This window comes from Galbitalea sp. SE-J8 (assembly GCF_030345695.1).
Taxonomy (GTDB): Bacteria; Actinomycetota; Actinomycetes; order Actinomycetales; family Microbacteriaceae; genus JAUASV01.
Genome location: NZ_JAUASV010000020.1, coordinates 1 through 57200, shown reverse-complemented (window position 1 = coordinate 57200; position 57200 = coordinate 1). Strand labels below are relative to the sequence as shown.

The 57200-nt window shown below is 73.0% G+C and carries 54 protein-coding genes; 26 read left to right on the top strand and 28 right to left on the bottom strand.

Features of this window, described 5'->3' with window-relative positions; all coding sequences use genetic code 11:
* Nucleotides 1–509 precede the first annotated feature (509 nt).
* The 3 genes from QT381_RS12615 to QT381_RS12605 all read left to right on the top strand — a co-directional run bounded on the left by QT381_RS12615 (nt 510) and on the right by QT381_RS12605 (nt 1957).
* On the top strand, nt 510–776 hold the full coding sequence (locus QT381_RS12615) for a hypothetical protein (protein WP_289249383.1): 267 nt from the start codon (nt 510–512) through the stop codon (nt 774–776).
* A gap of 129 nt (nt 777–905) precedes the next feature.
* On the top strand, nt 906–1547 hold the full coding sequence (locus QT381_RS12610) for an NADPH-dependent F420 reductase (protein ID WP_289249382.1): 642 nt from the start codon (nt 906–908) through the stop codon (nt 1545–1547).
* Between the two features lie 137 nt (nt 1548–1684).
* A complete protein-coding gene (locus tag QT381_RS12605) occupies nt 1685–1957 on the top strand; it encodes a hypothetical protein (RefSeq protein WP_289249381.1) in 273 nt (90 codons plus the stop codon).
* A gap of 69 nt (nt 1958–2026) precedes the next feature.
* On the opposite strand, the gene QT381_RS12600 is transcribed toward QT381_RS12605, so the two are convergent.
* From QT381_RS12600 to QT381_RS12580, 5 genes are all read right to left on the bottom strand, one after another.
* Nucleotides 2027–2371, bottom strand: coding sequence for an AzlD domain-containing protein (locus QT381_RS12600; protein ID WP_289249380.1), 345 nt, complete (start codon nt 2369–2371; stop codon nt 2027–2029).
* A complete protein-coding gene (locus tag QT381_RS12595; RefSeq protein ID WP_289249397.1) occupies nt 2349–3131 on the bottom strand; it encodes an AzlC family ABC transporter permease in 783 nt (260 codons plus the stop codon). The genes QT381_RS12600 and QT381_RS12595 overlap by 23 nt, the downstream gene beginning before the upstream one ends.
* A 78-nt stretch (nt 3132–3209) precedes the next feature.
* The gene (locus QT381_RS12590; RefSeq protein WP_289249379.1) at nt 3210–3773 is read right to left on the bottom strand and encodes a mismatch-specific DNA-glycosylase; all 564 of its coding nucleotides are present in this window, start codon (nt 3771–3773) and stop codon (nt 3210–3212) included.
* A gap of 15 nt (nt 3774–3788) precedes the next feature.
* Nucleotides 3789–4811: an isopenicillin N synthase family dioxygenase gene (locus QT381_RS12585; protein ID WP_289249378.1), complete on the bottom strand. Its 1023-nt coding sequence runs from the start codon at nt 4809–4811 to the stop codon at nt 3789–3791.
* An 85-nt stretch (nt 4812–4896) separates the two neighbouring features.
* Nucleotides 4897–5790 carry an SDR family oxidoreductase gene (locus QT381_RS12580; protein ID WP_289249377.1) on the bottom strand — a complete coding sequence of 298 codons (894 nt, stop codon included), beginning with the start codon at nt 5788–5790 and terminating at the stop codon, nt 4897–4899.
* Nucleotides 5791–5886: 96 nt separating this feature from the next.
* Here QT381_RS12580 and QT381_RS12575 point away from each other — a divergent pair, with 96 nt between their 5' ends.
* Complete coding sequence (locus QT381_RS12575; RefSeq protein WP_289249376.1) at nt 5887–6453, top strand: TetR/AcrR family transcriptional regulator; 567 nt, start codon at nt 5887–5889, stop codon at nt 6451–6453.
* A 240-nt stretch (nt 6454–6693) separates the two neighbouring features.
* Nucleotides 6694–7179 (top strand): FBP domain-containing protein, encoded by a 486-nt coding sequence (locus QT381_RS12570; RefSeq protein WP_289249375.1) that lies wholly within the window; start codon nt 6694–6696, stop codon nt 7177–7179.
* A 67-nt stretch (nt 7180–7246) separates the two neighbouring features.
* Here QT381_RS12570 and QT381_RS12565 read toward each other — a convergent pair whose 3' ends face one another.
* Nucleotides 7247–8281, bottom strand: coding sequence for a carboxypeptidase regulatory-like domain-containing protein (locus QT381_RS12565; RefSeq protein WP_289249374.1), 1035 nt, complete (start codon nt 8279–8281; stop codon nt 7247–7249).
* Between the two features lie 136 nt (nt 8282–8417).
* Entirely contained in the window at nt 8418–9011 is a 594-nt protein-coding gene (locus QT381_RS12560; protein WP_289249373.1) for a TetR/AcrR family transcriptional regulator, read from the bottom strand.
* Nucleotides 9012–9085: 74 nt separating this feature from the next.
* Between QT381_RS12560 and QT381_RS12555 the strand changes: the two genes are divergently transcribed.
* Nucleotides 9086–10534 carry an MDR family MFS transporter gene (locus QT381_RS12555; RefSeq protein ID WP_289249372.1) on the top strand — a complete coding sequence of 483 codons (1449 nt, stop codon included), beginning with the start codon at nt 9086–9088 and terminating at the stop codon, nt 10532–10534.
* Nucleotides 10535–10542: 8 nt separating this feature from the next.
* On the opposite strand, the gene QT381_RS12550 is transcribed toward QT381_RS12555, so the two are convergent.
* Nucleotides 10543–11544: an SDR family NAD(P)-dependent oxidoreductase gene (locus QT381_RS12550; protein ID WP_289249371.1), complete on the bottom strand. Its 1002-nt coding sequence runs from the start codon at nt 11542–11544 to the stop codon at nt 10543–10545.
* A 162-nt stretch (nt 11545–11706) separates the two neighbouring features.
* Between QT381_RS12550 and QT381_RS12545 the strand changes: the two genes are divergently transcribed.
* Together QT381_RS12545 and QT381_RS12540 are read left to right on the top strand one after the other, a co-directional pair.
* Nucleotides 11707–13545 carry a DEAD/DEAH box helicase gene (locus tag QT381_RS12545; RefSeq protein WP_289249370.1) on the top strand — a complete coding sequence of 613 codons (1839 nt, stop codon included), beginning with the start codon at nt 11707–11709 and terminating at the stop codon, nt 13543–13545.
* A 2-nt stretch (nt 13546–13547) separates the two neighbouring features.
* The gene (locus QT381_RS12540; RefSeq protein WP_289249369.1) at nt 13548–13904 is read left to right on the top strand and encodes a hypothetical protein; all 357 of its coding nucleotides are present in this window, start codon (nt 13548–13550) and stop codon (nt 13902–13904) included.
* A gap of 53 nt (nt 13905–13957) precedes the next feature.
* On the opposite strand, the gene QT381_RS12535 is transcribed toward QT381_RS12540, so the two are convergent.
* Nucleotides 13958–14581, bottom strand: coding sequence for an NADPH-dependent F420 reductase (locus QT381_RS12535; RefSeq protein ID WP_289249368.1), 624 nt, complete (start codon nt 14579–14581; stop codon nt 13958–13960).
* A gap of 119 nt (nt 14582–14700) precedes the next feature.
* On the opposite strand from QT381_RS12535, the gene QT381_RS12530 reads away from it, so the two are divergent.
* The gene (locus QT381_RS12530; protein ID WP_289249367.1) at nt 14701–15153 is read left to right on the top strand and encodes a MarR family winged helix-turn-helix transcriptional regulator; all 453 of its coding nucleotides are present in this window, start codon (nt 14701–14703) and stop codon (nt 15151–15153) included.
* Nucleotides 15154–15236: 83 nt separating this feature from the next.
* Complete coding sequence (locus tag QT381_RS12525) at nt 15237–16499, top strand: carboxypeptidase-like regulatory domain-containing protein (protein ID WP_289249366.1); 1263 nt, start codon at nt 15237–15239, stop codon at nt 16497–16499.
* Nucleotides 16500–16640: 141 nt separating this feature from the next.
* Here QT381_RS12525 and QT381_RS12520 read toward each other — a convergent pair whose 3' ends face one another.
* Nucleotides 16641–19289, bottom strand: a complete 2649-nt coding sequence (locus QT381_RS12520) for an Ig domain-containing protein (protein WP_289249365.1) — start codon at nt 19287–19289, stop codon at nt 16641–16643.
* A gap of 268 nt (nt 19290–19557) precedes the next feature.
* Nucleotides 19558–19758 carry a hypothetical protein gene (locus QT381_RS12515; RefSeq protein WP_289249364.1) on the bottom strand — a complete coding sequence of 67 codons (201 nt, stop codon included), beginning with the start codon at nt 19756–19758 and terminating at the stop codon, nt 19558–19560.
* Nucleotides 19759–19953: 195 nt separating this feature from the next.
* Between QT381_RS12515 and QT381_RS12510 the strand changes: the two genes are divergently transcribed.
* Nucleotides 19954–20889 carry an AraC family transcriptional regulator gene (locus QT381_RS12510; RefSeq protein ID WP_289249363.1) on the top strand — a complete coding sequence of 312 codons (936 nt, stop codon included), beginning with the start codon at nt 19954–19956 and terminating at the stop codon, nt 20887–20889.
* Between the two features lie 112 nt (nt 20890–21001).
* Here QT381_RS12510 and QT381_RS12505 read toward each other — a convergent pair whose 3' ends face one another.
* From QT381_RS12505 to QT381_RS12485, 5 genes are all read right to left on the bottom strand, one after another.
* The gene (locus QT381_RS12505; RefSeq protein ID WP_289249362.1) at nt 21002–22180 is read right to left on the bottom strand and encodes an MFS transporter; all 1179 of its coding nucleotides are present in this window, start codon (nt 22178–22180) and stop codon (nt 21002–21004) included.
* A 109-nt stretch (nt 22181–22289) separates the two neighbouring features.
* Nucleotides 22290–23720, bottom strand: a complete 1431-nt coding sequence (locus tag QT381_RS12500; protein WP_289249361.1) for an HNH endonuclease signature motif containing protein — start codon at nt 23718–23720, stop codon at nt 22290–22292.
* A 126-nt stretch (nt 23721–23846) separates the two neighbouring features.
* A complete protein-coding gene (gatB, locus tag QT381_RS12495; RefSeq protein ID WP_289249396.1) occupies nt 23847–25346 on the bottom strand; it encodes an Asp-tRNA(Asn)/Glu-tRNA(Gln) amidotransferase subunit GatB in 1500 nt (499 codons plus the stop codon).
* Nucleotides 25347–25422: 76 nt separating this feature from the next.
* A complete protein-coding gene (locus tag QT381_RS12490) occupies nt 25423–25833 on the bottom strand; it encodes a hypothetical protein (protein WP_289249360.1) in 411 nt (136 codons plus the stop codon).
* Nucleotides 25834–26117: 284 nt separating this feature from the next.
* Nucleotides 26118–27080: an EamA family transporter gene (locus QT381_RS12485; protein WP_289249359.1), complete on the bottom strand. Its 963-nt coding sequence runs from the start codon at nt 27078–27080 to the stop codon at nt 26118–26120.
* A 38-nt stretch (nt 27081–27118) separates the two neighbouring features.
* On the opposite strand from QT381_RS12485, the gene QT381_RS12480 reads away from it, so the two are divergent.
* Nucleotides 27119–27667, top strand: a complete 549-nt coding sequence (locus QT381_RS12480) for a CGNR zinc finger domain-containing protein (protein WP_289249358.1) — start codon at nt 27119–27121, stop codon at nt 27665–27667.
* A 204-nt stretch (nt 27668–27871) separates the two neighbouring features.
* Nucleotides 27872–28369, top strand: coding sequence for a hypothetical protein (locus QT381_RS12475; protein WP_289249357.1), 498 nt, complete (start codon nt 27872–27874; stop codon nt 28367–28369).
* Between the two features lie 115 nt (nt 28370–28484).
* On the opposite strand, the gene msrB is transcribed toward QT381_RS12475, so the two are convergent.
* The 3 genes from msrB to gatC all read right to left on the bottom strand — a co-directional run bounded on the left by msrB (nt 28485) and on the right by gatC (nt 31045).
* Nucleotides 28485–28901, bottom strand: a complete 417-nt coding sequence (gene msrB, locus QT381_RS12470) for a peptide-methionine (R)-S-oxide reductase MsrB (protein WP_289249356.1) — start codon at nt 28899–28901, stop codon at nt 28485–28487.
* A 312-nt stretch (nt 28902–29213) separates the two neighbouring features.
* Nucleotides 29214–30749: an Asp-tRNA(Asn)/Glu-tRNA(Gln) amidotransferase subunit GatA gene (gatA, locus tag QT381_RS12465; protein ID WP_289249355.1), complete on the bottom strand. Its 1536-nt coding sequence runs from the start codon at nt 30747–30749 to the stop codon at nt 29214–29216.
* Nucleotides 30746–31045: an Asp-tRNA(Asn)/Glu-tRNA(Gln) amidotransferase subunit GatC gene (gene gatC / locus QT381_RS12460; protein ID WP_289249354.1), complete on the bottom strand. Its 300-nt coding sequence runs from the start codon at nt 31043–31045 to the stop codon at nt 30746–30748. The genes gatA and gatC overlap by 4 nt, the downstream gene beginning before the upstream one ends.
* Nucleotides 31046–31233: 188 nt before the next feature.
* Between gatC and QT381_RS12455 the strand changes: the two genes are divergently transcribed.
* Both QT381_RS12455 and QT381_RS12450 read left to right on the top strand, forming a co-directional pair.
* On the top strand, nt 31234–33216 hold the full coding sequence (locus tag QT381_RS12455) for a sensor histidine kinase (protein WP_289249353.1): 1983 nt from the start codon (nt 31234–31236) through the stop codon (nt 33214–33216).
* A 32-nt stretch (nt 33217–33248) separates the two neighbouring features.
* Nucleotides 33249–34187, top strand: a complete 939-nt coding sequence (locus tag QT381_RS12450) for a 2-oxoglutarate and iron-dependent oxygenase domain-containing protein (protein WP_289249352.1) — start codon at nt 33249–33251, stop codon at nt 34185–34187.
* On the opposite strand, the gene ligA is transcribed toward QT381_RS12450, so the two are convergent.
* On the bottom strand, nt 34184–36643 hold the full coding sequence (ligA, locus tag QT381_RS12445) for an NAD-dependent DNA ligase LigA (RefSeq protein ID WP_289249351.1): 2460 nt from the start codon (nt 36641–36643) through the stop codon (nt 34184–34186). The genes QT381_RS12450 and ligA overlap by 4 nt on opposite strands.
* Nucleotides 36644–36714: 71 nt before the next feature.
* On the opposite strand from ligA, the gene QT381_RS12440 reads away from it, so the two are divergent.
* Nucleotides 36715–37365, top strand: coding sequence for a hypothetical protein (locus QT381_RS12440; RefSeq protein ID WP_289249350.1), 651 nt, complete (start codon nt 36715–36717; stop codon nt 37363–37365).
* A 95-nt stretch (nt 37366–37460) separates the two neighbouring features.
* Here QT381_RS12440 and mnmA read toward each other — a convergent pair whose 3' ends face one another.
* A complete protein-coding gene (gene mnmA / locus QT381_RS12435) occupies nt 37461–38591 on the bottom strand; it encodes a tRNA 2-thiouridine(34) synthase MnmA (protein ID WP_289249349.1) in 1131 nt (376 codons plus the stop codon).
* Between the two features lie 148 nt (nt 38592–38739).
* Between mnmA and QT381_RS12430 the strand changes: the two genes are divergently transcribed.
* From QT381_RS12430 to QT381_RS12410, 5 genes are all read left to right on the top strand, one after another.
* Complete coding sequence (locus QT381_RS12430; RefSeq protein WP_289249348.1) at nt 38740–39747, top strand: LacI family DNA-binding transcriptional regulator; 1008 nt, start codon at nt 38740–38742, stop codon at nt 39745–39747.
* Nucleotides 39748–39864: 117 nt separating this feature from the next.
* Complete coding sequence (locus tag QT381_RS12425; RefSeq protein ID WP_502877517.1) at nt 39865–41550, top strand: glycoside hydrolase family 13 protein; 1686 nt, start codon at nt 39865–39867, stop codon at nt 41548–41550.
* Nucleotides 41551–41561: 11 nt separating this feature from the next.
* A complete protein-coding gene (locus QT381_RS12420) occupies nt 41562–42935 on the top strand; it encodes an ABC transporter substrate-binding protein (RefSeq protein WP_289249347.1) in 1374 nt (457 codons plus the stop codon).
* Nucleotides 42936–43007: 72 nt separating this feature from the next.
* The gene (locus tag QT381_RS12415) at nt 43008–43985 is read left to right on the top strand and encodes a carbohydrate ABC transporter permease (protein ID WP_502877515.1); all 978 of its coding nucleotides are present in this window, start codon (nt 43008–43010) and stop codon (nt 43983–43985) included.
* Complete coding sequence (locus QT381_RS12410) at nt 43985–44926, top strand: carbohydrate ABC transporter permease (RefSeq protein ID WP_289249346.1); 942 nt, start codon at nt 43985–43987, stop codon at nt 44924–44926. The genes QT381_RS12415 and QT381_RS12410 overlap by 1 nt, the downstream gene beginning before the upstream one ends.
* Nucleotides 44927–44938: 12 nt before the next feature.
* Here QT381_RS12410 and QT381_RS12405 read toward each other — a convergent pair whose 3' ends face one another.
* The 5 genes from QT381_RS12405 to QT381_RS12385 all read right to left on the bottom strand — a co-directional run bounded on the left by QT381_RS12405 (nt 44939) and on the right by QT381_RS12385 (nt 48452).
* Nucleotides 44939–45121: a hypothetical protein gene (locus tag QT381_RS12405; RefSeq protein ID WP_289249345.1), complete on the bottom strand. Its 183-nt coding sequence runs from the start codon at nt 45119–45121 to the stop codon at nt 44939–44941.
* Between the two features lie 2 nt (nt 45122–45123).
* Nucleotides 45124–45441: an ArsR/SmtB family transcription factor gene (locus tag QT381_RS12400; RefSeq protein WP_289249344.1), complete on the bottom strand. Its 318-nt coding sequence runs from the start codon at nt 45439–45441 to the stop codon at nt 45124–45126.
* A 21-nt stretch (nt 45442–45462) separates the two neighbouring features.
* A complete protein-coding gene (locus QT381_RS12395) occupies nt 45463–46473 on the bottom strand; it encodes a PHP domain-containing protein (protein ID WP_289249343.1) in 1011 nt (336 codons plus the stop codon).
* Between the two features lie 43 nt (nt 46474–46516).
* The gene (locus tag QT381_RS12390; RefSeq protein WP_289249342.1) at nt 46517–47086 is read right to left on the bottom strand and encodes a hypothetical protein; all 570 of its coding nucleotides are present in this window, start codon (nt 47084–47086) and stop codon (nt 46517–46519) included.
* Nucleotides 47087–47180: 94 nt separating this feature from the next.
* Nucleotides 47181–48452, bottom strand: coding sequence for a cysteine desulfurase family protein (locus QT381_RS12385; protein WP_502877521.1), 1272 nt, complete (start codon nt 48450–48452; stop codon nt 47181–47183).
* Nucleotides 48453–48500: 48 nt separating this feature from the next.
* Here QT381_RS12385 and glgX point away from each other — a divergent pair, with 48 nt between their 5' ends.
* The gene (gene glgX / locus QT381_RS12380; protein WP_289249340.1) at nt 48501–50570 is read left to right on the top strand and encodes a glycogen debranching protein GlgX; all 2070 of its coding nucleotides are present in this window, start codon (nt 48501–48503) and stop codon (nt 50568–50570) included.
* 49 nt (nt 50571–50619) lie between these two features.
* On the opposite strand, the gene QT381_RS12375 is transcribed toward glgX, so the two are convergent.
* Together QT381_RS12375 and QT381_RS12370 are read right to left on the bottom strand one after the other, a co-directional pair.
* Nucleotides 50620–51624 (bottom strand): NAD(P)-dependent alcohol dehydrogenase, encoded by a 1005-nt coding sequence (locus QT381_RS12375; protein WP_289249339.1) that lies wholly within the window; start codon nt 51622–51624, stop codon nt 50620–50622.
* A gap of 25 nt (nt 51625–51649) precedes the next feature.
* Entirely contained in the window at nt 51650–52471 is an 822-nt protein-coding gene (locus QT381_RS12370) for an SDR family NAD(P)-dependent oxidoreductase (protein WP_289249338.1), read from the bottom strand.
* A 129-nt stretch (nt 52472–52600) separates the two neighbouring features.
* Here QT381_RS12370 and QT381_RS12365 point away from each other — a divergent pair, with 129 nt between their 5' ends.
* From QT381_RS12365 to QT381_RS12350, 4 genes are all read left to right on the top strand, one after another.
* Nucleotides 52601–53497: an AraC family transcriptional regulator gene (locus tag QT381_RS12365; protein WP_289249337.1), complete on the top strand. Its 897-nt coding sequence runs from the start codon at nt 52601–52603 to the stop codon at nt 53495–53497.
* Nucleotides 53498–53525: 28 nt separating this feature from the next.
* A complete protein-coding gene (gene ybaK, locus QT381_RS12360) occupies nt 53526–54002 on the top strand; it encodes a Cys-tRNA(Pro) deacylase (protein ID WP_289249336.1) in 477 nt (158 codons plus the stop codon).
* The gene (locus QT381_RS12355) at nt 53999–54973 is read left to right on the top strand and encodes a protein kinase domain-containing protein (protein WP_289249335.1); all 975 of its coding nucleotides are present in this window, start codon (nt 53999–54001) and stop codon (nt 54971–54973) included. Before ybaK ends, QT381_RS12355 begins: the two co-directional genes overlap by 4 nt.
* Before the next feature lie 217 nt (nt 54974–55190).
* Nucleotides 55191–57200, top strand: a 2010-nt coding sequence (locus QT381_RS12350) for a DNRLRE domain-containing protein (RefSeq protein ID WP_289249334.1), incomplete at its 3' end; no start/stop codon positions are given.

Sequence of the window (57200 nt, the reverse complement as noted above, 5' to 3'; positions counted from 1 at the left end):
GCGACGCGCGGGTGAACGGATGGTGCGACCCGGGTGACGCGCGGGCGACGGCGCGGTGACGCGCGGGCATCCGGTCCAGGCCGCGCGGGCATCCGGTCCACGCTTCGGCGATTGGCCTGCGACACGCCGGGATCCGCCCTTGTGCGGCCCGAGGGAAGGTCGCTACGGTAGGCGGCACGCCGATTCGCAGAAAGGAGCCTGGCGATGATGATCAACGCATTCACGGGAATCACCCGTGCACGTACCGCAGGGCTCTTCGGCGTCCTCACCGACTGACGGTCTCCGACGCGCTCGCGTCGCCGCCGCTCAGACGGTGACGACGCGGAAGCACCCCTTCCGGAGAGCGGATGCGCATCGCGCCCCCGCGCTCCTCGTCCCGTTCACGACGGGTCGGCCACGGGTCGCCCGTCTCGCCGTTCGCGGCGAGCCCCATCCGCGCGGCCGGTGCGATCGCACCGGCGCGCTCCGTCGTCCGCGCTGCCGCGGACGCCCTGGTGAGGACCACAACCATGAACACCACCCTGGCTCGCGAGAGCCGCACCACCACCACCCACCCCCCGCACGATGCCGTGCACGCCGCCGGCACGCGCCGCGTGGGCCTGCTCGACCGGCTCGCGCTGCGCGCGGGCCTCGCGCTCATCACGTGGAGCCGCCGCACGGTGCGCCCCGCGCCCGAGCGCGAGCGCCTCGCGTCGCAGCACGAGCAGCGCCTCGCGCGCCTGGCGCGCGAGCGCGCCGCGGAGCGCACGCTGCACCTCACGGTTCCCCGGCGGTGACCCCGTGACGCGCGGCGGATCACGACAGCAGCCCCTCGCGGGGCACGGGCCGTCGTCGGAGCGACAGCTCCGGCGGCGGCCTCGCTGTGTGGCGGAATGCCCGCACGGGCGAGCGACGTTGCACCGCGTATGACCGTCTTCGGAATCATCGGCGCCGGCCACATCGGCTCGCAGCTCGCCCGCGTCTTCACCCGGCTCGGCCACGAGGTCGTCATCGCCAACTCCCGCGGACCGGAGACGCTCGCCGGGCTCGTCGCAGAGCTCGGGCCGTCCGCCCGGGCAGCGACCGCCGCGGAGGCGGCCGGGGCCGCGGAGGTCGCCGTCGTGACCGTGCCGCTCAGGGCGATCGGGGCGATCCCGGTCGAGCCGCTCGCCGGCAAGATCGTGCTCGACACCGACAACTACTACGTCGATCGCGACGGACGCATCCCCGCGCTCGACCGCGGCGAGGCCACCGTGAGCGGCCTCCTCCAGGCGCACCTGCCGCAGTCGAAGGTCGTGAAGGCCTTCAACCACCTCTACGCCGCCGACATCACGACGGATGGTTCCCCCGCCGGCACGCCGAACCGGCGCGCGCTCGCCACGAGCTCGGACTTCCCGGATGCCGTGCGGTTCGTCACCGACCTCTACGACGCGGCCGGCTTCGACACCGTCGACGTGAGCCCGCTCAGCGAGTCGTGGCGCGTCGAGCGCGGCCGGCCCGCCTACGTCGTGCGCGAGAACCGCGCGGAGCTCGAGGCGAGCCTCGCGAGAGCCCCGCGCACCGTGTAGGCCCGCCACGGCGTGGCCCGCGTGCCTCGCCGATCGGCACGCGCGCGTGCCGCCGTCCGCGCGCCTCGCCGCCGTCCGCGCCCCGCCGCCGTCCGCACGCCTCGCCGATCGGCACGCGTGCTGGCAGGATCGAACCGATGCCGACCCGCCACCCGACCGCGACCCAGGCGCTCGTGCGTCCCGACGCCGTGCCCGGCGAGCTGCGGCTCTCGGTGCAGACGAACACGGGGCGCACGCTCGAGGAGTTCGTCGTCTACGCCGCGGGTTTCGACGCGGGCGCACGTGAGCAGGTCGAGCGCCGGCTCGCCGAGTGCGGCATGCGCCACGCGGCGTTCCGCGGCGACCCCCGCGTCGGCTGGCGGGCCACGGTCCAGTCCGACTCGATCGACCCGGCCGCCGCCGCGGACTAGCCCGCGCCATCCGCTCAGGGGACGCATCCGGTCGGAATGCGCGCCCCCATAACCACCGGATGCGTCCCCTCAGCGCCAGCCCGCGGCGGTGAGGAGCGCGACGAGGCCCCACCAGACGAGGAGTCCCGCGACGAGGCCGACCACGAGCTGGCGGGTCAGGCGCTGCAGAACGACCGCGACGACCGCCGCGACGACCGCCGGGGCGGTCTGCGCGAACGAGATCACCCCGAGCGGCGCGAGGATGCCGGGCACCGCGATCGCCCCGAGCACCGCCGGTCCGACGAGGGGCAGGTAGCGCAGCGAGCGGCCCGGCGGACGGATGCGGCGATCCACGAGGAACACGACGCGCGTCAGGTAGGTGACGACGCCGGAGAGCACGATGGCGATCGCGTCAAGCACCGCTGCCCGCCGCATCCGTCGTCGATGGATCCGTCGTCGGCGCACCCGTCGTCGGCGCGTCCGGATCGGAGCGCCCCGGGCGCTCGGGCCCGAGCACGAGGGCGCCGACCACGATGCCGGCGAGGGCGCCGAGGAGCAGCCCGCCGCCGTAGGGCAGCGGGCGCGCGATGAGCGCCACCGCACCGCCCACGACCGCGGCGACGAGTCCCGCGCGGTCGCGCACGAGCGGCACGAGCAGCAGCAGGAAGGTCAGCGGCACCGCGAGCTCGAGGGGCACGCTCGGCGGGATGAGTCCGCCGAGCAGCACGCCCGCCACGACGAGCGCCCCCCAGCCGAGATAGCACGTGAGGCCGGCCGCGAAGTAGTAGCCGATGCGGGCCCGGCGCTCGTCCGATCGCTCGAACCGGGTCACCGCGAGGGCGAAGATCGGATCCGCGAGCAGGAACGCGCCCGCGAGGCGCTGACCCCGCGTCCAGTCCCGGGTGTGCGGCTCGAGGCTCGCGCTGTACAGCAGGTGCCGGGCGTTGACGACGAGCACGGTCGCCACGACGATCGCGATGCCGCTGCCCGCACCGAGCAGCTGGATCGCGGCCAGCTGCGCGGCGCCCGCGTAGACGAGGAACGACGACGCGATCGAGATGCCGGGCGCGACATCCGTGTGCGCCATCGCGGCGCCGCTCGCGAGTCCGAACGGGATGTAGCCGAGCACGACGAGACCGGCGTCGCGAGTGCCCGCGGTCACGGCCGCCCGCACCGGGCTCGGCTCCGCTGTCATCACGTCGTCAGTCTCGCAGCAGGCGCCGACGCTACCACCGGTCCGATCCGCGCCCGGTGGCCCGCGCGGAGCGACCGGTCAGATCACTCCCGCGGCGCGCGCCGGCTCCGCGTACGCCGCCGCGAGCGTCGCGACCGTGTCGTGGGCGTTGAGCCCGCTCGGGTTGGGCACCACCCACAGCTCCGAGCCGCCGAGCCGCTCCTCCTGCCGGCCGACCCGCGCCCTCCCGCGGCCGAATCCCTGTCGGTAGGCGGTGAGGCCCACGATCGCGACGACGCGCGGATGCCATGCCGCGACATCCGTCTCGAGGCGTCGCGCGCCCTCCCGCAGCTCGTCCCGGCTCAGCTCGTCGGCGCGCGCCGTCGCCCGGTGCACGAGGTTGGAGATGCCGAGCCCGCGGTCGAGGAACGCCGCGCGATCGGCGTCGTCGAACCCGCGGGCGAAGTCGGGCACCCGGTCGAGGATGCCCGCCGCCGCGAGCGCGGGGTAGAACCGGTTGCCCGGATAGGCGAAGTGGGTCCGCGTCGCGGCGGTCCACAGGCCCGGGTTGATGCCGACGAAGAGCAGCCCGAGCCCGGGCCGCACGAGGTCGGGGACGGTCGCGTCGCGGAACGCCAGCAGCTCGGCGCGGGTGAATCCCACTCCCGGGGGGCCGCGCTACGCCTGGCGCGCGAGCAGGTCGGGGTGCTGCACCTCGACCACGTTCGGGTGCGCCCGCAGCCGGTAGCGCAGCACGTTCTCGCCGAAGACCTCGAGGATCGGGCTCTCGGTCGGGTCGGCGGAGACGCCGCGCGACTGGGCGGCGAGCTCGGCCGGCAGCTCGAGGTGCGGGATGCGCGCGTCGAGCCGCGGACTGTAGAAGTAGGGCACCGAGATGCGCTCGTCGCCCACCACCGGGGAGATCACCCGGTGCAGGGTCGCCTTGAGGTAGCCGTCGGTCGCGAGCTCGAACATCTCGCCGACGTTGACGACGAACGCCCCGTCGACGGCGGGGGCGTCGACCCACTCCCCCTCGTGCTCGACCTGCAGTCCGCCCTTGCCCGGCTCGACGTAGAGCAGCGTGAGCACGCCGCCGTCCCGGTGGGCGCCGACCCCCTGCGCCGGGTCCGCGCCCGGCTCGGTGACGCCCGGGTAGCGCACGATCTTCGACAGCAGGTAGGGGTCGCGGAACGCGTCCGCGAAGACATCCTCCGGCTGCCCGAGGGCGAGCGCCCACGTGCGCATCAGCCGGTCGGCGACGACGGTGAGCGCGTCGCGCCAGCGGTCGGCGACATCCTTGAGCTCGGGCAGCGCCGCGGGCCACAGGTTCGGCCCCTCGAGGCGCCAGTAGTCGGCGACGTCCTCGCCGCGCGGCACCTCGGGCCGATCGGTGCTGAAGTCGATCTGCTCACGCCAGTCGGTCTCGCCGTTGGTCAACTCCGCGCCCTTGCGCGTGTAGCCCCGGAACTGCGGGCTGTGCACGTTCTCGATCGAGAGCTTCTCGGCCTCGGGCAGCGCGAAGAACCGCTTCGACGTCGCGATCAGCTCGGCCATGAGCTGCTGCGGGATGCCGTGGCCGACCAGGTAGAAGAAGCCGACGTCGTGCGTGACCTCGCGCAGGCGCGCGCGGAACGCCGCCGCGGACTCCTCGCCGCGGTCGAGGTCGGACAGGTCGAGGATCGGAAGCGCGTCGAGGGCCATGCTCCCAGTCAACTACGCGTGCGGGGGCGGCGCTGGACTGTTACACGAGCTGACGGCAGCTCTCGGGGCTCGCTCCGCACGATGCTCAGCGCGTGTAGTACCCGGCGCGGATGTCGTCGGCGAGGCTCGGCCCCGTCGGCTCCCAGCCGAACCGGGCTCGTGTGAGCGCGCTCGACGCCCGCAGGTCGAGAGCGAAGAAACGGGCGATCCACCCGAAGTGCTCGGCCGCATCCTCGGGGTCGACGGATGCGGTGGGCAGTCCGAGCGCGGCGCCCAGCTCCGTCGCGATGTCCCTGGTCGCGACGCCCTCCTCGGCGACCGCGTGCACGATCGCACCCGCTGGCGCCGACTCGAGCGCGAGCCGCACGAGGCGCGCCGCGTCGAGGCGGTGCACGGCAGCCCACCGGTTCGTGCCCTCCCCGACGTAGGCCGCGACGCCGCGGTCGCGCGCGACGCGGGACAGCTCGGCGATGAAGCCGTGGTCGCCACGGCCGTGCACGGTCGCCGAGAAGCGCAGCGCGACCGCGCGGACGCCCCGTTCGGCGAAGCCGAGCGCGAGGTTCTCGGCGCCGCCGCGCGGCGCGTCGGGTCCGGCGGACGGATTGGCGTCGTCCTCGGTCGCTGCGCGACCGGACGTGAGGCCCGCGACGACGGAGGCGAGGAGGAGCGCCCGACCGGTGCCGTCGAGGAGCTCGCCGAACAGCTCCACAGCGGCGCGCTCGGCCCGGCCCGACTCGGCGAAGTTCGAGAAGTCGTGCTTGAAGGCGAGGTGCACGATCGCGTCGGCCCCCTCGGCCCCGGCACGCAGACTGTCGAGGTCGTCGAGGTCGCCGCGCTGCACGGCGGCTCCCTTCGCGGCGACGGATGCCGCCGCGGCGTCCGACCGGGCGAGGCCGACCACCTCGTGGCCGGCGGCGAGCAGTTCATCGGTGACGGCCGAGCCGATCCAGCCGGATGCTCCGGTGACGAATACGCGCATGGTGCGCTCCTTTCGAGAACGACGACCGATGATGTCAGTCGCTGTCATCAGGGTAGCACTCGAATGTCAGTGGCTGTCATCACTACACTGGAGCCCGTGGGTCGATGGGAGCCGGATGCGCGCGGGCGCCTCGCCGCCGCCGCGCTCGACCTCTACGTCGAGCGCGGACTCGACGAGACGACTGTCGCCGATATCGCGGCGCGCGCCGGCGTCACCGAGCGCACGTTCTTCCGCCACTTCACCGACAAGCGCGAGGTGCTCTTCGTCGGATCGGACGGGTTCGAGGAGCTGTTCCTCGACGCGCTCGCCGCGACCCCGCCCGGCACTCCCCCGCTCGAGGCGGTCGCCGCGGCCCTCGAGGGCGCGCAGGACTTCTTCAGCGAGGAGCGTCGCCCGTGGTCCCGGCGTCGCGGGATCGTCATCGCCGCGCACGCGAGCCTGCAGGAGCGCGAGCTGCACAAGATGGCGCACCTCAGCGACTCCCTCGCCGCCGCGCTCACCGCGCGCGGAACGGATGCCGCATCCGCCCGCCTCGCCGCTGACGCCGGGATCGCCGTGTTCCGCTTCGCGTTCGCCCGCTGGATCGCGCCCGACGAGACGCGCACGCTCGTCGAGCTCGAGCGCGAGGGTCTCGCCGCGCTCCGAGCGCTCGCGGCCTCCTGACGCGGGCGCCGAGGGCCGTCCGGGCGTATCGTGGACGTCGTGACCACGCACTACCCGCACCCGACGCCCGCTGGGCGTGAGGAGGTCGCTGGCGGAACACCCGCCGGCACGAGGTAGTCGCACCCCGATCCGGGCCCGTCCGAACGGACGGGCCGCCGCGGCATCCGTTCTCCACGGACGCCGCGGTCCCCCCTTTTCCGCGCGCCCGCATCCCGCGGGCCGGATCGATTGGTGTGCACCATGCTCCCCCTGGACGACAAGACCATCCGCGGCGCGTTCATCAACGCGTCGCGCAAAGAACTGAGCGACCTGTCGCTCCCCGACCTCGACGCGGTCGACTGGGACGCGCTCGACTACCTCGGCTGGCGCGATCGCCGCATCGCCCGCCGCGCCTACGTCGTGATCCCGACGGATGACGGGCCGGTCGGCATCCTGCTGCGGCAGGCCGAGGCCTCGTACCGCACGCGCGCCCAGTGCGCGCTCTGCCAGGACGTGACCCTGCCGAACGAGGTCGTGTTCTACAGCGCGAAGCGCCCGGGGCCGGCGGGCCGCAACGGCGACACGGTCGGCACGCTCATCTGCGCCGACTTCCAGTGCTCGGCGAACGTGCGCAAGCCCCCGCCGCCCGCCTACCTCGGCTTCGACATCGAGGCGGCGCGGCAGGAGCGGATGGCGAGCCTGCGCACGCGGATCGCGAACCTCGCGCGCTCGCTCGTCGAGGGCTGAGCGCGCCAGGAACGGCGAAGCGGGCGGGGCACGCGCCCCGCCCGCTTCGTGTTCGCGTGCTGCGCCGCTACTTCGCGGCGAGCACTGCGCTCCTGCCGGTGACCTTCTGGCGGTACGCCACGGAGACGGCTGCCGCGGTCGCCTTCGAGTCGGCGCTGTCGAAGTACTCGGTCTTGTACGTGCCCGACAGGTCGGTGTAGCGAATCGTGTAGGTCGCCGGGGTCAGGCCGCGCAGGTAGTACGCGCCGGTCGAGTCCGTGACCGCACTCGCCACGACGGTGTCGTCGGTGCCCGGACGCTGCAGGGCGACCGCGACGTTCGCGAGCTTGCCCCCCGACGGGTCGTAGACCCGGCCCGAGATCTGGCCGCCGATGCTCATGCGCTTGTTGATGCGCACGCGGCTCCCGGCCGCGAAGTCGTGGACGAAGGCCGACGACGGCACGTAGTACTTCGCCGCACGCACCGCGCGCAGCGTGTACTGGCCGGGGACGACGCTCAGCTCGAAGCGACCGGTCGCGCTCGTGAGCACGCTCGACGCGACGCCGTGGCCGGCGACGGTCGGGGTGACGCTCACGCGCGCGCCCTTGATCCCCTTGCCGCTCGCGGCGTCACGGATGTGGCCCACGACGGTGACCCGGGTGGCCGCGATCGAGGTGTACTGGGTGTCGGCGGTGACCGCGCTCGCGGTCGCCGTGCCGCCGAAGCTCGCGGTGAGCGTGTGCACCCCCGCGTTCTGGGTGCGGAACGCGAACGACGCGGCGTTCGCGACGACGGGGGCCGTGCCCTGCGAGGCGCCGTCGGCGAGCAGCTCCACGGTTCCGCCGGTCGTGTCGCCCGCACTGGCGAGGGCGACCGTGACCGTGACCACCGAGTTCTCGGCGACCGGGTTCGCCGAGACGGAGGTCGTGATCGTGGTCGGCGACGCGGTCTCGGTCGGAGTGGGCGTCGGACTGGGGGTGTCCGTGAGGGTCGGGGTCGGGGTGGACGTCTCGGTCGGGGTGGACGTCGGATCGGCGGCTGTGGCGCTGATCACCGGCACGAGGCTGCCAGCGGCGAGGAGCGCGATGGCTCCGATCGTGACAGGGATTCTCAGTCGGGGCATGGTGGGAGCCTTTCATCGAGCGGACCGCCGTGCTGCGAGTCCGCTCATTGACGCTAGACGCCCGAACGGGGGACACGCCAGCAGGACGCGCCGATGGTCAGAGCATTCGCCGATTGCCCGGACGCTCTCCCGCCGATCACGGGCCGGGCGCACGCGTGACGAGCGGGAGGAAGATCTCGTCGACGATCTCGAGGATGCGCTTCTCCGGCACGTGTGCGAGCGTCATCAGGACGTCCTGCCGGAACAGGTCGAACGGCAGCGACACGATGCCCGGCGGCCAGTCGGCCGCGGGGATCTCACCGCGCGCGACGGCGCGTTCGAGGAAGATCCGCGGGCCTCTGCGCCGTCCGTCGAGCATGCGCAGGCGCAGGTCGGCGGGACTGAGGCCGGTGTCGGAGGCGATGTTGGCGAGGTAGACGCTGATCGTCGCGATGAAGCCCGATCGGGTCTCGTTGAAGTCGTGCAGTGCCTGCAGCACGTCGCCGCGCAGCGAGCCCGTGTCGGCGAGGGGCCGGCGTTCGAACAGTCCGGCGTGCTTCATCGCGGCCAGCACGAGGTCGGTCTTCGTCGGCCAGCGCCGGTAGAGCACGGGGCGGCTGGTGCCCGCCCGGGATGCCACGGCGTCGATCGTGAACGCCGGATAGCCGTGCTCGCTGAGCTCCGCCCACGCCGCGTCGAGCAGTGCCCGGTCGAGCTCTTCGCCGCGCCGGCGCGTCCTCACAAGGTCCACTTGCGTATCTTATCGCGACGCCCTACGATCGGCACCGTCCAATAAGAAACATAAACGTATCTAAGGCGGCATCCGTGGCTCCCAGGCTCGATCCCTCCCTCTCGCGCATGGCGATCGCGCTCGTCGTCGGCGCGATGGCCCCCCTGTTCGACTCGACCATCGTGAGCGTGGCGCTGCACAGCCTCGGGCGGGAGCTGTCGGCATCCGTCGAGACCATCCAGTGGGTGAGCACGGCGTACCTGCTCGCGCTCGGCGTGACCGTGCCGCTCGTCGGCTGGCTGCAGGGCCGGCTCGGCGGCAAGCGCCTCTGGATGATCGCGCTCACCGTGTTCCTGCTCGGCTCCGTGCTGTGCAGCCTCGCGTGGGACGCGCCGAGCCTCATCGCCTTCCGCGCCGTGCAGGGCATCGGTGCGGGCGCGATGATGCCGCTGCTCACGACGCTGCTCATGCAGGCCGCGGGCGGGCGCAACCTCGGCAGCCTCATGGCGGTCGTGAGCCTGCCGACCGCCCTCGGCCCGATCCTCGGACCGGTGATCGGCGGCCTCATCCTCGGCGTGGCCGATTGGCGGTGGCTGTTCTGGGTGAACGTGCCGTTCGCGATCGTCGGACTCGTGCTCGCGTGGCGGCTCTTGCCGGCCGACGGACCCGGCACGCGCGCACGCCTCGACGCCGTCGGGCTCGTGCTGCTCTCCCCGGCCGTGGTCGGCGTCCTCTACGGCCTCTCGAACGTGAGCCGCGACGGCGGTCTCGGCCGGTTCGACGTGTGGGCACCGATCGTCGCGGGCGTCGTGCTGCTCGGCGCGTTCATCGCCTGGGCGCTGCGCCGCCGCGACCGCGCGCTCGTCGACCTGCGCCTGCTCGCCCACCGGCCGCTCGCGGCATCCGCGTCGCTGCTGTTCCTGACCGGCGCGTCGCTCTACGGCGCGATGCTCCTGCTGCCGCTGTACTGGCAGGAGCTGCGCGGCGTCGACGCGCTCGGTGCGGGCCTGCTGCTCATCCCCCAGGGCGTCGGCACGCTCGTCAGCCGCACGCTCGCCGGACGTCTCAACGACCGGCTCGGCGCCCGGGTCGTCGCCGTGGTCGGCTTCGTCGTCGTCGGGCTCGCGACCGTGCCGTTCGCGCTCGCCGACGCCTCCACCGCGCAGTGGTGGCTGCTGCTGGCGCTCTTCGTGCGCGGCGTCGGCCTCGGTGCGGTGACGATCCCGCTCATGGCCGTCGGCTTCCAGGGTCTCGAGCGCGCCGACGTGCCGCACGCGAGCATCATCACGCGCATCACGATGCAGGTCGGCGGAGCGGTGGGCGTGGCCCTGCTCGCCGTCATCCTGGCGGGGTCGGTGGGCTCGGCCGGCCCGGTGCCCGGCTTCGAGCAGGCGTTCTGGTGGGCCGTCGGGTTCACCGGCGTCGCCGCGGCGCTCTCGTTCGTGCTGCCCGGCCGGCCGGCGCGTGAGCCCGAGGGGCGCGCCGAGGCGACGGATGCCGCGGCCGAGCGCACGGGCACCGCCGCCGAGGTCGCTGCGCCCTGACCCGCGACTCAGCGCGGCGCGTCGAGCCCGACCCGGCGGGACACGAACCCGAGCAGCAGCGCGCCGAGCTCGTCGCTGCGCGAGGAGGGGCTGCGCGCCGCGCGGGTCACCGGCCCGCGGCTCTCGAACGCCCAGGCCGGGCCGTAGTACTGCGCGCCCCGCACGCCCGTCGCCGTCGCGGCGTAGAGCAGCGGCAGCGCGCCGGCCTCCACGGGCTGGCCCGTGAGCCTGGTGCCGCGGCTCGCGACGGTCTGCAGCCACGCGGGGCGGTCGGCGACCGTCGCGTCGACGAGGCCCGTCGAGGAGAACCCCGGATGCGCGGCGAGCGCGATCGTGGACGCCCGCGTGCGGCGGAAGTGCCGCTCCAGCTCGCGCGACAGCAGCAGGTCCGCGAGCTTCGTGCGCGCGTAGTACGCGAACGGCGAGTAGTCGAGGCCCTCGCCGTCGCGCTCGAGCCGGAGCGCGTCGAACCGGCCGCGGAAGTGCACGATGCTGCTCACGAACACCACGCGGCTGCCGGAGACCCGCTCGATCGCGGGCAGCAGCCGCCAGGTGAGCGCCGCCGGCCCGAACACGTTCGTCGCCCACTGCAGCTCCGTGCCGTCGTCGGCGAAGCGCAGCGGCGGGGCCATGATGCCCGCGTTGTTGACGAGCAGGTCGAGCCGGTCGCCGGTGCGCCGACGGATGTCGTCGGCCGCGCGTGCGACGGAGTCCGGATCCGCGATGTCGAGCTCGACGACCTCGGGAGCCGCATCCGTCGCGACCGCCGCGACCTGCTGCCGGGCGCGCTCCCCGCGCTCGGCGTTGCGGCTCGCCAGCAGCACGCGGGCTCCCGCGGAGGCGAGCACGGTCGCGACCCGGAGGCCGAGCCCGCCCGTCGCCCCGGTGACGAGGGCGGTGCGCCCGGTCTGGTCGGGCACGTCGAGTTCGTTCCAGTGCGGACCGAACGGGAGCCTCGTCGGCGTGATCGTGGCGGGCGTGGTCTCGCGTGCGGTCGGCTCGTCGGTCACCGGGATGCTCCTCGCGGGTCGGGCTTCCCACGGTAGGGGCTGCGCGCCGCGCGTGGGCCGCGAATCCGGCGCGATTCGGCGCGGATGCAGCGCGGACGCAGCGAGCGCCGCCGGCATCCGTCCGGCGACCTCGGGGGCCGGGATGCGCGTTACCGTTGACGCGTGAGCCCCACCGACGACACCCCCGCCCTCTCCGACGCGAGCCCGACGACGGATGCGGCGGTCGCCGAGGCGCCGTCGCTCACGTTCGCCGATCTCGGCCTCGGGGCATCGCTGCTCGACGCCCTCACGGACGTCGGATACGAGACCCCGTCCGCGATCCAGGCGGCCACGATCCCGCCGCTGCTGGCCGGCCGGGACATCCTCGGCGTCGCGCAGACCGGCACGGGCAAGACGGCGGCGTTCGCGCTGCCGGTGCTCGACCGCCTCGATCTCGCCCAGAAGGCGCCGCAGGCGCTCGTGCTCGCGCCGACCCGCGAGCTCGCCCTGCAGGTGTGCGAGGCGTTCGAGCGCTACTCGGCGCACCTGCGCGACGTGCGCGTGCTGCCGGTCTACGGCGGCCAGGGCTACGGCACGCAGCTGTCGGCGCTGCGCCGCGGCGTGCACGTGGTCGTCGGCACGCCCGGACGCATCATGGACCACCTCGACAAGGGCACCCTCGACCTCTCCGAGCTGAAGTACCTCGTGCTCGACGAGGCCGACGAGATGCTCAAGATGGGCTTCGCGGAGGACGTCGAGACGATCCTCGCCGAGACGCCGGACGACAAGCAGATCGCCCTGTTCTCGGCGACGATGCCCGCCGCGATCCGCCGCATCTCGGGAAAGTACCTGCGCGATCCGGAAGAGATCACGATCAAGGGCAAGACCACGACGAGCGCGAACACGACGCAGCGCTACCTCATGGTGTCCTACCCGCAGAAGACGGACGCCCTCACGCGCATCCTCGAGGTCGAGAACTTCGACGCGATGATCGTGTTCGTCCGCACCAAGAACGAGACCGAGCTGCTCGCCGAGAAGCTGCGCGCCCGCGGCTACACGGCCGCCGCGATCAGCGGCGACGTGCCGCAGGCGCAGCGCGAGCGCAGCGTCGAGGCGCTCAAGGACGGCCGGCTCGACATCCTCGTCGCCACGGATGTCGCGGCCCGCGGCCTCGACGTCGACCGGATCACCCACGTGGTGAACTTCGACATCCCGATCGACACCGAGTCGTACGTGCACCGCATCGGCCGCACCGGCCGCGCGGGACGCAGCGGGGCGGCGATCAGCTTCGTGACGCCGCGCGAGCGCCGCCTGCTCGCGCAGATCGAGCGGGCCACGCGGCAGCCGATGGACGAGATGCGCATCCCGACCGCGGAGGACGTCAACGTGACGCGGCTGTCGCGCTTCGACGACGCGATCACCGCGGCGCTCGCGCAGGAGGAGCGCATCGCCGGGTTCCGCGACATCGTCGGGCACTACGTGGCGCACCACGACGTCGTCGAGTCGGATGTCGCGGCCGCCCTCGCGATCGTCGCCCAGGGCGACACCCCGCTGCTGCTCGACCCGAAGGAGGACCGCCGGTCGGCGCGGCCGCCCCGCGACGACCGCGACCGGGCCGGGGATCGCGCACGTCCCGACCGCACGCAGCGCTCGGGCGACCGCTTCGACGACCGCGACAGCCCCCGTGCGGGCCGGTCTTTCCCGGGCGACCGCCCGGAGCGCGCCGAGCGCCGCCCCCGGGACAGCGGCGGGCGCTTCTCGACGTACCGCATCGAGGTCGGCCGCCGGCAGCGGGTCGAACCGCGGCAGATCGTCGGCGCGCTCGCCAACGAGGGCGGGCTCCGCCGCGAGGACTTCGGTCACATCGACATCCGTCCGGACTTCTCGATCGTCGAACTGCCGAGCGATCTGTCGCGGGACGTGCTCGACCGCCTCGCGTCGACGCGCATCAGCGGCAAGCTCATCGACATCCGTCCCGACTCCGGCGCGCCCGAGCGCGGCCCGCGGAAGCCGCGATACTGAGCGTGGTCACGCGGTACGAGGCGGCCATCCGGCTCGACATCACGCCCGAGCAGGCGGCCCGGCACGGTCTGCCGAAGCAGCTGACGGATGCCGACCTCGCCGCGATCGAGGCCGACCCGCCGGCCTGGCTCGTGCAGTCGCGGGCGAACCGCGGGGCGAAGCCGGTGTGGGTCGGGCTGACCTGCGCGCTCTGCGGGTTCGGCGAGACGGTGCGCCCGAAGAAGTGGTGGTCCGAGGCGACGTACCTCGTGTGCGACGACCACGATCTCGGCGCGCTGCCCGAGCCCGCGCCCGGCCGCACGCGACGCCTGGAGTACGGCATCGGCTCGCGGTTCGTCGCGGTCGTCGACGAACCGTAGCCGGGCGCGGGCTTCGAGACGATGCGGCTCCGAGACGGCGCCGACGCGCCTCCTCAGCCCGCGGAGCGCACGACCGCGATGTTCATGTACGGCGTCGCGAGCACGGGCATGAGGGCGACGAACAGCAGGAAGTAGTGCTCCTGCCCGCGCGCGCCGATGATGCCGCCGAGGTCGATCTGCTGCTCGACGGGCCAGCCGAGGTCGACGAGCAGCCCCGACACGAGGGCCTTCGCCGCGGCGTCGTCCCCCGAGAGGAACTGCGTCGTCGGCGCCGGCAGCGCCTCCGGGTTCACGGTGGCCGCGAGCCCGAGCGTGTTGAGCGCCTTGACCACGCGCGTGCGCGGCAGCGCCGCCTGCAGCTTCTCGCCGAGGCTCGAGTTCGGGTAGACGAGCTCGAACGGCGGCCGGTAGGCGTTGCCGAGGTCGAGCAGCACGTGCCCGGCGAGCGCCTCGGCGAGGGCGGGCTCGCTGAGCGTCTCGAGCGACGCGGATGCGGCGAGCGCGCTCACGACGAGGTCGGCGCCGTCGATGGCCGCGATCCGGTCCCGCACCGGGGCCGGCAGCTCGCGCGGCTCGTCGGGCGTGCGCGAGCCGAAGACCACGTCGTGTCCCGCGGCGATGAGACCGCCGGCGAGCGTCGTGGCGACCGTGCCGGTGCCGAGGATGGTGATACGCATGGTGGTGCTCCTTCCGCGATCCGACGCCGTGCCGGATCATTTGAATTGGAACAACCCGCCCGTCGGCGGTCTTATTCCAATTCGAACGACATTTTCGGAGCACCCGTTCGGAGGCATCCGTGGCCCGCTCGCTCTCGCCCGACGAGCTCGCGACCTACCGCGCGCTCATCGCCGCGGGCGGTCTGATCGAGCGCGCCGTCGCGGCGCAGCTCGCCGAGCACGGACTGACCGCGCTGCAGTTCAGCCTGCTTGCGACCCTCAGCGGCGCGCCCGGACCGATGCGGATGCGCGACCTCGCGGATGCCGTCGTGCACTCCCGCAGCGGCCTCACCTACCAGGTGAGCGGCCTCGAGCGACGCGGGCTCGTCGCGCGCACCGCCTCGGCCGCGGACGAACGGGGCGTCGACGTCGCTCTCACCGACGCGGGCCGCACCGTGCTCGCGGCCGCCTTCCCCGGCCACACCGACCTGCTGCGCACGACGCTCTTCGACGGCGTCGCCCCCGAGGATCTCGACGCCACGCGCCGCACCCTCGAGCGCGCCGTCGGGCGCGTGCGCGCGGCCGGTCGCTGATCACCCGCCGCGGGTCAGCGCCGACCTGAGCGTTCCCGGCGCGACGATCGACCTCCGCGCGACGGTCGACGCATACTGTCCGGATGCATTCCGACACCGCCGTCGAGCCCGGCGCCGCGCGCTCGCGGCCGCTCCGCCGTCTCGTGTCCGCCGCCGTCGCGATCGCCGCGGTCGCGGCATCCGTTCTCGTCGCGCCCGCGACCGCGGATGCCGCCGCTCTCGTCTCCCTCGTGGGACACGTGCGCGGCGCGGACGGCGTCGCGTTCGCCGGCGTGAAGGTCGAGGCGAGCTGGGACAAGGACGTCACCTCCCGCACCGGCCGGTTCGCGCTCCGCGTGCCGCGGGCGAACGTGAACACCGCCTATCTGCGCAGTCAGCCCGAGGGCTACCTGCCGCCGACGAACGACCAGCGCACCGCGAGGCGGGTGTCCGCCACGAAGTACGTCGTCGACTTCGTGCTCCCTCCGGCATCGATCGTGCGCGGCCGCGTGACGGACGACACGGGCGAGCCCGTGCCGAACATCCTCGTCTGGGCGTGCGGGCCCGACGGCTCGCTCGCCGACGGAGTCATCCCGGCCGAGACCGCCGCGGACGGCAGCTACACCCTCGAGGCGCGCGCGGGCGACTACCGGCTGCGCTACTTCACGCCGTCGGGCGACTACCGGCAGGAGTGGTACGGCGGCGTGACGGATGAGGCGGCGAGCCCGATCGTCCATCTCGACTACGCGCAGCAGCTCGCCGGATACGACGCGCAGCTCACCGAGCTGCCGCACATCGACGGGCACGTCACCATCGACGGCGCCGCCCCGCTGCCGCACGCACCCGAGGCCATCGCCACCGTGCTGCGACGCGCGGACGGCACCCTCGTCGACCTCGGCTCCACGCTCGGCACGTTCCACTACGGCGCGCTCGACGCGGGCGACTATTCGCTCACGGTGCGCCCGAAGCACGCGTGGGACGGCTTCACGGCCCCCGTCACGATCCCGCTCACGGTCAGCGAGACGTCGAGCGTCGAGGATCTCGCCGTGCCCCTCACGATGGCCCCCGACTGGATCGCGAAGCCGGGGATCGTCGCCACCGTGCCGACGAGCAGGCCGAAGAAGGGGGCGGCGTTCCGCGTCCCGATCCGGGTGGAGAGCTACCAGAGCGTGCGGGGGGCGCGGGTCACCGTCTTCGCCGGGAGGAAGAGGCTCGGGTCGCGGACGCTGCCCGCCTCGGGGCGAATCACGTTCGGGACCCGGTTCACCGGGGTCGCGCCCGGCGCGATCGCGTTCCGCATCGTCGTCTCGCCGACCGCCGACACCCAGCGCAGCGGGCGCTCGATCCCGCTCACGCTGCGACGCTGAGCGCCACCGCCCGGCACCGGTCCGCGGGCGCCGGGCGGCCGTGCGTCATCCCGAACGCGAAGCCGCCGACGAGCGCGTCATCCCGAACGTGAAGCCGCCGGCGCGCGCGTCATCCCGAACGTGAAGCCGCCGGCGCGCGCGTCATCCGAGGGCGCGGAACGGGCTCACCACGACGTGCGTGGACGTCGAGCGACGCGTCGTGCCGGCCGAGACCGTGAGGGTGCGCACGCCCCATCGGGTGCCGACATCGAACGAGAGCCGGTATCGGCCCGACGCGTCGGCGTGCGCACCGCGCGATGAGATCCGCCGCCCGTTGTACACGGCCGTCACCCTCTCGCCGGGCAGCAGCCGGGTCACGGTGATGACCTCGTCGCGCGAGGCGCGCAGCCAGCGGTGCGCGACCGCGACGCGCGGCGCCGAGGCGCGGTAGATGCGCGTCGTGGACGCTCCACGCCGGTCGGCCTGGGCGCCGACCACCGTCACCGTCCGGCGGCCGGCGGCCGTCGCGGGCGGTACGGTCACCCGAGTGTCGACGCGGCCGAGCGCGTCCGCGGCGCCGCGCGCGACGACGCGGCCGCCGACGCGCACCGTGTAGCTCTCGCGGGCGGCGAGTCCGGTCGCACGCACGCGCGCCTTCGTGCCGGCGAGCGTCCAGGCGGGCGCTGAGACGCGCACCGCCGCCGCGGGACGCGCGACCGGGCCGACGGCCGCGGACCGTGCCGTCGCATCCGCGTAGCCCGCGCGCCCGGCGATCACGGACACGCCGATGCTCCGTCCCACGAGCTCCACCGGCACGACGAGCGTCGCGCCGGTCGCGCCCGGGATCGCGATCCCGTCGGCGTACCACTGCAGCGCGGTCGTGTCCGGTGCCGGAACCGCTGCGCCCGGGTGCGCCGTGAGCACGCTTCCGACGAGCGCGTCGCCGGAGATCGCGACCGTCGGCGCCGCGCTGAACGACGCGCGCCCGACGTGCACCGAGTAGGTCACGGTCTCGAGCCGGCCGTTGTCCGCGGTCACCGTGACGGCGAAGTCCCCAGCGACGCGAGGCGAGCCGGAGACCGTGCCGGAGTCCGAGAGCGTGAGGCCGGCGGGCAGTGAGCCCGACGCGATCGTCCACCGCGGCGCGGGCGTTCCCGTCGCGGCGAGCGCGACGGAGTAGGGGGCGTCGACGACGGCATCCGGCAGCGCGGTCGTCGTGATCCCGGGAGCACTCGGCCGAACGGTCACGGGTTCGCTCACCACCGTGCGGTCCTCGTACTGGTCGCGATGCACGGTCGCCGACACGACGATCTCCGCGCCGACGAGGTGCGGATCGGTGAGCGGCAGGGTCGGCGCCGTGCCGATGACCGGGCCCTGCGCGACCGACCAGGCGAAGTCGACGGAGCCGGCGTCCGGCACGACCGGCCCGGCCACGGCCGTGAGGGTCGCGCCGTACTCCGCCGTGCCCGAGATCACGGGCGCGGCCGCGGACGTGAGCTGCCCGAGGTCGACTCGGATGCCGAGGACGGCGTCAGCGGTCAGCCCGTTCGCCGCGCGGACCGTCACGTCCGTGTCGCCCGAGCGCTCGGGCGTGCCGGTGAGCCGTCCGTCGCTCGACAGGCTCAGACCGGCGGGAAGCGGGCCGTCGACCACGCTCCAGCCGGGGGCCGGCACGCCCGTCGCGGTGAGGGTCGTCGAGTACGGCACGCCGACGCGGGCGCGCGGCAGCTCGGTCGTCGTGATCGTCGGTGCGAGCGGCGCGACCGTGACCGCGGGCGAGACGACCGTCTCGCTCCGGTATCCGTCCCGGGACGCCGTGACCGCGACGCGGAGGTCGTGGCCGATGAGGTCCGGGTCGAGGATCGGGAAATCGTGGCCGCTCGCCCCCGCGATGACCGAGGCGCCGTCGCGCCACTCGACGCTGTACGACGTCGCCGCGGGAATCGCCGTGGGGATGCCGACGCTCACGGTCTGCCCGTAGCCCACGGTCCCCGCGATCGTCACGTCGGCGACGCTCGAGAATGCGGCGAGGCCGATCGTGATGCTCAGCTCCCGCGTCGCGATGCCCGCGTTGTCGGCGGCCACGGTCAGCGTCGAGGACCCCGCGGCCGTCGGTGTGCCGCTGAGGAGCCCGGATGCCGAGAGGGTGAGCCCGGCCGGCAGCTGCCCGGAGGCGATGCTCCAGGTCGGCGCGGGGTCGCCGGTGGCGACCAGCTGCTGCGCGTAGGGCGCGTCGACCGTGCCGTCCGGGAGCGACGCGGTCGCGATGACGGGAGCGACGTAGTCCGGATCGGGCTCGACCCGGGTCGTGAACTTGAGGTCGGACTCTCGCGAGTTGTCGTTGTAGTACCCGGCCGTCGTTCGGGAGTAGCTGTACCCGTCGCCGTATGAGCCGGGCAGCAGCACGCCGATGCCCGCCGCGCAGGCGCCGTCGCCGAGCTCGAACGCGTAGCGGGAACCTGCGACGAGCAGCGGCCGATCGACCAGCGTGGCAGTCACGACGTCGAGAGAGCTCGTCGCGGGGACCGTGCCGCTGCCGATGACGGTCGACCAGTCGGGCACGCCGTCGTCGTCGGCGCGATAGACCAGGATGACCGTCGCGTCGCCCTGGCGCTGGAGGTCGACCTGGTCGAGCCATCCCGTGATCCCGGCTCGGAAGGTCTGGCCCGGCCGGATCTCGGTGTTGCAGTAGCGGACGGCGCTGGCGCTGAACGACGACGACTGGTCGGTCACCGCGGTCGCCGCCCGGGCCGCCGACGGAGATCCCGCGAGCACGGATGCCAGCACGGCCGCCACGAGCACGCTCGCCACCGCTGCGAACCGGCCGCCGGGCCGGCCAACTCTGCGCTCGACGCGCCTCTCGGCGCCGCGTCCTCCGGCGCCGCGTTCCCCAGCGCCGCGTTCCCTGGCGACGCGCTTCCTCGCGCTGCGCTCCGCGACGCTACGCTCCCCGATGCTGCGCTCCGCCGCGCTGTCTCTCCCCACGCTGTGTCTCCCCACGTCGCGATCCACTGCATGCCGTGCAGTTTCTGCAAGCATGGCATCGCGGCTGGCCGCACGCCAAGCCGCCGCACCGGCATCACGCCACGACGGCGCGCTCCGCGTCCGGCGCTCCCGCGGCACCGACGCCCGCGGCTCCGGATTCTTCCCCGGCGACTGCCGGGCCGGCGACCTCCTCCCCCGCAGCGGCCGACACGACGGCGGCCACGTCATCCGCCCTCGCGGGCACCGCGAGCAACGCGACCGCGACGACGAAGCACAGCCCCTCGGTGATCGTCATGGCCCAGATGAGCCCGGAGAGCCCCAGGCGGCGTTCGCGAGCAGCACCACCGGGATGAACAGCACGCCCTGCGCGATCGACATGATCAGCGGGCGATCGCGCATCTGCCCCGGGTGTCGAAGAGCCACTGTCGCCGGCGGGCGCGGATCCGCATGAGGGCGCGGCAGGATCGCGACCTGGAGATCCGCTGAGTCGATGTCAAGCCCCGTGGACGTGACCCGCGCTTCCCCGCCGCGCGCTCGCGCCCGCGCCGCGCCCGCGGAATACGGCGCGGCATCCGCCCGTTGCTCCGGCATGGTGATCGCGCTGCGAGAGGCTCCCCCGTTCGGCGCGACGCCGTCCGACGCGGCGCTGCACGCCCGCGAGTGGGAGATGTCGCTCGTGCAGCGGCTGCGGGTCGACGCGGTCACGGCGGTCGCGGTCGGCAGCGGCCCGCTCTGGACGCTCGTCGCGGCCGGCTCCGCCGAGCTGCGGGTCGGCGGCGAGCGGTTCGAGCTCGGCGGGGGCGACGCCGCGCTCGTCTCGCCCGGTGCCGTCCACCGCGTCATCGCGCGCGCCGGAACCGAGATCGTCACGACCGACCTGCGCGCGGTGCTGACGCTCGCGCACGTGCCGAACCCGCTCGTCATCCGCGGGTACGCCGAGCGTCAGCGGGCGATCCCGCAGCTGCTCGAGACCTGCCCGCTGTCGGGCGCGTGCTCGAACCCGATCTGGGCGCGCGCCTACGCCAACATCGTCGGCGCCTCGATGCTCACGCTGTGGATGGAGGAGCGCGGGCCGGCCCGGGCAACGGATGCCGCGGTCGCGTCCGTCGTCGCTGCGCTCACGCGGGCGCCCGGCGAGTCGTGGACGCTCGAACGGATGGCGCGCATCGCGCACCTGTCCCGCTCGGCGCTCACCGCCCGGTTCACGGCCGCGCTCGGCAAGCCGCCGTCGGACGTGCTGCGCGACCTGCGGATGAACGCGGCCCGCGACCTGCTCGCGTCGTCGACCTCGTCGGTGGGCTCGGTGGCGTTCGCGGTCGGCTATGGCTCGACGGCGGCGTTCAGCCGCGCCTTCGCGGCCCACCACGGCACCGCCCCGCAGGCCTGGCGCGACGCCCGCGCCGCCGCGTTCGTCCCCGCCAACTGAGGAGCCCGCCCCCCTGCTGGCTGAGGAGCGGGCGAACGCAGCGAGCCCGCCCCCTCTGCTGGCTGAGGAGGCGGCGAGCGGAGCGAGCCCGCTACTCAACCGGCGATGGGCATTACGCGCGCGGCAGCCGTACCACCGCGAACCCGATCCCCGCGAGCACGGCGGCCACCGCCCCCACGATGAGCGTCGGCTGCACGCCCGAGGAGTCGACGATCGCGCCGCCCACGGCCGCGCCGACCGTGATCGCGACCTGGAACGCGGTGACGTTGAGCGCGACGGCCGACTCCGCGCGCTCGGGCTCGGCGCGTGTCACCCAGAGCGTGCCGAACACGGGCACGATGTTGAACGCGAACCCCCACAGCACCGCGCCCACCACGAGCAGGGGCGTCGTCGACGCGGCGGCGGTCGTGACCAGTGCCACGGCGAGCACGATCGGCGTGACCGCGGCGAGCACCCGCAGTCGCCCGCCGAGCGCGCCGGCGACGAGCGTGCCGATGAGTCCGCCGATGCCCCAGCCGACCAGCAGCGGCGAGGTGACGGATGCGTCCACCCGATCGATCGCGAGACGGATGTAGGGGTACGCGATGAAGTTCGCGAACGCCGCGAGCGTGATGAACAGGATGCCGAGCATGAGCCGCGGACGGGCGACGGCCTGTGCCAGCATCCGGAATCCGGCGCTCGGGTGTGCCGGAGACGCCGGAAGCAGCATCCCGACCGCGAGCGCGGAGAGCGCGCACAGCGCGGCGGCGCCCCAGAACGATTCGCGCCAGCCGATTCCGTCGGCGACGGCGGCCCCGACCGGAACGCCGAGCACGGTGGCGAAGCTGACGCCGAAGGAGAGCCCGGTGGAGACGAGGCGATCCCGCCCCGGCACCGCGCCCACGCCGACCCCGAACGCGAACGCCCAGAACCCGGACAGCGCGGCTCCCAGCACGAGGCGCCCGAGCAGCATGACGGCGAAGTTCGGCGACAGGGCGACGACGACGTTCGCGAGGATGCCCGCGAGAAGCAGCGCGACGAGCACCCGGTGACGGTCCGCCCGGGGCAGCAGCCCCGCGATGGTCGGCGCGATGACGGCCCCGGCGATCGCCGTGACGGCCACCGCCCAGCCGGCAGTGCCGACGCTCACGTTCAGATCGCTGGCGATCGTCGGCAGCACGCCCGCGGGCAGGAACTCGCTCGTCACGAGCACGGCGGTTCCGGATGCGAGGGCGAGCACGGGCGGCCAGGCGCGCGTCGCGCGGGTGGCGGATGCCGTTGCCGGCTGGACGGGGATGGCGTCGGTGGTCACGCGTTCAGCCTGGCGGAGACGCACGGCCGGAGGTTGATGCGGCGTCGCGCGACGTTGACCGGGCGACCACGGCCGAACCGCGAGCGCTGGACCCGGTCGGACGGGCGCCCTACCCCGTCCGGCTCCGAGGGATCGGGTCGCGGACGTCCGCCGTCGACTGCGGACGACGCGGGGGCCGAGAGCGCACCGACATGCGTCCGAGGCGGTAGCCGGGCGGTGCGACCAGGCGTGGACGCCCCGCGACCATGCGGATCTCGATGTCGCTGTGGTGCAGCATCCGGTGGTGGGCCGGGCAGAGCAGCACCCCGTTATCGACGGTGGCGCGCCCGCCGCGCGAGTAGAAGACGACGTGGTGGGAGTGGCACGACGCGGCCGGCGCCGTGCAGCCCGGCCAGATGCATCCGCCGTCGCGGATCGCGAGGGCGCGACGCTGCGTCGCCGTGAAGAAGCGCAGGCGCGGGCTCTCGTCGAGCGGGCACCCCGCGCCGTCCGTCACCGAGATGCGGAAGCCGGAGTCGCAGGCGAGAGCGGCGATCGTCTCCGCGGACACCGGGTCGTCGACGTCGGAGAGCGTGCCGCCGCCGCGCACGGCCACCAGGTCGTCGAGCGCGATGGTGGCCATGACGGTCGCGAGCGGGCGCGATGCGCCGCCGCCCAGATCGTCGACGGTGGCGCGGGACCCGGCCGTGAGCAGTCCGAGCAGGACGTCGTGCTGCCGCTGCTCGCGGGTGCGCGGGTCGTCGGCGCGGATGACGGTGCCGTCGTCGCAGTCGAGCTGCGGTGCGGCGTCGTCGGCGGCGAGGAAGCGCGGGGCCGCGTCGCCGCCGAGCGACTCGGTGAAGGCCGACCGCAGCAGCGCGCCGAGCTCCTGGTCGAGGTCGCCGCTGATCGGCGTGAGCCCGTGGCGTTCGCGGCCGAGACGGACGCGCCGCCGCTCGTGGATGAGCTCTTCGCGCGGCTCGATGCCGTCGGGGTCGAGCCACTCGCGCCACACCCGCGCCTCGTCGCGCACGTAGTCGGCCGGGCACTCGCCCGCCGACCTGACCAGCTCGCCCTCGGCGGCCCGGACGGCGTCGGGCTCGGGATCGGCTCGCTCCGCCTCGGCGAGCGCGCGGTCGATGGCCAGGGCGGCGTCGATCCCGACGTCACCGCTCTCGAGCGCGGCGGCGAGGTGAGGCCGGCGCGGCGGTTGCGGCGCGCCGAGCAGGTCGGAGCTCGGTCGCGTCGCACGGCCGACGGCGAGACGACGCGCGATATCGCCGGCGGATGCGCGGGTCAGCTGCGCGAGCAGGTCGCGGCCCCGACGGTGACCGAGGCGATAGGACAGCCCGGCGTCACCGAGCTCGTGGGCGCTGCGTGCCTCGACCTCCGCGGCGGCCGCGACCTGCGCGGCGGTGAGCACGCGCTGCACCTCCTCGAGCGCGACCACGCGGCCCACGAGCTCGGTGTCCGTGGCCGACGCGACCGACTCCCCCGCGAGGCGCGCCAGGCGCGCGAGGGAGTCGCGCGCGATCGCGACGAGGTCGTCTGCCGGGGTCATGCGGACACGATGACAGGCACCACCGACATCCGTTTTGTGCTGGTCAGGTCTCGAATTCTTCTGTGGATGACACCGTCGCGACCACCCTGTGGAGGAGAGGACGACCCGGGGGGTCGTCACCGCCGGTCAGGCCCGGGCGCGCTCCAGCACGAGCTCGCGCACGCGGGCCGCGTCGGCCTGGCCCCTCATCGCCTTCATGACCGCGCCGATCACGGCGCCCGCGGCCTGCACCTTGCCGTCGCGGATCTTCGCCAGCACGTCGGGCTGCGAGGCGAGCGCCTCGTCGATCGCCGCGATCAGGGCCCCGTCGTCCGACACCACGCGCAGGCCGCGCGACTCCACCACCGACGACGGCGAGCCCTCGCCCGCGACGACCCCCTCGAGCACCTGGCGCGCGAGACGGTCCGTCAGCTCGCCCGTCTCGACGAGGGCGACGAGCTCCGAGACGTGCAGCGGCGAGACGAGCGAGTCCGCGTCGACGCCCGCGGCGTTCGCGAGGCGGGCGATCTCGCCGGTCCACCACTTCCGCGCCTGCGCCGGTGCGGCACCGGCGGCGACCGTCTCCTCGACCGCGGCGAGCAGACCCGAGTTGGCGACATCCTGGAACTCGAGGTCCGTGAAGCCCCACGAGTCCCTGAGGCGACGGCGGCGCACCGCGGGCGCCTCGGGGAGCGCGGCCCGCAGCTCCTCGACGAGCGAGGCGGACGGCTCGACCGGCAGCAGGTCGGGCTCGGGGAAGTAGCGGTAGTCGTCCGCATCCGACTTCGGACGTCCCGACGACGTCGTGCCGGTGTCCTCGTGCCAGTGCCGCGTCTCCTGGAAGATGCTGCCGCCGGCGTCCAGGATCGCGGCCTGGCGCTGGATCTCGTACCGCACCGCCCGCTCGATCGACCGGAACGAGTTCACGTTCTTCGTCTCGGTGCGCGTACCGAGCGTCTCCGAGCCGCGCGGGCGGATCGACACGTTCGCGTCGCAGCGCAGGTTGCCGCGCTCCATCCGCGCGTTGCTGATGCCGAGCGCGCGCACGATGTCACGGATGGTGCTGACGTAGGCCGCGCCGAGTTCCGGGGCGAGGCGGTCGGCGCCGAAGATCGGCCTGGTCACGATCTCGACGAGCGGCACGCCCGCGCGGTTGTAGTCGACGAGGGAGTACTCGGCGCCCTGGATGCGTCCGGCCGCTCCCCCGACGTGCGTGAGCTTGCCCGCGTCCTCCTCCATGTGCGCCCGCTCGATCGGCACGGTGAACGTCTCGCCGGTGGGCAGCTCGACGTCGACGCTGCCCTCGAACGCGATCGGCTCGTCGTACTGGCTGATCTGGTAGTTCTTGCCGAGGTCGGGGTAGAAGTAGTTCTTGCGGGCGAACCTGCTCGACGGGGCGATCGAGCAGCCGAGCGCGAGGCCGAGGCTGATGCTGTAGCGGACGGCGGTCTCGTTGACGACGGGCAGGCTGCCGGGCAGGCCGAGGTCGAGGGGCACGAGCTGCGTGTTCGGCTCGGCGTCGTTCGTGCCGCCGAGCGCGGCGGGGTTCGGCGCATCCGAGAACATCTTCGTCTGGGTGCCGAGCTCCACGTGCACCTCGAAGCCGATCACCGGCTCGTACTTCTCGAGGGCCTCGTCGTAGGGCATCAGATCGGCGGCGACACGGGTGCTGGACACCCGTCGATTCTACGAGGGCGGATGCCCGCGCATCCGTGTCCGGCGACTACTCGGCGCGCATCGCGCCCGACGCGTGCGCCCGTTGCGCCGCACTGAATCGCGCGCACGCGACCGCGAGCAGCCCGGCCGCGAGCACGAGGCATCCGGAACCGAGCGGCACCGCGCCCTGCGCGAGGGCGACGACCCCCGCCGATCCCGCGCCCGCGACGACGGCGGTCGCGGCGTGCAGGTTCTCGCGCGCGATGAACAGGGCGCGGGCGGCGGCATCCCGCGCCCGGCGCGGTCGCGCCATGCCGACCGAGCCGAGCAGCGCGGCGATCGCGAGCACGCCCCCGACGACGGATGCTGCGCGCAGCGGACCGAGCTCGTCGGCATCCAGCGTCAGGGCCATCGGCACCTCGGCGGCGGCGAGCAGTGCGACCGCGGCGCGCAGCGCGATCTCGTTGCGGGAGAGCATGCATCGAGCATGCGACGACGGATGCGAACGGCTCAATTCCCCGTTCGCGGGACGGGACGTGCGCGGGCGCGGTGGTCTCGAGACGCCGGCTCACTGCGCTCGCGGGCTCTTCGACCACCGGGCAGGGGCGGGACAACGCGCTCGCATCCCCCAGCCGGTCGAGGAGCGCGCGACGCAGTCGCCCGCGTCTCGAGACCACCACAGCCCACTCGGCGTGCGCGGTGGTCTCGAGACGCCGGCTCACTGCGCTCGCGGGCTCCTCGACCACCGGGCAGGGGCGCGGGCTAGTCGATCAGTGCCGGGACCGGGCGGGCCCGGCCGCCGGGCTCGACCGCCGCATCCGCCGGCTTCTCGCTGCGGACGAGAGCGATGCCCGCGAGGATGAGCGCGCCGCCGATGAGCTGCGGGATCGTGAGCTGCTCGCCGAGCAGCAGCCACGCGTACAGTGTCGCGGCGACCACCTCGAGCAGCCCCACGAACGAGGCGAGGCGCGAGCCGAGGAGCTGCGTCGCGACGATGCTCGTCGCGTAGGCGATCGCGCTCGACACGACGCCGAGCACGAGCACCGGCACCCAGATCGGCAGCACCGTGCCGAACATCGCGACGGGCGCGGTCGTGAACGTGAACGGCACGAGGCCGGTGAGTCCGACGACGCCGAGCACCGTGCCGCCGAGCAGCAGCCCGCTGCCCGCGAGCGCGACCGGGGGCAGGTCGCCGTCGTCCTCCGCCGCGACGACGTAGTAGACCGCGCAGCCGATCATCGCGATGAGCGCGAAGACGAGCCCGAGCGCGTCGATCCGGCCGAGGACGCCCGGTCCGAGCACGAGCACGAGGCCGGCCACCGCGACGGCCGAGCCGATCAGCACGACGCGCTGCGGCATCCGTCTGCTTCGGGCCCACACCCACACCACGAGCGCGAGCGGGGCGAGGTACTCGATGAGGATCGCGGTGCCGACCGCGATGCGCTGCACGGATGCGAAGTACGCGAGCTGGCAGCCCGCGACCCCGATGAACGCCATCACGAGCACCCGGCGCCGGGCGCGCCAGAGCGCGCCCCAGCGTCCGCGGAGGCTGAGCAGCACGACCGGCAGCAGCACGACCGCGCCGAGCAGAGCGCGCACCGTGACGGCCGCGGCCGGGCTCCAGCCCGCCTCGAGCAGGGGCTTCGCGAACGCGCCGGAGAGGCCGAAGGTGGCGCTCGCGACGAGGGCGACGAGGAGTCCGCGGGCGGTCGGTTTGCGTGTCACGCTCGCGACGGTACGCTGGGCTCGAATAAGGAGTCAAATTGCATTTCGCCCCTGACACGATCGAGAGTCTCGATGCCGCCGTCGCGCTGTGCAACACGGCTGCCGCGGCCTCGCGCAGCCGTACCGAGGAGCTCGCCGACGTCGACGCGCTCCTGGCGCTGCTCGACCGGTTCCGCTACTCCGGGCGGCGCGACCGCGACGAGCCCGAGCGCCTCGAGGTGCTCGCGACGCGCGCGCGGCTGCGGGCGCTGTGGCGCCTCACGCGCGACGACGCGGCCGCGGAGGTCAACACGATGCTCGCGGATGCGCGGGCGATGCCGTTCCTCATCCGTCACGACGGGTACGACTGGCACCTGCACGCCACGTCCCTCGACGCGCCGCTCGCCGAGCGCATCCGCGTCGAGACCGCGATGGCACTGCTCGACGTCATCCGCGACGACGAGTGGGAGCGGCTGCGCGAGTGCGCCGCCCCCGACTGCGACGGCGTGTTCACCGACTTCTCGCGCAACGGCTCGAAGCGCTTCTGCTCGGTGCGCTGCGGAAACCGGGTGAACCAGGTGCTGTTCCGCGAGCGAGGGCGGGGGTAGCTGCGGGCGGGCGCGCGGGCGCGGGCGTGCGGGACATGGGGGCGCGGGCGCGGGCGTGCGGGCGTGCGAGTTTGCGGGCGCGGGCGTGCGGGCGCGGGCGGGTGGGCGCGGGCGGGTGTGGGGGCGCGGGCCCGACGTGCGCGGGCGCGGGCGCGGCTGCTCGCCAAGCGGACCCGCGGGCCGCGACCTCGTAGCGTGGAACGGGTGAGCGAGCAGGAGCGCTATCAGATCGCCTTCGACTGGGGTGTCGACGGTGCCGCGGCCGTCGGCGGCGACATCGTGGTCTGGGTCGACGCGCTCGGCGACGCACCCGTGCCGGTCGACGCCCTGGGCGCGCGCGACGTGGTGCGCGGCGACCTGCGCACCGCGGCATCCGTCGCGCGCTGGGTGCGCGACCGGCAACTCGCGCTCGGCGTGCGGCAGCGGATCGCCGTGATCGCGGCGGGTGCCCGGCGCGGAGAACGGATGCGGTACGCGGTCGAGGATCAGCTCGCGTCCGGCGCGATCATCGCCGAGCTCGGCGCGCTCGGCATCGACGCGACGTCGCCCGAGGCGGCGGTCGCCGAGGCGGGGTGTCGCGGACTCGCCCGCGCCGTCGGGCACCTGCTCACGGCATCCGTCTCGGCGGGCGAGACACCGCCGGCACCGGGCGTCGCGAAGGCCGACCCGCGAGCCGCAGTCGACGTGCTGCGCGCGCCCTGACGCCGAGGTGACTCCCCATGTGAGGACGTTCTGCGCGTGTGAGGACGGTTCGCGCCGTCCTCACACGCGCAGAACGTCCTCACACGGGAGAAGGGGGGAGGGACGGCGGGGGGGGTTAGCGGGCTTCGAAGTCCAGGGCGAGAGAGTTCATGCAGTAGCGGTCGCCGGTCGGCGTGCCGAAGCCGTCGGGGAAGACGTGGCCCAGGTGCGAGTCGCAGCGCGCGCAGCGCACCTCGGTACGCTCGTCGCCGAGGGACAGGTCGGGCAGCAGGCGCACCGCGCTCTCGTCGATGACGTCGAAGAAGCTCGGCCAGCCGCATCCGCTGTCGAACTTCGTGCCGCTCACGAAGAGATCGTTGCCGCACGCCTTGCAGGCGTAGAGGCCCGCGCGGTCCTCGTCGAGCAGCTCGCCCGACCAGGCCCGCTCGGTCGCCGCCTCACGCAGCACGGCGTACTCCGCGGCGGTCAGGCGCTCGCGGAGCTCGTCGTCCGTGGGTGCGGTGGCAGCGGATGCGGCGCGCTCGTTGGTCATTGCTCCATTGTGCGCCCCGGTGCGCGCCCCGAGAGGCGGTGACGGGGGCCATGGTCTCGAGACGCCGGCTCGCTGCGCTCGCGGGCTCCTCGACCGGCGGGGCGAGCGCTGCGCTCGCGGGCTCCTCGACCGGCGGGGCGAGCGCTGCGCTCGCGGGCTCCTCGACCGGCGGGGCGAGCGCTGCGCTCGCGGGCTCCTCGACCACCGAAGGGGCGTGGTCTCGAGACGCCGGCTCGCTGCGCTCGCGGGCTCCTCGACCAACGGGGAGCGCTGCGCTCGCGGGCTCCTCGACCGGCGGGGCGGGCGCCGGGCTCAGACCGCGCCCGACTCCGCCGCGAACATCTCCTCGCCCGCGAGCGACGGCGCCTGCGCGAGCAGCGGCCCGCCCCAGCGCTCCTCGAGCAGGCGCTCGAGCGTGCCGCCGACCCGGTACAGCCGGGCGTCCTCGCGGGCCGGCGCCATGAGCTGGATGCCGACCGGCAGCCCGTCCTCGGCGGCAAGACCGCCGGGCAGCGACATGCCGGGGATGCCGGCCAGGTTCGCCGGGATGGTCGTGATGTCGGTGAGGTACATCGCGAGCGGATCGTCGAGCTTCGCGCCGAGCGACCACGCGGTCGTCGGCGTGGTCGGCGAGATCAGCACGTCGGCACGCTCGAACGCGGCGGCGAAGTCGCGCTGGATGAGCGTGCGCACCTTCTGCGCGCTGCCGTAGTACGCGTCGTAGTAGCCGGCGCTGAGCGCGTACGTGCCGAGGATGACGCGACGCTTCACCTCGGCGCCGAAGCCCGCCTCGCGGGTCGCGGCCATCACATCCTCGACCGTGCCGGTCACCGGCACCCGCAGCCCGAAGCGCACCGAGTCGAACTTGGCGAGGTTGCTCGACGCCTCGGCGGGCAGGATGAGGTAGTACGCCGCGATCGCGTACTCGACGCTCGGCAGCGACACGTCGACGATCTCGGCGCCGGCCGCGGCGAGCAGCTCGAGCGTCTCGTGGAACCGCGAGAGCACCCCGGGCTGGAAGCCGGGTGCGTCGAGCTCCGTCACGACGCCGACGCGCAGGCCCGCGAGGGAGTCGGCGGCGGCGCCCTGCCGCGCGGCGGCCGCGAACGACGGCCAGGCGTCGGTGAGCGAGGTCGAGTCGCGCGGGTCGTGACCGCCGACGACGTCGTGCAGCAGCGCGGCGTCCAGCACGGAGCGCGACACGGGCCCGACCTGGTCGAGCGAGGAGGCGAGCGCGATGGCGCCGTAGCGCGACACCCCGCCGTAGGTCGGCTTGACGCCCACCGAGCCGGTGAGCGCTGCGGGCTGACGGATGCTGCCGCCGGTGTCCGAGCCGAGCGCGATCGGCGCCTCGAACGCCGCGACCGCCGCCGCGGAGCCGCCGCCCGATCCGCCCGGGATGCGGGACAGGTCCCACGGGTTGCGGGTCGGGCCGTAGGCGCTGTGCTCGGTCGACGAGCCCATCGCGAACTCGTCCATGTTGGTCTTGCCGAGCGGCACGAGACCCGCGGCGCGCAGCCGCGCGACGACGGTCGCGTCGTACGGCGGCACCCAGCCCTCGAGGATCTTCGAGCCCGCCGTCGAGGGCATGTCGACCGTGGTCAGCACGTCTTTGATGGCGACCGGGATGCCCGCGAGCTCGCCGGTCAGCTCTCCCGCGGCGCGCTGGGCGTCGACGAGCGCAGCGGTGTCGAGCGCGGCATCCGAGACGTGCAGGAACGCGTGCACGTCGCCGTCCACCGCCTCGATGCGGTCGAGATGCGCCCGCGTGATCTCCACGGAGCTCGTCTCGCCCGCGGCGAGCAGCCCCGACAGGGCTGCCGCGGAGAGCCGGGTCAGGTCGGTCACTGCTCCTCCCCCAGGATCGCGCTCACGCGGAAGCGCGAGCCGTCGTGGTCGGGGGCGCCGGCGAGCGCCTGCTCGGGCGTGAGCGTCTCGCCCACCACATCCGCTCGGAACACGTTCGCGAGCGGGATCGGGTGACTCGTCGCCGGCACGTCGGGCGTGGCCACCTCGGCGACCTTCGCGACGTTGTCGACGATCGCGCCGAGCTCGCCCGTGAGGCGGTCGATCTCCTCGGCGGTGAGGGCGATGCGGGCGAGCGACGCCAGGTGCGTGACGACGTCGGGCGTGATCTCAGACATGGAGCTCCGGGGATGCGGGGGGACGCTCCATCCTACGAGGGGCGACGGATGCCGCTCCCGGCTCGTTCCCGCCCGAGGGCCGCTCAGGATTCCCCTGGACGGGGGGTGACCGCGGCGTTTCGGCGGACGCGTCCTCTCCGCTACCGTGGCAGAGCGCTTCACCGAACCGTCTGGGGGAGACGACCCGAGTGACTTTCCCGAACCTCGCCGCCAGCGCGCGGCAGCTCCGTGGTGCCCGCCACGCGCTCGTCGTCGCGCTGCTGCTCGCGCTGTCCGCTGTCGTCGCGTTCGCCTCGACGTCGATGCTCTCGACCGGATCGCACGTGTTCGCCTGGTGGCCGGCGGCGGGGATCAACGTCGTGGCCGCGGTCGTGGCGCGCCGGCGGCGCCGGTGGATCGTGCTCGTCGTCGTCGTCGTGACGACCGCGTCGATCTCGCTGCTCGCGGGCCGCCCGCCCGCCGTCGCCCTGGTCGGCGCGATCGCGGTCGCCGCCGAGTCGTGGATCGTCACGTACTTCTCCGTGGACGGTGACGACGAGCCGCGCCTGACGACCACGCGAGACATCCTGCGGTTCCTCGCGGGCGTGCTCTTCGGCGGGGTGATCGCCGGGGCGCTCGCCGGCACCTCGATCGCCCTGGGACTCGGCGGCGACCCGCTCGTGCTCGGCTTCACCGTGTTCGCGTCCCACGCATCCGCCGTCGTCGTGATCGCGCCGCTCGCACTCGTGAACCGCTTCCGTCAGCCGATGGGCAGCCCGCTCGCGCGGGTCACGCACCTCGTGCTGCTGCTCGCATCCGTCGCCGTCGCGTTCGCGCCGGGCAGCACCGCGGCTCTCGGCTTCCTGCCGGTGCCGTTCCTCGCCTGGGCCGCGTTCAGCTTCACGATGTCGTTCGCGCTCGCCGAGCTCATCGCGGCATCCGCGGGGGTCGTGGCGCTCACGCTGCTCGGCGGCGGCCCGTTCGTCGCGAGCGCGACCCCGTTCCTCTCCGCGTCGGCGATGCTCGAGCTCTACGTCGTCACCCTCGGCGTCACGACCCTGCTCATCTCCTCGGCCCGCAACGAGCGGCAGCAGCTCGAGGAGCGCAACCTCGCGAGCGGCACGCTGCTCGAGGAGGGCTTCCGGCTCGCGCAGTACGGCTTCGTGGTCGTGCAGAAGGATGCCGCCGTCTACCGCCTGCTGCAGGCGAACCCGGCCGCGCGCGCGCTGCTCGGCGACAACCTCGCTGAGGACCGCGTCGCGGCCGGCTCGTGGCTGCGCGGCATCATCGCGCACACCGCGCACGGGGTCGGCGAGCGCTCGACACACACGAGCGATGTCGCGGGCGCGGCGCCGATCGAGGTCACCGTGACGGTCGCCGCGGATGCGACGTTCGGCGAGATCCTGCTGCTGTCCGTCGTCGACCTGCGCGCCGTCCGCGCCGCCGAGGAGGCCGGCCGCCTCCAGCTGGCCCGGGAGAAGGAGGTCGTGGACGAGCTGCGCCGCCTCAACCAGCAGAAGGACGGCTTCGTCTCGTCGGTCACGCACGAGCTGCGCACGCCGATCACGACCGTCCTCGGCTTCACCGAGGAGCTCGCCGACACCGACCTCGACGCGGTGCAGTCGAACTACGTCGCGATCGTGCTGCGCAACGCGGAACGCCTGCTGCGCACCATCGAGGACGTGCTGACGTTCTCCAAGCGGATGCCGACGACGGATGCGCCCACCGAGCTCGACATCGTCGAGCTCGTGCGCGCCGTGCTCGACGACGTGCGCCTCAGCGTGCGCGACCGCGACCTGCGGATCACGGTCGACGCCCCGGGCGGACCCGTGCACGTGGTCGCCGATCAGAACGACCTCACGCGCGTGATCCTCAACCTGCTCACGAACGCGATCAAGTTCACCCCCGAGGGCGGCACGATCGCGATCAGCGTCGAGAACGTGGACGGGGAGCTCGACCTGGCGATCGCCGACTCGGGTCCGGGCATCGACCCGGCGGAGCTGGAGCGCGTGTTCGACCGGTTCTACCGCGCGAGCGCCGCGAGCTCCGACGGCGTGCCGGGCACGGGCCTCGGCCTCGCGATCGTGCGCGACCTCGTCGGCGAGATGCACGGCACCGTCGCGCTCGAGTCCGACGGCCGCAGCGGCACGACGGCCCACGTGCGCCTGCCGCTGGCGGTGCGGGTCGGGTGAGCGCTCTACCCTCGATGTCGAGGGAGGTTTCCGTGATCGACGTCGTCGACCTCTCGCCGTGGACGCTCGGCGGCTCCGATTTCCTGCGCGACCGCTCCGCCGTCGCGCTCGACGACGCGCTCCGCTCCCACGGCCTCGTGTTCGTGACCGGTCACGGCATCCCGGCGTCGGTGATCGCGGGGGTGACCGACGCATCCCGCCGATTCTTCGCGGAGCCGGACGACGTCAAACGCGCGCTCGTGCCGCCCGTGGCCGGCGAGCGCGGCTACGTGCCGCCGTACGCGGAGATGATGTGCCGCAGCCTCGGCATCGACGCGCCGAGCGGCCGCTTCGACCCGTTCGAGGCGTTCGACGTGGGCACCTCGGCCACCGACTACCCGCGCGTGCGAACGGCTGACGCGACGTTCAGCCCGAACCGCTGGCCCGCGCTGCCCGACTTCCGCCGCGACGTGGACCTGTTCTTCGACGAGGTCGGCCGGGTCGCGCGGACCGTGATGGCCGCGCTCGCGGCCGTGCTCGGCCGGGGCGCCACGGGATTCGAGCCGATCACCGACCGGTCGGTCGACATCCTCCGTCTCGCGCACTACGGGACCGTCGACGACCCGCTCGTCGACGGGATGAGCGCGCACCAGGACTTCGGGCTGCTGAGCGTCTCGCACGCCACCGGTCCGGGGCTGCAGATCGCCGTCGACCGCCGCTGGGTCGACGCCGAGGCGCCGGACGGCGCGCTCCCGGTGTTCGTCGGCGAGACGCTCGCGCGGCTGTCCGGCGAGCGCTGGCTGCCGACCCTGCACCGGGTGCGGCCCGCCGCCGAGCGCTACAGCGCGATCTACTACCACGAGGGCAACGCCGATGCCCCGCTCGCGCCCGGCGAGACGATCGGCGCGCACATCTCCCGCAAGGCGGCCGCCGTGCACCCGGGCGGGTCGGCGTACTGGGACGCGGCCGCACTCGCGCGGCTGCCCCGCTAGGCCTCCGGCTCGGGCGCCTCCGGCTCGGGACCCGGCTCGGGACCCGACTCGGGCGCCGGGGGCAGCGCATCCGGACCGTGCTCGAGCAGCAGCGCGAACTCGGCGGCGTCGAGGATGCGGAGGCCGAGCGCCTCCGCCCTGCCGAGCTTCGAGCCCGCGCCCGGCCCCGCGACCACGTAGTCGGTCTTCTTGCTCACGCTCGACGCGTTCTTGCCGCCGGCGGCGAGGATCGCCTCGCCGATGCCCTCCCGGCTGAAGCCCTCGATCGCGCCGGTGACGACGAGCGTCAGGCCCGTCAGCGTGCCGTCGATCTCGGACGCCGCCCCGGGCCCGGGATGCCCCGGCGTGGCGAGCTGCACGCCCGCCGCCGCCCAGCGCTCGACGATCTCGACGTGCCAGTCGACGCCGAACCAGTCGATGACCGCGTCGGCGATGATCGGGCCGACTCCCTCGACGGCCGCGAGCTCCTCGCGGCTCGCCCCGCGGATCGCGTCGATCGACCCGAACCACTGCGCGAGAGCGCGAGCGGCGACCGGTCCGACGTGCCGGATCGAGAGCGCGACGAGGATGCGCCAGAGCTCCTTGGTCTTCGCCCGCTCGAGCTCGGCGATGAGCTTGAGGCCAGCCTCGGAGGGCTGGACGAGGCGGAAGTCCTTGCGGATGCCGGCCCGGCGACGTTCCGCGGCATCCAGCTGCTCGGTTCCGGGCGGGTAGACCAGCGCGACCTTCTGGAACGGCGCGCGCAGCTTCGCGGTGCCGTCGTCCTCGAGCTTCGGCAGTCCGGTCTCGGGGTCGCGCACGAACACCTCGATCGGCACGAGGTCGTCGATCGTCAGGTCGAAGAGCCCGGCCTCCGTGTCGAGCGGCGGCTGTGCGGGCGTCTCGGGGCGGGTGAGCGCGGACGCCGCCACCTCGCCGAGCACCTCGATGTCGAGGGCGCCGCGCGAGCCGGCGTGCTCGACGCGCCCGCGCACCTGCGCGGGGCACGACCGCGCGTTGGGGCAGCGCAGATCGACGTCGCCCTCCCTCGCGGGTGCGAGCGGTGTGCCGCACTCGGGGCAGGTCGCGGGCATCACGAACGCGCGCTCGGTGCCGTCGCGCAGCTCGACGACCGGCCCGAGCACCTCGGGGATGACGTCGCCCGCCTTGCGCAGCACGACGGTGTCGCCGATGAGCACGCCCTTGGCCTTCACGACGTCCTGGTTGTGCAGCGTCGCCTGACGCACGGTCGAGCCCGCGACGCGCGCCGGCGCCATGACCGCGAACGGCGTCGCCCGGCCGGTGCGCCCGACGCTCACGACGATGTCGAGCAGCCTCGTGTTCACCTGCTCCGGCGGGTACTTGTAGGCGATCGCCCAGCGCGGTGCCCGGCTCGTCGCACCGAGCTCCTCGTGCAGGGCGAGCTCGTCGACCTTGACCACGACGCCGTCGATCTCGTGCTCGATCGAGTGCCGGTGCTCACCCCAGTGCTCGATGAAGGCGGCCGCGCCGTCCACATCCGTCAGCACCCGGAAGTGCGGGCTCGTGGGCAGTCCCCAGCCCTTCAGGAGCGCGTAGATCCCGCTCTGGCTCGCGACGGGTGGCCGCCCCTCGACGGCACCGGCCCACGCGCCGATGCCGTGCACGTACATCGTCAGTGCCGCGAAGCGCGCCACGGCGGCCTCGCGCTCGAGGCCGTCTTTCTTGTCGAGCTGCTGGCGCAGTCCGCCGCTCGCGGCGTTGCGCGGGTTCGCGAACGACGGGAAGCGGTTCGCGGCCGAGGTGCGCGCCGCATCCTCGTCGAACTCCCGCTTGCCGGGCCGCGCCGCCCAGCGTTCGCGGCGCTCCTGCAACGCGCGCTCGCGGAACTCGGCCTGCAGCTCGTTGAGCCGCTCGAACGCTGCGACCGGGATGAACACCTCGCCGCGCACCTCGACGAGCGGCGGATGCCCCTCCCCCGCGAGCCGCGTCGGGATCACCGGCAGGTACCGGATGTTCTGCGTGACGTCCTCGCCGACGACGCCGTCGCCCCGGGTCGCGGCGCTCACGAGCGTGCCGTCCTCGTAGCGCAGGTTGATCGCGAGGCCGTCGATCTTGAGCTCGCACAGCCAGTCGACGTGGCGGCCCGTGTCGCGATCGACCTTCGCTGCCCAGTCGCGGAACTCGTCGATCGAGAACACGTTGTCGAGGCTGAGCATGCGCTCGGCGTGGATGACGGGGGCGAACAGCGCCGTGTCGGCGCGGCCGCCGACGGTCTGGGTCGGCGAGTCCTGGCTCTGCAGCTCGGGGAACAGCCGCTCGAGCTCCTCGAGACGACGGATGCGGCGGTCGTACTCCTCGTCGCTCTCGAGCACCTCGTTGCGCTCGTAGTACGCGTCGCGCAGCTCGAGGATGCGCGCGCGCAGCGCCTCGGCCTCCTCGTTCGCCCGCTCGAGGTCGCTCTCGCCGCCGGTGTCGTGCTGATCGCTTTCTGGCACGGCCCGATGCTACCCAGGGCCGCCGACGCGGCCGACCCGCCACGGCGGTGCTGTGTGTCAGCATCGAGGGCATGGCCCTCACGCAGCACCAGCTCGACGCGGAGTGGGATTTCGACGACGCCGCGGCGTCCGAGCGACGGCTGCGCGACCGTGCCGGCGAGCTGCTCAACACCGCCGCCGAGGCGCAGGAGTGGCGCACCCAGGTGGCGCGCGCCCTCGGACTGCAGGGCCGCATCCGTGAGGCGGATGCCGTGCTCGACGACGTGCACGAGTGGCTCGGAGAGTTCGGCGCCGCGCCCGAGGTCGCGGCGCGTCTCGAGCTCGAGCGCGGCCGGCTGCGCACGAGCGGCGGCGACACCGCCGAGGCGCAGGAGCTGTTCCTCGCCGCGATCGACGCGGCGCGCGAGGCCGACCTGCGCTTCCTGCTCGTCGACGCGCTGCACATGCTCGCGATCGCGGATGCCGCGCACGCCCGCGAGTGGACGCGCGTCGCCCTGCTCGAGCTCGACGCCGACTCGGATGCGCGCACCCGGCGCTGGGAGGTGTCGCTGCGCAACAACCTCGGCTGGGCCCTCGTCGACGCGGGCGATCCGCGCGCGGCGCTGCCCGAGTTCGAGGCGGCGGTCGAGTCGGCGCGGCTGTTCGGCACGCCGCAGCAGGTCGCCCAGGCGGAGCAGGCGCTGGCGGAGTGCCGGGGCTTGATCGGCTCCCCGAACGACTGAGCGCGCGCGGTGCAGCCCCCCGGGCGGGTTCCCGTGTGAGGACGTTCTGCGCGTGTGAGGACGGCCCGGGCCGTCCTCACACGCGCAGAACGTCCTCACACGGGAACCCGGTCGGCGCGAGCGGGGGCTGCGCTCACCGTGCGGTCGATCGTGCACTGGCCGAGCACGCGCGTGCCGACGTAGACGACCGCGGTCTGGCCGGGGGCGACGCCGAGGATCGGCTCGTCCGGACGGATGACGAGCTCGGCTCCGACCACGGCCGCGGTCGCGGGCACCGGGTCGGCGTGCGCGCGGATCTGCGCCTCGCAGCGGAACGATGCCGGATCGAGGCCCGACGCGACCGGGTCGCGGCCGGCCCACGACATCCGCTCCCCGGCGAACTCGGCGATCGCGAGCGCCTCCCGGGGGCCGACGACGACCTCGTTCGTGCGCGGCTTGACCTCGAGCACGAAGCGCGGCCGGCCGTCGGGTGCGGGCACGCGCAGGTCGAGTCCCTTGCGCTGGCCGACCGTGAACGCCGCCGCCCCCCGGTGGGTGCCGATCGTCGCGCCCGAGCGGTCGACGATCGGCCCCGGCTCGGCGCCGACCTTCTCGGCGAGCCAGCCGCGCGTGTCGCCGTCGGAGATGAAGCAGATGTCGTGGCTGTCGGGCTTCGCCGCGACGGACAGCCCGCGCGCGGCCGCCTCGGCCCGCACCTCCGCCTTCGACGGCGTCGCGCCGAGCGGGAACATCGCGTGCGCGAGCTGCTCGCCGGTCAGCACGCCGAGCACGTAGCTCTGGTCCTTCGCCCAGGCCGCGGCGCGGTGCAGCTCGCGGTGGCCGTCATCCGTCGTCACGATGCTCGCGTAGTGGCCGGTCGCGACGGCGTCGAAGCCGAGCGAGAGCGCCTTCTCGAGCAGCGCCGCGAACTTGATGCGCTCGTTGCAGCGCATGCACGGGTTGGGAGTGCGGCCGGCGGCGTACTCGGCGATGAAGTCGTCGACGACGTCGAGCTTGAATCGCTCGCTGAAGTCCCACACGTAGTACGGGATGCCGAGCACGGTCGCGGCGCGCTGCGCATCCATCGAGTCCTCGATCGTGCAGCAGCCGCGACTGCCGGTGCGCAGGGTGCCGGGCATGCGGCTGAGGGCGAGGTGCACGCCGACGACGTCGTGCCCCGCGTCGACGGCGCGCGCGGCCGCGACGGCGGAGTCCACTCCCCCGCTCATGGCCGCCAGCACGCGCATGCTCCCAGGCTACGCGGGATGCCTCGACCGCCGTTCGACCGCGCTCTCCGGTCACGATCGGGTAACGACGGCCGGACCACCGGCGCCGTGGCGATCGACTTCTTGCAGCATTTACGCAAGCGCTTGCACCGACTCGAGGAGGATGCGGATGGCTCAGCGACTCGCCGACGTGGCGCGCAAGGTCGGTGTCAGCGAGGCCACCGTGAGCCGGGTGCTCAACGGCAAACCGGGTGTCAGCGAGTCGCTGCGCGAACGGGTGCTCACGGCGCTCGACGTGCTCGGCTACGAGCGGCCCACGAAGCTCCGCGGCGAGCGCGCCCGGCTCGTGGGACTCGTGATGCCCGAACTGTCGAACCCGATCTTCCCCGCCCTCGCCGAGGTGCTCGCGTCGGCACTCGCACAGAGCGGCTACACGCCCGTGCTGTGCACGCAGACCGCCGGCGGCGTGAGCGAGGCGGACTACATCGACCTGCTGATCGCGCAGCGGGTCTCCGGCGTGGTGTTCGCCGGAGGCGACTACAACCGCGAGCAGCAGTCGCACGAGCACTACGCGCGTCTGGCCGATCTCGGCCTGCCGACCGTGCTCATGAACGCGGCCGTCGCCGGCCTGCCGTTCCCGGCCGTGGCGTGCGACGACGACTACGCCACCGAGCTCTCCATCCGCCATCTGCACGACCTCGGTCACGAGCGCATCGGGCTCGTGCTCGGCCCCGACGACCACGTGCCATCGCAGCGCAAGCTGGTCGCGGCCCGCCGTGTGCTCGGCGAGGCGGGGTCCGCGCTGGATGACGCCCGGGTCGCCCGGTCGGCCTACTCCCTCGAGGCGGGACAGGCCGCGGCGGCACGATTGCTCACGGCGGGAGTGACGGCCATCGTCTGCGCGAGCGACCCGCTCGCGCTGGGCGCCATCCGTGCCGCGCATCGCGCCCAACTCTCCGTGCCCGACGACGTCTCGATCATCGGCTTCGACGACTCCGCGCTCATGAGCTGCACCGAGCCGCCGCTCACCACCGCTCGCCAGCCGATCGACGCGATGGGACGAATGGTCATCGAGCTCCTGCTCGCCCAGATCGAGGGCACGGCGCACGCGCGCGACGAGTATCTCTTCGAGCCGGAGCTCGTCGTGCGCGGCTCCACGGGACGCGCGCGCCGCTGATCGCGCAAATGGCCGCAAGAAGTTACTTCTTGCGTCAATTCCGTAGCCTTCTTACGTTCTCTCCTCGACGGCGTGGTCGAGACCGCGGTCACGCCCGTCCCGATCCGAGAGAGCACCGTGACCCACACCCTCGAGCCCCGCGCCGCCGGCACGCCCGCCGACACACCGCGGTCGCGACGCGTAACGCCGCCCGACGATCCGGACTGGTGGCGTCACGCCGTGGTCTACGAGATCTACCCGCGCAGCTTCGCCGACGGCGACGGCGACGGGGTCGGCGACCTCGCGGGCGTTCGCTCCCGGTTGCCGTACCTGCGTGATCTCGGCATCGACGCGGTGTGGTTCACGCCCTGGTACGCCTCCCCCATGGCGGACGGCGGCTACGACGTCGAGGACTACCGGCGCATCCACCCGGCCTTCGGCGATCTCGCTCAGGCGGAGGCGTTCATCGCCGAGGCGCTCGCTCTCGGCATCCGCACGATCGTCGACATCGTGCCGAACCACGTGTCGTCGCGGCATCCGTGGTTCCGGCGGGCGCTCGCCGCGGGGCCCGGCTCGCCCGAGCGGGAGCGGTTCTGGTTCCGCGGCGGCGCCACGCCCCCGACCAACTGGGTGTCGAACTTCCAGGGCGGCACCTGGACCCGCACCGCCGACGCCGACGGCACGCCCGGTGAGTGGTATCTGCACCTGTTCGCTCCCGAGCAGCCCGACCTCAACTGGGAGCACCCCGACGTGCGACGCGAGCACGAGGACGTGCTGCGGTTCTGGTTCGATCGCGGCGTTGCGGGAGTGCGGATCGACTCCGCCGCGCTGCTCGTCAAGGACCCCGCGTTGCCCGAGGTGCCCGATGCTCCGCTGCCCGGCCGGCATCCCAACACCGATCGCGACGGTGTGCACGAGATCTACCGCTCCTGGCGCGCGCTCGCGGACGGCTACCGCGGCACGCGCATCCTGATCGGCGAGGTCTGGATGCCGGACGCCGACCGCTTCGCCGCCTATCTGCGCCCCGACGAGCTGCACACGGCCTTCAACTTCGACTTCATGTCGCGCGAGTGGCGCGCCGACCAGCTGCGCGAGTCGATCGCCACGATGCTCGCCGCGCACGCGCCCGTCGGTGCGCCGTCGACGTGGGTGCTCTCCAACCACGACGTCACGCGACCGGTCACCCGGTACGGGCGCGCGGACACCGCGTTCGCGTTCGCCACGAAGAGGTTCGGCACCCCCACCGACCGCGAGCTGGGCACCCGCCGCGCACGCGCCGCCGCGCTGCTCGTCGCCGCGCTGCCCGGCAGCCTCTACATCTACCAGGGCGACGAGCTCGGCCTGCCCGAGGTCGAGGACCTCCCGAGCGGGGCGCGCGAGGATCCGATGCACTTCCGCTCCGGCGGGGTCGACCCGGGACGGGACGGATGCCGCGTGCCGCTGCCCTGGACGGGGGACGAGCCGCCGTACGGCTTCTCCTCGACGAGCGCGACGTGGCTGCCGCAGCCCGCCGACTGGGGAGGGCTCACCGCGGAGCGGCAGGCCGCGGATCCAGGCTCGATGCTCTCGCTGTACCGGCGCGCCATCCGTCTGCGTCGCTCGTTCGAGAGCGCGCCGTTCGCGTGGATAGACGCACCGGACGACGTGCTCGCGTTCGCGCGCGGCGACGGCCTCGTGTGTCTCGCGAACGTCGCGGGCCGTCCCGTCGCTCTGCCGCGCGGCGCGGAGCTGCTCCTGGCCAGCTCCGAGCTCGTCGACGACGCGCTCCCCTCCGACTCCACCGCGTGGGTGCGTCCCGCGCCGGCGGAGACCCCTCACCGATGAAAGGCACGACAATGAAGTCATCCCGCAGGATCGCGATCGCCGGCCTCGCCGCGCTCGCGACCGCCGCATCCCTGGCCGCGTGCTCCCCCACGCCGGCCGCCACGACCGCCGACGGCAAGGTCGATCTGCGCGTCGTCTCCCTCATCCCGGGCAGCGACCAGAAGGCGTTCGACGCCTTCGACGCCCAGGTCGAGCAGTTCGAGAAGGCGAACCCCGACATCCACGTCACGAGCGAGGAGTACGAGTGGACGGGCCCCACGTTCGCGGCGCAGCTCGCCGGCGGCACACTGCCCGACGTGTTCACCATCCCGTTCACCGACGTCCAGACCCTCATCGCCAACGGGCAGCTCGCCGACCTCACCGACGAGGTGAACGGCCTCGACTACGCGGCGTCGTTCAACCCGAACGTGCTCGCGGTCTCGTCGGACGCCGGCGGCAGGATCTTCGGTGTCCCGACGGCGGCGTACGGCAACGCCCTGCACTACAACCGGGCGCTGTTCGAGCAGGCCGGTCTCGACCCCGACTCCCCGCCGACGACGTGGGACGAGGTGCGGGCCGACGCGAAGACCATCGCGGAGAAGACCGGCAAGGCCGGCTACGCGACGATGACGCAGAACAACACCGGGGGCTGGCAGCTCGCGGTCGCGACCTATGCGCGCGGCGGACGGCTCGAGACGGTCCACGGCGACACGGTGACCGTGACGGCGGACAACACCGGCACGAAGGCGGCCCTCGAGTACCTCCACACGCTCCGCTGGGACGACGACGCCATGGGCAACAACTTCCTGCTCGACTGGGGCACCATCAACCAGGCGTTCGGCGCGGGCGAGATCGGCATGTACACGTCGGGCAGCGACATCTACACGAACCTCGTCCAGGCGCAGAAGCTCGACCCGGCGACGTACGGACTCACGACACTCCCGCTCGAGGGCGCGGATGCCGGCGTGCTGACCGGCGGCACCGTCGCGGCCGTGAACATCAAGGCCGACGATGCCCATCGGGCCGCCGCCGTGAAATGGATCGACTTCTACTACATGCAGAAGCTCGTGAACCAGGACGCCGCCGTGCTCGACGCGAAGACGCTCTCCGAGTCCGACCAGCCGGTCGGCGTCCCGGCCCTGCCGATCTTCGATCAGGCGACGCTCGACACCTCACGGGAGTGGGTGAAGGACTACATCAACGTGCCCCAGGACCAGGTGCAGTTCTTCCTCGACGGCATCTTCGACCAGCCGATCCTGCCCGAGCCGAAGGCGCACACGCAGGAGCTCTACGCCGCGCTCGACAACGTCGTGCAGGCCGTGCTGACGGATGAGAACGCCGACATCGACTCGCTGCTCACGCGGGTGAACACCGACGTGCAGGCGCTCGTCGACGCCGACGCCTGACGCCCCTCCCCTCCCGGCCGGTCGGCATCCACTCCCGGGTGCCGGCCGGCCACCCCTCGCGAAGGACACCCCGTGACCACCACCGAGCTGCGACCCGGCGCCGACGCGCCGATTGCCGCCGTCCTCCCGGACGGCTCGGCTCCCCCACGACGCCGACGCCGCGGCTCCCCCCTCGTGCTGCTGCGCGGCGGACTCGCCACCCTCGTCTTCCTGGTGCCGATGCTCGTCGTGTTCGGCGTCTTCTCCTGGTACCCGATCGTGCAGGCCGCGATCATGAGCCTGCAGAAGACCAACCTCGTGACCGATCCGACCTGGGTCGGGCTCGCGAACTTCGTGACCGTGCTCAAGAACCCCGACACCTGGGTCGCGCTGCGCAACACGGGCTGGTTCGCGCTGCTCGCGCTGCTGTTCGGGTACCCCGTCCCGCTCGTCGCTGCGGTGCTCATGAGCGAGGTTCGCCGGCTCCGCGGCCTGTTCACCGCGCTCGCCTACCTGCCGGTCGTCGTGCCGCCCGTCGTCGCCGTGCTGCTGTGGAAGTTCTTCTACGACGCCAACCCGACCGGCGTGTTCAACACGGTGCTGGGCTGGGTCGGCATCCCGCCGCAGCCGTGGATCCAGAACGCCGTCGCCGCCATGCCGTCGCTCGTCGTCGAGGCGACGTGGGCCGCCGCGGGCGGCACCGTCATCATCTATCTCGCGGCCCTCACCTCCGTGCCTCCCGAGCTCTACGACGCCGCGGAGGTGGACGGCGCGGGCCTGTGGCGCAAGATCCAGCACGTGACGCTTCCGCAGCTGCGCGGCGTGCTGTTCGTGACGCTCATCCTGCAGGTCATCGGCACCGCGCAGGTCTTCCTCGAACCGTTCCTGTTCACGGGCGGCGGCCCGAACAACTCCACCCTCACGATCCTGCTGCTCGTCTACCGCTACGCGTTCCAGAACAGCCTGGGCGGCGACTACGGCGCCGCCACGGCCCTCAGTCTCGTGCTCGCGGTGCTGCTCGCGGTGCTCTCGATCGTGTACTTCCGGATCACCCGGCGCTGGAGCAGCTGATGACCATCGCCCGACCCCGCCGTCGCGTCCAGCCCCGTCTCGTCCGGCCCCGTCTCGTCGAGCCCGAGGACCGCGGCATCGCCTCGGCCGCCGACCGTCGCCGGCCCGTCGTTCGGCGCAGCTACCGGGCACTGCACGGCATCCTGCTCGTGCTGCTCGTCGTCGTCGGCCTCGGACCGATCCTGTGGCTGTTCAAGGCGGCCGTGACGCCCACGCAGGACACGCTGCGCGACCCGATGGGGCTGTTCCCGCACGGGGTCGACCTGCAGAACCTCGTCACGGCGTGGACCGAGGTGCACATCGACGTGCAGTTCGTCAACACGATCTGGATCGCGCTCGGCTCCTGGGCGGTGCAGATCCTCGTCGCGACGACGGCCGGCTACGTGCTCAGCGTGCTGCGCCCGCGGATCGCCCGGGTGCTCAACGGCATGGTGCTCGCGACCCTGTTCGTGCCGGCGATCGTGCTGCTCGTGCCGCTCTACCTCGTCGTGCTGCACCCGCCGCTCATCGGCCAGTCGATGCTCAACACGTTCTGGGCGGTCTGGCTGCCGGCGGGCGCGAACGCGTTCAACATCCTGCTCGTCACGCGCTTCTTCGACTCGCTGCCACGCGAGGTGTTCGAGGCGGCACGCACCGACGGAGCCGGGCCGTTCCGCCTGTTCTGGTCGATCGTGCTTCCGATGTCGAAGCCGATCCTCGGCGTGGTCTCGGTGTTCGCGGTCATCGCGGCGTGGAAGGACTACCTCTGGCCGCTGCTCGTGCTGCGCGATCCCGCGGTGCAACCGCTCTCCGTGCGGCTGCCCACCCTGCAGAAGGCGATCGAGCTCGACGTCTACCTCGCGGCGCTCGCGATCTCGACGCTCATCCCGATCGTGCTGTTCCTCGTGTTCCAGCGCCTCATCCTCCGCGGCGCCGGCCTCGGCGGCGCGGTCAAGGGCTGAGACCGAGGCGGTTCAGGGGATGTCGTTGATCGTCTTCTCGAGGGCCGCGATGCGCGCTTCCAGCTCCGAGACCCGGGCGGTGAGCGCCGCATCCGCTCTCGGCTTCCGGCTCGCCTCGATGATCTTCGTGATGCCGTAGCCGAGCACCCCGAGGATCGGGATGAGCGCCCACAGGCTGTAGCCCCAGTTCTCCATGGTCAGTCCTGCTCTCGTGATGGGGGGGTCGGGCTCACCGCGACGGCGGCGAGGATGGAACGGATGTCGACGGTCACCTCGAACGGCTCGAGGTCGAACAGCTTGAGCGCCTTGCCGTCGGGGCCGAGCTCGAGGCGCCCGGTCACGTAGCCGCTCTCCTCGAGTCGCGTGAGGTGCATGTAGAGCAGCGCCCGGCTCATGCCGACCCGCCGCGCGAGCTCGCTCACGTGCACCGCGCCGCCCGCGAGCTCCGCGAGGATCCGCAGCCGCTGCGTGCTCGCGATCGCGGTGAGCCTCGCGCTCAGCTCGTCGACGTCCACGACCCTACTGTAAGCGAAAACTTACATGTGGTGCAAATGGGTTCGCTCCAGGTGCGCGCGCAGTCGATCGAGCGGCCAGGTCGTGATGATGCGATCGGCGGGCACGCCGAGCGCCTCGGCACGCGCGGCGCCGTGGTCGAGCAGCGAGAGCTGGCCGGGCGCGTGCGCGTCGGAGTCGATCGAGAACAGGCAGCCCGCGTCGAGGGCGAGACGGATGAGGTCGTCCGGCGGGTCCTGCCGCTCCGGCCGGGAGTTGATCTCCACCGCGACCCCGGATGCCGCGCACGCCGCGAACACCGGCTCCGGGTCGAAGACGGACGGCGGCCGGGTGCCGCGCGCGCCCTCGACGAGCCGGCCCGTGACGTGCCCGAGCACGTCGACGCGGGGGTTCGACGCCGCGGCGACGAGACGCCGGGTCATCGGACGTCTCTCCATCCGCAGCGTCGAGTGGGCGCTCGCGACGACGACGTCGAGCCGGTCGAGCAGGTCGTCGCGCTGGTCGAGCGCGCCGTCGTCGAGGATGTCGACCTCGATGCCCGTGAGCAGGGTGAAGCCCTCGCGGTGGACGCCCGCGACGACCTCGAGCTGCTCCTCGAGGCGATCGGCGGAGAGCCCGCGCGCGACCCGCAGCCGCGGCGAGTGGTCGGTCAGCGCGAGGTACTCGTGCCCGAGGGCGGCAGCGGCATCCGCCATCGAGTCGATCGAGGTGGTGCCGTCGGACCAGTCCGAGTGCGCGTGCAGGTCGCCGCGCAGCGCGCCCCGCAGGCTCGACGCCCGTGGCGCGACGCCCGCGTGCTCCCGCAGCTCGGCGAGATAGCCCGGCACGTCGCCGGCGAGGGCCTCGCGGATGACGCGGGCCGTGGTGTCACCGACACCCGGCAGCCGGGCGAGGCGGGCGGCATCCGTTCTCGCGTCCGCGGGCGCGGACCCGACGGCCGCCGCGGCGCGCCGGAACGCCTTCGCCGTGAACGCGTTCGCCCGCTCGCGCTCGAGCAGAAAGGCGATCTCGGTGAGCGCGTCGACGGGGTCCATGGGTCGTGTCAGGCCAGGGTCAGGGTCAGGGTCAGGGTCAGGGTCAGGTCAGGTCCGGGCTCGCGAGCTGGAGCGAGACGACCGGCTGCGTGCCCGTCGCGTCGCCGCCGACGAGCACGAACCACGCGGCCGGGTCGAGGCTCGAGACGAGGGCGGTGAGCGCGAGGCCGTTCTGGTCCGTCGCCTGGCTCTGGGTCCACCCGCTCGCCTCGAGCGACGCGATGATCGAGGCGGAGATCGCCGTCGCGTCGGCGCCGCCCTCGAGCGTGATCGTGCGGATGACGCCGTAGTACGCGGCGCTGTCCTTCGTCGCGTCGACGTACTGGGCGTGGTCGTCGACGTACACGATCGACGATGCCGGGATGAGTCCCTGGATCGCGTCGGCGAGCCGCACCGCCTCGGTGCCCGCGCTGTCCTCGTCCAGCGCGCCGGCGACATCCGGCACGATCGCGTCGTCGTACGAGGCGCTCGGCACGGGCGCGGGGCTCGACGGGCGCGACGAGGACGCGCCGTCACCGGGCACGCCGGGCGTGCACGCCGCGAGCGAGGCGCCGAGCACGGCGCAGAGCACGGCCGCGCCGGTTATCGTGAGCAATCGCCGTGTCCTGGTCATCGCCTCGATCCTATGCCCGCGGCCCCTGCCCGAGCCCGTGCCCGGGGTCCATGCACCGCCGCCCGGTCAGCGCCGCCCGGTCAGCGCCGCCCGGTCAGCGCCCGAGCGCGGGCTCGCGGTCGGCGAGCCCGGCCGCCGTGGCGCGCTCGACCGCGGCCGGGAGCGCCGCCACGAGCGCGTCGATCTCGTCGGCCGCGGTCTCGTCGCCGATCGTCACGCGCAGGGCGCCCCGCGCATCCGTCTCCGGCACGCCCATCGCGAGCAGCACGTGGCTCGCCTCGAGCACCCCCGCGCGGCACGCCGACCCGGTCGACACCGAGAAGCCCGCGACGTCGAGCAGGAACAGCAGCGAGTCGCCCTCGCACCCGGGCACGGTGACGTGCACGTTCCCGGGCAGGCGGTCGACCGGGTCGCCGCGCAGCACCGCCTGCGGCACGGACGAGCGGATGCCGTCGATCAGCCGGTCGCGCAGCGCGCGCAGGCGGGCGGTGCGCTCCGGGAGCGCGGCCGTCGCCCGGTCCGCGGCGGCCGCGAAGGCGGCCGCGCCCGCGGCGTCCTGCGTGCCGGACCGGGCCCGCTGCTGCTCGCCGCCGTGCACGAGCGGCACGACGGCGGCGGTGCGCGCGAGGTAGAGCGCGCCGATGCCGACCGGGCCGCCGATCTTGTGCGCGCTCACCGAGAGCGCGGCGACGCCGAGGGCGTGCGCGTCGATCGGCAGGTAGCCGTACGCCGCGATCGCGTCCAGGTGCAGCGGCACGCCGTGGGCCGCGGCGAGCGCCGCGAGCTCGGCGACCGGCTGGATGGTGCCGACCTCGTTGTTCGCCCAGATCGCGGTGGCGAGCGCGACATCCGGGCCGAGCGCCCGCTCGAACGCCGCGACATCGATCCGCCCGCGCTCGTCGAGGTCGATCCAGGTCACCCCGGCGCCCTCGTGCCGCTCGAGCCACTCCACGGCGTCGAGCGTCGCGTGGTGCTCGCCGCGGGGCACGACGATGCGCGCGCGCGGTGGAGCCGTCGGGGGCCCGCCCGCGTCGCGCGACCCCGGCGCCGCGCGGCGGAGCGGTGAGCGACGCGCCGGCGTCGCCGCGACCCCAGCACCGGGCGCGTCGGCGTCCGGACCGGGAGCCGGCGACCGACGTCCGCCGCCGGTCTGCGCCCAGTACAGCCCCTTGATCGCGGTGTTGACCGCCTCGGTGCCGCCGCCGGTGAGCACGACCTCGACGGCATCCGCTCCGAGCGAGGCGGCGACGCGCTCGCGCGCATCCTCGAGCACGGCTCTCGCGCCCTGCCCCTGCGCGTGGATCGACGACGGGTTGCCGACGGTCGCGAGCGCGGCCGCGTACACGTCGATGACCTCGCGCGGCATCGGCGAGGTGGCGGCGTGATCGAGATAGACCGGTCCCACGTAACAAGCATGACCCACGCGCCCGATACCCTGCTCGTCGTGTCCGGTCCCGACGTCGCCCGCCTGGGCGTGACCCTCGAGGCCGGCGGCGGCGTCGTGCGCGTGTTCAGCGCGCACGCGACGGCGATGACCCTGTGCGTGCTCGACGACCGCGATCCGACCTGGGCGGTCGAGTCGGTGCGGATGACCCGCGGCGCGGGCTCGATCTGGGAGGGGCGCTCGCCGCGGCTCGCGGTCGGCACGCGCTACGCGCTCCGAGCCGAGGGACCCGCGGGCCCGACGCACGCGTTCGACGCCGGCCTCGAGCTGCTCGACCCGTACGCGCGCGGCCTCTGGCCGGTCGACGGCGGCTTCGTCTCCACGGTGATCGACGACGCGTTCGACTGGGACGGGGTCGAGAAGCCCGGCGTGCCGCTCGACCACGCGGTCGTCTACGAGGCGCACGTCAAGGGACTCACCCGGCGTGCGCCCTGGCTGGCGCCCGAGCTCCGCGGCACCTACGCGGGACTCGGCCACCCGGGCACGATCGACTATCTGCGGAGCCTCGGCGTCACGAGCGTCGAGCTGCTGCCCGTGCACCAGTCGGTGAGCGAGCAGCGCCTCATCGCCCAGGGCCGGCTGAACTACTGGGGCTACAACACGCTCGGCTTCTTCGCGCCGCACGGCGCCTACGCGACGAAGGCGGCGCGGAACAGCGGCCCCGGCGCGGTGCTGCGCGAGGTCAAGGGCATGGTCAAGGCGCTGCACGAGGCCGGACTCGAGGTCATCCTCGACGTCGTCTACAACCACACCTCGGAGGAGGGCCCCACCGGACCGACGTCGAGCCTGCGCGGCCTCGACAACGCGAGCTACTACCGCGTGCAGCCGGACGGCGGCTACTTCGACGTCACCGGATGCGGCAACACGCTCGACGCGTCGGTGCCGGCCGTGCGCGAGCTCATCCTCGACTCGCTGCGCTACTGGGCGACGGACGTGCAGATCGACGGCTTCCGCTTCGACCTGATGGCCACGCTCGGGCGCGACGCGCAGGCGCACTTCGACCCGCAGCATCCGTTGCTCATCGCGATCCGCGACGATCCGGCGCTCGCCGGCCTCAAGCTCATCAGCGAGCCGTGGGACGTGGGGCCGGACGGCTGGCAGGTCGGCCGGTTCCCCGACGGCTACAGCGAGTGGAACGACGGCTACCGCAACCGGATGCGGGACTTCTGGCTCACCGACATCGGCGCCGCCCGCGCCAACGGCCTCGCGCCGAACGGGATCGGTCCGCTCGCGCGCCGGCTCGCGGGCAGCGCGCACGTGTTCAGCCAGTACCGCGGGCCGATGGCATCCGTCAACTTCATCACCGCGCACGACGGCTTCACGATGGCCGACCTCACGGCGTACTACACGAAGCACAACCTCGGCAACGGCGAGAACAACCGCGACGGCACGAACGACAACCACTCGTTCAACCACGGCGTCGAGGGCCCGACGAGCGATGCGACCATCAACGCGCACCGGCACCGGGCGATCCGCAACCTGCTCGGCACGCTGCTGCTCTCGGCGGGCATCCCGATGATCACGGCCGGGGATGAGTTCGGCCGCACCCAGTTCGGCAACAACAACGCCTACTGCCACGACTCGGAGCTCACCTGGCTCGACTGGGACCACGTGCCGTGGCAGCGGGACCTGCTCGAGGTCACCCGCACGCTCACCCGGCTGCGCCGCGAGAACCCGGCGCTCCGCCCGGTGCGCTACGGGCGGTTCGGCGAGACCGTGCGCAGCGCCACCCAGATGGACTGGTACAACAAGGAGGGCCTGTCGATGACCCCGGAGGACTGGGACTCGCCGGCCGAGCGCACCCTGCAGTACCTCGCGGCCTCGACGCCCGAGTTCGAGGACCTCAACCGCATCCTCCTCGTCGTGCACGGCCTCGAGCAGCCGGTCACCGTGACGCTGCCCGAGCACGAGGGCGTCGCGGCCTACACCCTGCTGTGGGACTCGGCGCGCGAGAACCTCGGCGACGCCGTGCTGGAGCACGGCCCGGGCTCCGAGCTCGAGGTCGCGCCGGTGAGCATGCAGCTGTTCCGCGCGCACTGACGTCCGGCACGCGCCGGCGTCCGGCACGCGCCGGCGTCCGGCACGGCCGTCACTCGGGCGGCAGCACGACCGCCTTGAGCGACTCGGGGTCGCGGCGGGCGATCGTCAGGGCGTCCTCGGTGTGCTCGATGCCGAACCGGTGCGTGATGATCGCGGTGGCGTCCACGGCGCCGCTCGCGATGAGCTCGAGCGCGGTCGGGTAGGTGTTCGCGTACCGGAAGATCCCCGAGATCGTGAGCTCCCGGCCCTGCACGACCGGCACCTCGATCGACACGGTGTCGGCCCCCATGCCGATGAGCACGGCCCGGCCGGCCGGCGCGAGACTCGCGATGCCGCCCGCGAGCGCGGGTGCGGCGCCGGAGCACTCGAGCAGCACGTCGTACGCGCCGTCGCTCGGCTCCCCCGCCGGGCGGGTGTCGAAGCCGAGCTCGCGCGCGACCCCGAGACGGAACTCGCTGACATCCGTCACCGTGACGAGGCGGGCGCCGAACGCACGCGCGACCTGCGCCGCGTACAGCCCGATCGGCCCGGCACCGGTGACGAGCACCCGGTCGCCGACCGTGATCGACGCCTTGCGCGCCGCCCACACCCCGACCGACACCGGCTCGGCCATCGCGGCCTGCTCGAACGTCAGCCCCGCGGGAGCCGGATGCGCGAACGCCGCGTCGATGGTCACGAGAGACGCGATCGAGCCGTCGACGGGCGGCGTCGCGAAGAACACCACGAACGGGCACAGGTTGTACCGGCCGGCGAGGCACTGCTCGCAGGTGCGGCACGGCACGCCGGGCTCGAGGGCGACGAGCTCGCCGATCCTCGCCGGGTCGACGTCGGAGCCGACCGCGACGATCGTGCCCGCCGACTCGTGGCCCACGACCATCGGCTGCTCGACGACGTAGCGGCCGATCCGGCCGTGCTCGTAGTAGTGCACGTCGGAGCCGCAGATGCCGACCGCGCGCACGCGCACGAGCACCTCGTGGGCGGCGGGCACCGGCACGGGCCGGTCCTCGATCCGCAGGTCGTGGGGCGCGTAGAGCACCGCGCTGGGATTCGTCATGATCTCCTGCCTCTCCTCCGCCGGCCTAGAACGCCGTGTAGCCGCCGTCGGCGACGAGCACCGAGCCGGTGATGAACGAGGAGGCGTCGCTCGCGAGGAACACGACCGCGGGCGCGAGCTCCTCGACGGTGCCGTAGCGCCGCATGGGCGCGTCGTCGATCCAGTGCTGCCGGAACGCCGGATCGTCGACGGGCGACATGTCCGTCTTGATGTAGCCGGGCGCGAGCGCGTTCACGCGGACGCCGAACGGCGCCCACTCCGCGGCGAGGCTCTTCGTGAGGTGGTGCACCGCCGCCTTCGAGGCGTTGTAGGCCGGCTGCCACTGCGGGCGGTTCACGATGATCCCCGACATCGAGCCGATGTTCACGATCACGCCCGAGCGGCTCTCGACGAAGTGCCGTCCGAAGATCTGCGAGCACGACCAGACCGCGTCGAGGTTGACGTCGAGCACGTGACGCCAGTCCTCCTCGGTGACCTCGAGGGCGGGCGCGTGCACGCACGCTCCCGCGTTGTTGACCAGGATGTCGACCCGGCCGAAGCGCTCGAGAGCGTCGCGCAGGATGCCGCGCACGTCATCCGGGCGCGTGACGTCGGCGTGCCGGTACTCGGCCGTGACGCCGTCCGCGCGCAGCTCGCGCACGGCGGCCGCGCCGGCCTCGTCGTCGCGCCCCACGATCACGATGGTGGCGCCGGCCGCGCCGAGCGCGCCGGCGAATCCCCGGCCCAGGCCGCGGGTGCCGCCCGTCACGACCGCGACCCGGCCGGCGAGATCGAACGGATGCGGTGCCACCGCGGCCGAGGTCGCTGCGGCCGAGGACGCTGCGGTCGAGGACGGTGTGGTGGACATGGGCAAGCTCCTTCGCTCGGGCGGTACGCGACACTGAGGCCGACCGGGGTCGTCCCCCGCGGCTCAACCTACGAGCCGCCGGATGGCGCGGCTAGCGCGGCATCCGGCGAACACTGATACTTTTTTGCGATGTCCCGCGCCGAGCGCCTCGTGGCGAGTCCCGCCGTGCGCGAGGTGATCCCCCACGATCCGCGCTACTCGGCGCGCTGGCACCGGCACGACTACCCGAGCCCGATCGCGCGCTGGAACTTCCACCCGGAGTACGAGATCCACCTGACCACGGCGGGCAGCGGGCGCTTCATCGTGGGCGACCAGGTCGGCAACTTCGCCGCCGGTCAGCTCGTGCTCGTCGGTCCCGAGCTGCCGCACCACTGGATCAGCGACCTGGCCCCCGGCGAGCGCGTCGTCGGCCGCGACGTCGTACTGCAGTTCCACGACCGCTGGATCCGCGCCTGCGTCGACCTGCTGCCCGAGCTCGCCCAGCTGCGGCCGATGCTCGACCGCTCGACGCGCGGCATCGAGTTCCTCGGCGCGACCGCGGCGCGCGGCGCCGAGCTGCTCGAGGCGATCGGCGCCGCGGAGGGCACCGCCCGCCTCGTCGCGACCCTCGAGCTCCTCGGCACGCTGGCGAGCGCGCCGGAGGACGAGCGCCGGTGCCTCGCCACCGAGTGGATCCCCGCGCAGGACGACCCGGCATCCGCCGAGCTCGTCAACCGCGCCCTCGAGTACATCTTCGGCCGCATCGGCGACGACGTGCGGCTGTCGGTCGCGGCGCGCATCGTCGGAATGTCGGAGTCGGCGTTCTCCCGCTCCTTCCAGCGCGCGAGCGGTCAGACCTTCAGCGCCATGGTGCGCCGGCTGCGCATCGCGCACGCCTGCAAGCTGCTCGACGGCACGCGCGACACGGTGTCGACCATCTCGCGCACCGTCGGCTACCGCAACCTGTCCAACTTCAACCGGCAGTTCCTCGCCGAGACCGGCTTGACCCCGACGGCGTACCGCACGCGCCCGGCCCCCACACCGTGAGACCGGACTGCTCTGCCACAATGGGCGCGTGGCACTCGGTACTCCGGCGACGGTCGCGCTGACAGCGGCCGGCATCCGCTTCACCCCGCACGCCTACGAGCACGACGCCGCGAACCGCGACTTCGGCGTCGAGGCGGCCACCGTGCTCGGCCTCGACCCCGAGCAGGTCTTCAAGACGCTCATGACGGATGTGGACGGCGAGCTCGTCGTCGCGATCGTGCCGGTCTCGGGCAGGCTCGACCTCAAGGCGCTCGCGAGCGCGGTGGGCGGCAAGAAGGCCGACCTCGCCGATCCGAAGGTCGCCGAGCGGCGCACCGGCTACATCGTGGGCGGCATCTCCCCCATCGGCCAGAAGTCGCCGCACCGCACGGTGCTCGATGAGACCGCGGAGCTCTACGACACGGTGTTCGTGAGCGGGGGCCGTCGCGGTTTCGACATCGAGCTCGCCCCCACCGACCTTCTGGCCGTCACGGGCGGCGTCACGGCTCCGATCGGCCGCGCATGAACCTCACGACCGACAGCGGTCCCATCGTGCTCGGGCGCACCATCTCCTCCGCGGGAGAGGGGCTCGTCGCCGAGGTCGTGGACCGTCCCGATCTCGCCGTGAAGGTGTACCACGCGCTCGCCTCCGGAGCGGCGCTGCTGAGCGTCAACAACAACCCCGAGCGCCGCCTCGCCAAGGTCGCCGTGATGATCGACTTCCCGCCGCCCGCGCGCGCGCAGGCCGACGGGCACGTCGTGCTCGCGTGGCCCGAGGAGATCGTCTACGAGAACGGCGTCGCGGTGGGCTACACGATGCCGCGCATCGAGTGGACGCGCACGATGGAGCTGCACGAGCTCGTCAAGATCAAGCACGGCGCGCGCGTTCCGGCGCACATCCCGCAGTGGGCGCCGTCGTTCGCGTTCCGCAACCGGGTGCACACGGCCATCAACCTGTGCCGCGCCGTCGAGGTCGCGCACTCCACGGGTGCGATCATCGGCGACTTCAACGAGCGCAACATCCTCGTCGACTCGACCGCCCGGGTGAGCCTCGTCGACACCGACTCCATGCAGTTCACGAGTCCCGAGGGCGAGCTCTACACGTGCGACGTCGGGCATCGCGACTATACGGCGCCCGAGCTCGTGGGACTGCCGCTCTCGACGACGCGGCGCGGTCCGGAGACGGATTGGTTCGCGCTCGCGATCCACATCCACCGGCTGCTGCTCGAGGGGCTGCACCCGTTCCTCGGCGGCGAGTGGACGGGCGGCGGCGATCGTCCCGCGGCCATCGACTTCGCGCGCCGCGGCTTCTACGTCGGCGGCCCCAAGTCGCCGCTCGTCGCGACGAACCGCTACCCCGACCCGGAGCGCCTGCCCACGCCCGTGCGACGGCTGTTCGACAAGGCGTTCCGCGTCGGGGCCACCCGGCCCCTGGAGCGGCCGACGCCCGCGGACTGGGTCGACGTGCTCGAGAAGCTCCGCGCCCGCACGCCGTAGACGGCCAGGCATTCATCCGTCCCGCAGCAACGGGTTGAGGTCGCGGCCGCATGCGATGAGCCGCGAATGCTCACCGGACTCGTCGCGCTGACGCGATGGCCGTGACCCCATGACGTGGGCAGACCAGTCGGGCGAGAACTGGGTTACCCTTCGGATGACAGTGTGATGTGAACAAGCCGAACGGGCTTGACTCCGCTGCGCGACGGTGGGGAACGGCGTGCTTGACTTCCGCAGACTTTCGTACTCGGCGGCATTCACGGTCGCGGTGCTCGCCGCGAGCGTCGTTCAGGCAGTGCCGGCCGACGCGGACCTTGCAAACGTCGAGACCAGTACCGATGCGGCCGTGGAGGAAGCGTCGACGTCTACGGGCTCTCAGACGAACGAGTACGGCGACCTCGCGGCACCCGACTATGCGTCGGCTGTGGCCAACGCTGCCGGCACTGGTCGGCGTGTCGAGGTGCTTTCGGAGCGATCCGAGACGACGCTCACGTTCGTCACCCCCGACGGCTCGCTGCAAGAGGAGATCTCGGCCGCTCCCGTGCGGGTCGAGGACGAGACGGCCGAGAGCGGCTGGCGCGACGTCGACCTCACGCTCCAGGTGGAGGCCGATGGGACGATCGCGCCGGTCTCGCCGTTCGTGGATATCGCTCTTTCGGCGGGTAGCGACAGCGGTGCTCCGCTGGCCAGCGTCACGGCCGGGGACGGGCAACTCGCCTTGGACTGGGCGGGTGGCCTTCCCAGACCCACGATCGAGGGCGATACCGCGACCTACGCTGACGTAGCCCCGGACACGGACCTCGTTGTCACCGCGACTCGATTCGGACTCGAACAGTTCTTCGTCCTCAAGGCTCCGCCTACCGCGCCGCTGACGCTTCCGCTAGAGGTGAGTGGTGCGGGGCTGGAAATCGCAGACACGGCTCAATCGCCTGCATCCGGGATGACAATCGAAACGGAAAGTGGTGACACCGCCGGAACTATCAGTCCTGCTCAGACGTGGGACGCGTCGACGAACCCGGAAGGTGCGCCGACGAACGTGACTACGTCGGATATGACACTCACGGCGGATGGAAGTCAGATCGAAATCTCCCCGGACGCGGACTGGCTGGCAGACCCCGATACGTCGTATCCGGTCACTATCGACCCGTCCTTTTCGTTCAAAGACAATACCAGCGACACATTTGTGCGTTCTGATCATCCTTCCGACAATTACGTCAGCTACGACACGCTCGAGGTCGGGACATACAACAGCGGCGGTAACAAGTCTCGATCGTTCATCAAGTTCGACGCGGACAACATCGATGGCGCAACGATCTCGTGGGCGAAGCTCGATCTCTGGAATAATCACTCGTATAGTTGCACGGCAGCCAACGTCAGCGTCTATTGGGCCGGCAACGCAACTCTGGCGAGCACTACTTGGGGCAACCAGCCGGGGATCTCGGGGAGCGCGGTCACCCAAAGTGCTGCACATGGAAATCCGGGCTGCGCCAGTGATTGGGTCACATTCGACGTCACAGGCATCACGCAGGCCTGGGCGGACGCCGGAAGCGACAATCCCATGTTCGGGCTTCGCGCGAGCGAGACCAGCAACAGTGGTTGGAAGACTTTCTCATCGGCTAATGGAGGAACTCCGCCAAAGTTGCGAGTCGAGTGGGATCACCCGCCGACGCTCCCAACCGAGGTGCAGGTGGCCAACACCTCAACGGCTGGCGACAACGTCGTGGTGGGCGGGGCCTGGAACGTCAGCACAAAACGTCCATGGGTGTTCGCGAAATCGACCGACCGCGAAGGCAACGTCGGGCTGGACATCCAGGTGCACAAATCGACCGCGGGGACGGGACAGTCACTAGTCGCGGAGTGCGTCACCGGCCAGAGAACGAGCGGTTCGCTTCAAGGCTGCCAGGTCGGGTCCGACCTCTCGGACGACACGTTGTATTACCTGCGCGCGAAGGCGGTCACCACTGCCGACAACGGGCTCTCCTCGAGTTGGACCGTTCTGGGGCCCGGGGCGTGGTTTCAGACCGCTTACGGCGCTCCGCCGACGCCGACGATCAGCTGGTGCAGCTTGGTCAACGGGGCCTGGGCCAGTACGCCGGTCCAGCCGACGAAGTGCACGTTCTCGCTGGACGGTGCGGGCGGGACCAACGCACCGACAGCTGTTCACATGCAGTTCGACGATGGGTCAGTCGATACCAGACCAATTAGTCGAGGCAGCGCGTGGGCGCTCACG

Coding starts and splice junctions, on each gene's coding strand:
- QT381_RS12510 (WP_289249363.1), top strand. CDS start 19,954: ATGTCAAGCCCCGTGGACGTGACCCGCGCTTCCCCGCCGCGCGCTCGC.
- QT381_RS12410 (WP_289249346.1), top strand. CDS start 43,985: ATGACCATCGCCCGACCCCGCCGTCGCGTCCAGCCCCGTCTCGTCCGG.
- QT381_RS12390 (WP_289249342.1), bottom strand. CDS start 47,086: ATGACCAGGACACGGCGATTGCTCACGATAACCGGCGCGGCCGTGCTC.
- QT381_RS12605 (WP_289249381.1), top strand. CDS start 1,685: ATGCCGACCCGCCACCCGACCGCGACCCAGGCGCTCGTGCGTCCCGAC.
- QT381_RS12370 (WP_289249338.1), bottom strand. CDS start 52,471: ATGTCCACCACACCGTCCTCGACCGCAGCGTCCTCGGCCGCAGCGACC.
- QT381_RS12515 (WP_289249364.1), bottom strand. CDS start 19,758: ATGACGATCACCGAGGGGCTGTGCTTCGTCGTCGCGGTCGCGTTGCTC.
- glgX (WP_289249340.1), top strand. CDS start 48,501: ATGACCCACGCGCCCGATACCCTGCTCGTCGTGTCCGGTCCCGACGTC.
- QT381_RS12535 (WP_289249368.1), bottom strand. CDS start 14,581: ATGCGTATCACCATCCTCGGCACCGGCACGGTCGCCACGACGCTCGCC.
- QT381_RS12610 (WP_289249382.1), top strand. CDS start 906: ATGACCGTCTTCGGAATCATCGGCGCCGGCCACATCGGCTCGCAGCTC.
- QT381_RS12615 (WP_289249383.1), top strand. CDS start 510: ATGAACACCACCCTGGCTCGCGAGAGCCGCACCACCACCACCCACCCC.
- QT381_RS12395 (WP_289249343.1), bottom strand. CDS start 46,473: ATGGACCCCGTCGACGCGCTCACCGAGATCGCCTTTCTGCTCGAGCGC.
- QT381_RS12375 (WP_289249339.1), bottom strand. CDS start 51,624: ATGACGAATCCCAGCGCGGTGCTCTACGCGCCCCACGACCTGCGGATC.
- QT381_RS12565 (WP_289249374.1), bottom strand. CDS start 8,281: ATGCCCCGACTGAGAATCCCTGTCACGATCGGAGCCATCGCGCTCCTC.
- mnmA (WP_289249349.1), bottom strand. CDS start 38,591: ATGCGCGTGCTGGCGGCCATGAGCGGGGGAGTGGACTCCGCCGTCGCG.
- QT381_RS12570 (WP_289249375.1), top strand. CDS start 6,694: ATGCTCCCCCTGGACGACAAGACCATCCGCGGCGCGTTCATCAACGCG.
- gatB (WP_289249396.1), bottom strand. CDS start 25,346: ATGCCCTACGACGAGGCCCTCGAGAAGTACGAGCCGGTGATCGGCTTC.
- QT381_RS12525 (WP_289249366.1), top strand. CDS start 15,237: ATGCATTCCGACACCGCCGTCGAGCCCGGCGCCGCGCGCTCGCGGCCG.
- QT381_RS12490 (WP_289249360.1), bottom strand. CDS start 25,833: ATGCTCTCCCGCAACGAGATCGCGCTGCGCGCCGCGGTCGCACTGCTC.
- QT381_RS12580 (WP_289249377.1), bottom strand. CDS start 5,790: ATGCGCGTATTCGTCACCGGAGCATCCGGCTGGATCGGCTCGGCCGTC.
- msrB (WP_289249356.1), bottom strand. CDS start 28,901: ATGACCAACGAGCGCGCCGCATCCGCTGCCACCGCACCCACGGACGAC.
- QT381_RS12405 (WP_289249345.1), bottom strand. CDS start 45,121: ATGGAGAACTGGGGCTACAGCCTGTGGGCGCTCATCCCGATCCTCGGG.
- QT381_RS12420 (WP_289249347.1), top strand. CDS start 41,562: ATGAAGTCATCCCGCAGGATCGCGATCGCCGGCCTCGCCGCGCTCGCG.
- QT381_RS12585 (WP_289249378.1), bottom strand. CDS start 4,811: ATGGCCCTCGACGCGCTTCCGATCCTCGACCTGTCCGACCTCGACCGC.
- QT381_RS12355 (WP_289249335.1), top strand. CDS start 53,999: ATGAACCTCACGACCGACAGCGGTCCCATCGTGCTCGGGCGCACCATC.
- QT381_RS12365 (WP_289249337.1), top strand. CDS start 52,601: ATGTCCCGCGCCGAGCGCCTCGTGGCGAGTCCCGCCGTGCGCGAGGTG.
- QT381_RS12385 (WP_502877521.1), bottom strand. CDS start 48,452: ATGCCGCGCGAGGTCATCGACGTGTACGCGGCCGCGCTCGCGACCGTC.
- gatC (WP_289249354.1), bottom strand. CDS start 31,045: ATGTCTGAGATCACGCCCGACGTCGTCACGCACCTGGCGTCGCTCGCC.
- QT381_RS12440 (WP_289249350.1), top strand. CDS start 36,715: ATGGCCCTCACGCAGCACCAGCTCGACGCGGAGTGGGATTTCGACGAC.
- QT381_RS12600 (WP_289249380.1), bottom strand. CDS start 2,371: ATGCGGCGGGCAGCGGTGCTTGACGCGATCGCCATCGTGCTCTCCGGC.
- QT381_RS12595 (WP_289249397.1), bottom strand. CDS start 3,131: ATGACAGCGGAGCCGAGCCCGGTGCGGGCGGCCGTGACCGCGGGCACT.
- QT381_RS12430 (WP_289249348.1), top strand. CDS start 38,740: ATGGCTCAGCGACTCGCCGACGTGGCGCGCAAGGTCGGTGTCAGCGAG.
- QT381_RS12500 (WP_289249361.1), bottom strand. CDS start 23,720: ATGACCCCGGCAGACGACCTCGTCGCGATCGCGCGCGACTCCCTCGCG.